This window comes from Paenibacillus cymbidii, assembly GCF_004764705.1.
Lineage (GTDB): Bacteria > Bacillota > Bacilli > Paenibacillales > NBRC-103111 > Paenibacillus_AN > Paenibacillus_AN cymbidii.
On sequence record NZ_SHLX01000007.1, the window covers coordinates 1 to 57,671 of the forward strand.

Here is a 57,671-nt window from a genome sequence, read left to right on the forward strand (position 1 = left end):
CCCGCTCCCGCGCCGGCTGCGCCCGCTCCCGCACCGGCTGCGCCCGCTCCTGCGCCGGCTGCGCCCGCTCCCGCGCCGGCTGCTTCCGCCGCGCCGCCAGAGCTCCAGGCGCCGGGCACGGCTTCGCCTTGCGCCGCCAGTTGCTGCGCGGCAGCCAAGCCGAGCTGCGCCAGCGCGGCCGCCTGCTCCCGTGCGGCTTCGGCCAGCGCGTCGCTGTTCTGCAGCTGCGCCAGTTGCTGCTGCAATTGCTCCTGCAGCGCCGCCAGCGCTGCGCCCGTTTCGGCACCTCCGGCCGTTCGCAGCGCTGCAGCCGCCGCTTGCAGCGACGTCTGCAGCGCTTGCTTCGGTGCCCCTTCGCCGGGGGCGGTTTGCGCCAACTGCTCAAGCTGTTTGGCCGCCGCCTGTTTCTGCTCGGCGGACATCTGCGCCAGCTGCTGACGCAGCGCATCGATTCCTCGCTGCAGCGCCGCTTCGTCCCGCTGCGCCAAGCTGTCGCCAATCGCGGCCAACGCCGGGGTTCGCTTCATCTGTTCGGCCCATTTTCCGGCCTGATCGAGTTTGCGTTGTTCGGCCGCTGCCGTTTTATCGAGCCCGGACATCGCGGCTTCCATTTTATCCAATGCATCGCCTACTGAAGCGCTCTCCTTCAAATCGGCATTCAACTGTCGGACGGTTTCGGCGACAGGTTGGAGCGGATCGGCCGGCTGTGCATGCGACTCTTGCCGTTCGGCCATTTCGTTCGTTTCGGCCGTCAATTGACGGAGCGTCTGACCCAGCTCTTGCCGCTTCGCCAGCACATCGTCCTGCGGATTCGGCAGCACGAGCAGCAAGGCGAGCACAAGCGCGCCACCGACAGCAGCAAACAGGTACGGCTTGCGCAACTGCGGCACGAGACGCTTTCGCACATCTCCGGCATGCGTTTCCGTCCATAGCTCCGCTTCTTCCCTCTGCATGCGAATAATCGGCGAATCGTCGCGCAAATAGTGCAGTGCGGTGCGAATCGCCTCCTCGCCGCCTTCGCGGTCCAGCACGCGGGCGGCTTCGGCAGGCGGAACGCTGCGCAGCAGCGCGTAACCGGCGCCGATCGCAACGCCTGCCGCAACAAGCAGCAGCGACAACGCCCGATGACCCGCCAGCGGCATCAGCCGCGCCAGCAACGCAACCAACAGCCCGGCGCCGATTCCCGCCGCCAGACCGTACGTTGCGAACGCGACGGCGCGAATGCCAAGCAGCCGGCGCTGGACCGGCTTCAACAAATGCAGCAGCCTTACGGATTCCGCATGCGCCATAAATTCCGCCTCCTCTCAGTTGCCGAATCAGCCGCGGCGCTTCAGGCGCGGCCGAATGTAACGCACGCTGAGCCAGATCGCGCCGGCGGCCAGCAAAGCGTAGCCGACGACAAACTGCTGCCAGATCGCAAAAGGCGGCTCGTAAATGCCGTTGCCCGGCGAACGGTAAATTTGCTCCGACATGCCCGGCTCGAAAATACTGAGCAACGCGGCCACCGGATTCATTCCGATCACAAGACCGATCCAGTAAAAATGCGCCGTTCCCGGCGAGCCGTTGTTGTGCAGCGCTTGATCGATCCCTTGCAGGAACAAATAGGCAAGCGCCGTGCCGCCAAACAGAAACAGCATCGTGCCGTAGGTGACGACCACGGCGACCATCGTCCGTTTCATCAGCGTGGAGAACAGCACGCCAAACGCGCCGAGCGCGACCATCGTAAATACGTAGAACAAAAACACAAGCGCGAGTTGCCCCGGCGAAATGCCGCCGTACAAAAAGACGATGCTGTAAATCGGCAGTGTAGCGACAACGACGAGCAGCATGAAGCTGAGCGCCGATACGAGCTTGCTCACCACGATGGTCGTCGAGCTCATCTGTGTCGTCAGCAGCATGCCGAGGGTTTGTTTTTCGCGTTCGCCGCTGATGACGCCCGCAGTCAGCCCCGGTGTCATAAATGCGACCAGTACGAGCTGCGCCACACTAAGAAAATAAAACATGTCTCGGCTTTGGCTGGAATTGATCCGCGGCGCGCCTCCGCTGCCCAGCACATTCAAATAGATGAAACCGAACGCAAGCAAGCCGACGGCGATCAAATAAAGCAAGATGGCGAGCGGCGAGCGGAACGAGCGCATGCGCAGCCGGAACTCTTTGTCCAGCACGGGATTGATTAAGGTGTGTCTGAAAACCCGCTCAGGTGCATCTTTCACCGCCTTTTCGCCCCCTGCTGCGTTATTTTTGTTTGACGTACCCCGGTACGCCTGCACAAAACTGCCTTGCATGGAACGAAAATTCGGCCAAATCTGCTGTCTTCGGAGTCTCCAGACACACCTAGCTTCTGGCGCCAGTTCATGACGACAGGTCCCCTCCCTTCGTGATCGCAAGAAACACGTCTTCCAAATTCGTCTGCGCCTCATGGAACGAAATGATGCGCCTGCCGCTTGCAATCAGCTCCCGCAGCAGTTCGATCTGCTCCTCGTCCTGCCCGCCGAAATGGACGCGCAGGTCGTTTCCTTCGCGTTCGACACCGGTCACATGCGCACAATCTTCCAGGAAACGCGCCGCTTCCTCCGCATCGCCGAGCAGCCGGATGTGCAGCACCCGTTTGACGCGCAACCTTGCCTGAATGTCGCTCACTTTGCCGTGGGCAATCAGACTGCCGTGCTCGATTACGCCGATTTCATCGACCATCTCCGCCAGTTCGGGCAAAATATGCGATGAAATGAGAATCGTTTTGCCCATCATCTTGAGTTCTTTCAAAATTTCCCGCATTTCGATGCGCGCTCGCGGATCGAGGCCGGAAGCGGGTTCGTCGAGAATCAGCACTTCGGGATCGTGCACCAGGCAGCGCGCCAGACAGAGACGCTGCTTCATGCCGCGCGACAGCGAATCGACGTAAACGTTGGCCTTGTCGGTCAAGTTGACCAGCTCCAGCAGCTGCGGGATGAGCTTCTCCCGCTCCGCGCGCGGAATACCGTAGCTGCCGCCGTAGAAATGCAAATACTCGGTCGTCTTGAACTGGTCGTACACGCCGAAGAAGTCGGGCATGTAACCGATCAGCTTGCGTACCCGGTCCGGATGATCGGCCACTTCGAAGCCGCCGACTTTGGCCGTTCCCGACGTAGGCGCAAGAAGTGTCGCCAAGATCGACATCGTCGTCGATTTGCCCGCGCCGTTTGGCCCGACAAAACCGAATACCGTGCCTTTGCCGATACGCAAATGCAGATTATTTAATGCCGTGAATGAACCGTAACTTTTGCACAAGCCTTCGATTTCGATCATGGGCGTATCGCTGTCGATTTCATCCGGAGCAGCTTCCATTGCGGTTGCCGTCGCCGTTTCGCGAGCCTCTTGTTCCTTCATCCTACTTCACCGTCCCTTCAAGCGCAACGTCCGGATACTGAAACGTTACCGTTTGGGCCGACGACGCCTTGATCCGGATCGTACGCCCTTCGACCAGCAGTTCGTTCAACCTGTCGCTCAAATCGACGGTGCCTCCCGCCTGCCAGACGAAAGGAATCCACGAACGGCTCGCTTCGTTCCAAATTTGCATCGCGGCCGCGTTCGCCGTATTGTCTGTTCGCATGTGCAGACTGGTATACTGAACGTTCCCCGTTATGGCGGGCAGGCGGTATTCGAATGTAAAATCGCCCCCGCCGATCGTCATGTTGTTGCCCGGCACGCCGAACAATTGCTGCAAATTGTTGTCGACTACAACGGGCGAAAGGTACCCATAAGGAATCTGCACCGCACTGCCTTGCACGAACTTGGGTTCGATTTGCTGGACCCACATATTCAGTTGATCGGACTTGGCATTCGAACCGTTCACTTTGTACGATAGCAGACTGTCCTTGCTCCAGCCGATGACGTACGGAGCGTTCGACGGCGCCGCGTTCCCGTTCAACTTGCGGGAGAAGTACGTTTCCGCCATTTGCCGCTCGCGCACAAACTCGTCGTTTCGCCCCGAGGCGTTCGGAAACAGCGAACTGCCAATATCGTAAAACGCGTTCATCCCGGCAGGGCCCGTGGACAGGGAGAACGGTTTGCTTTCGCCGGCTTTCAAATCGCCGATCTCCACCGCCCTCATGTTCATGAACACGGCAACATGCTTCATGTCGTGCTGCGTCCGGTTGACGATTTCGCCGCCAAGGCCGTTGCTGTCCACATGCGACGTTACCTCGAACTTGCCGTACGGTTCGTTGTTGCCCGCCGCAACAGCCGTCTTGCGCGTCGACCAGTACGGAATTCGCTTGAATGAAAGACGAGGCCCGGCAGGCGATTCGGCAACAACCGGATCGGAAGTTTCGCTCACTTTGGTTACAGGCCGCGAGCCGCCGGAATCGAACGGAAGCAGCCGGGTGCCTGCCGGCATTTCAATCGTATACCGTCCGCCCCGCGGCACGAACAGCGCCATCGCGCTGACCCGGTTCCCCATCCCGCTGTCGTTCAGTTCGATTGTGCTGAGCGTGTGCGTGATCGTGGCATTTTTTTTGGATGCCCCGATCATGTAGACGCCGACGCTGAACAAGATGGAGAACGCCGGAATGACCGCCCAGGCCCATTCCCGCTTGTCGAGTTTCTTCAACAGCACGTAGAGCAGCGGCGCAACAAGAAGCGCGTAAGCGGCAAACAGCAGAAGCAGCAAATCCAGCGAAGGCGGCGAGATCGACGGAAACCAGTCCAACGCGTAGTTAATTTCCGTCATCGCATCGACGCTGGAGATGCCCGTTGTCCGACCTATTTTGACCAGCGATGCCGTTGCCAGGCTTTGCAGCACGCGCGCCCACAAATCGGCGTTGCCGTTCCAGGATGCTACCGGTTCCAGGGCCAGGTCGTAGGCGATATACCAGACGGAGCCGCTGCCGTACGTTTGCCGGGCGACAAGCGGCAAGCCGTCGGTCGAATACAGCGTGCTGCCGGCTTTCAGCGCGGCGGCGGAAATCGGAAACGGCAACGACAGCGGCAGCTCCTTGCCCGCCGCATGGGCGAGCGATTCAAGCGAAGCCGCCGTTGACATGCCGGTATACGAAACTGGAGCGATCGTTTCGAACGCTTTGGCCGTTTTCGGATAGCCGGCGCCGCCGGCCAGAACCAATTGGCCGCCCCGCTCGGTCCAGGCGACGAGCGCCTTGGTTTGCGCTTCCGTCAGCGTATCGGTGGCCGTATCGTTAAAGACGATCATGTTCAGCCCCTGAAGCTGCAGCGCGTCGTCCGGAAGCTTGTCGCCCGCCATGTGCACGACATCTAGATCGAAATTTTTCTGGTTGAGCAGCGCAAGGAAATTAAGCGTATCGGGATCGCGCGCAATGACGCCAATCAGCAGTTGGCGGGAAACCGACGTTTCCGCCCAGTCGTTCCCGGCGCTGAACGGAATGCGTTTTCCTTTCGCAAACGATCCTTCAAAGAAGGAAATACGATTGTTTCCGGGTGTAAGCACCATGCCGGGCACGACGAACCGAACCGACTTTTCGCTGCCGGCCGGCAATTCCAGGTACTGGGTATAAGCCAGATTGTCGCCGCTCGTATTGTACGGGCTGCCCATTTCGAGCACCACTTCGCCGGTTACGGCTTCCCCGCCATTGCGCAGCGTGACCGTCAGCGGGTACCATTCGCTTTCCTTGGCCTTGCCTTCGAATCCGACCTCTGCCTTCACTTCGATCGCATACCCCGCCGCGAACGCGCGACCTCCCCCGCTGCGATCTTCATTCGGGAGCACCGTTATTGCAAACACAAGCATGACGAGCAATGAAACGAACAAACGATAGCGGCTGCGTATCACGGGTGTTCCCCTTTCGACATTGGTGGCAGTGTTTGGTGCTTTTGGTTCTATTGCCAATATAATCATTATATGAAAAGCTTCTATCGAAGTATAGGCCGGGCATCCATGCCGATCCTTCCGTATGATAAACGAATTTGGCTTCGCGGAAGTTGCATTTGCGGCCACGTTGCCGGCTGGTTTGTGCGATTGCATTTTGTTTTGCCGGGAAAAGCGGGTATGATAGAAGAAAATGGCGGCATTTGCCGCAATACGGATGTTGGGCGACGGAGGCGTGTCACCAAATGGCGAAAAAACAACGCAATACGAACAAATATGTCGCCGGATTGTCGCTGGCCGCGATGGGCGGCGGATTTGCCGCAACGCTCCCCTTTGAAGACGGCTTCCTAGGCTTGCTGCAGGGCGGATTCGAAGCAGGCCTGGTCGGCGGATTGGCCGACTGGTTTGCTGTCACTGCCTTGTTCCGGCATCCGCTCGGCATTCCGATCCCGCACACCGCCTTGCTGCCCAAAAACCGTGAAAAGCTGACCCGTTCGGTCATCGCCATGTTGGAAACGGAGCTGCTGAGCATGGACAGCATCCGCGCCAAAATCGAGCCGCTTCCGATCTCCCGCACGCTGCTGTCCAAGCTGGAAGAGGAGCTTCACGGCGAAACGCTCCCTCAAGGCATCGTGACGATGCTGAGCGCGGCGATTCGTTTCGTGCAGACGGACAAGCTGGCGGCGCCGGTCGCAGAAGCTGCGAAACAAGCGATCATCGATGCCGTTTCGAATACCGAAACGCTGCGCAAGCTGATCGAAACCGTCATGGAGCGCGACTATGATGCGAAAGTGCTGGATACGGCGCTGGAGAAGGCGCAAGATTGGGTCGCCAAGCCGGAAACGCGCGATTATTTGGGCGGTATCGCGATGCAGCTGATTAGCCAGCTCAAGGTCGGCGGATTCATGCAATTCGCCGTGCAGGCATTCCTCGGTTATTTGAGCGAAGACAAGCTGGGCGATATGGCGCAAACGTTCCTTCGCGGCAAAATCGTCCAACTGCAAAACGCCGACGACCGCGACCGCCAAGCCATTCTCGGCGTTATTCGGCGCGAGCTGCGGGCGCTCCCGGACCGCCCCGGCATAAGCGAAACCATTGCCCAGGCTGCGGGGCAAATGATCGATGCCTTCGGTCTTGTTGCGCATGCGGAGCGTCTGCTGACGACGCTTAAAGAACGCGCGCTCGCCTTCGTGCAAGGCGATTCGTTCGTTAGCGACTGGCTTGTGCCGCAAGGCACAACGTTGATCGCAAAACTGCGGGACGACGAACAAGCGATTACACGCACGGACGACTGGATTAAAGAGCGAATCGTCGCCGTTATTGAAAAGAACTATCATAAGATCGGCCAACTCGCCAAAGAAAACATCGATCGGCTCGACAACGATTCGTTGATCGCTTTCATCGAAGATAAAGTCGGCAAAGATTTGCAGTGGATCCGCATCAACGGCGCGATTTGCGGATTTTTGGTCGGACTGGCTTTGTACGGCATTCGATCGTTGATGTAAGTTATTCCCTGTACAGGGCAATGATACAAATGCAGCTTGTCAGCTGCCGCCATTCGACCTTACAATATGTCTGGGAAGCAAGGAGGTCCGGAATGGAAAAAGAATGGTTAGAAGAAGTAAAGTCGCTCGTTCTGGATATGCGCGTGGAAATGAGAGAGATGCGGCAGGAGATTCCGAGCGTACGTTCTGAGATTCAAGAAGTGCGGACCAAAATGCGGCAAGGTTTCCGCGATCAGGATGCAAAAATCGATCAATTGCGAGCCGAAATGAAACAAGATTTCAAATTGTTGGGTGACTAGTGCGAACGCATTGGGAAGTTGGCCGCCGGTCATGACCACCAAATTCGTATCACGGCCCGCCATCAGAGAGCCATGGAAATGGATCTGGAGCTTACGATCGATCGGGTCGACAAGCTCGAACTCGCGCTTCAACCTTGACAGAAGCCCGGAGCAGCCATTGCCCCGGGCTTCCTTGCGTTCCAACCGACGTTACAGTTGTGTGCTCCGCTTCTTGAACTGGGTAGGCGACATTCCCGTCTCCTGCTTGAACTGGCGGGAAAAATAGTGAAGGCTCGCATACCCGAGCTTTTGCGCCACCGCTTCGACCGTGTTTTCCTCGATCAGCAAATATTTGGCCCGGCGGATGCGCTCTTGCGCGACATATTGTTTGGGCGCGGCGCCCACGCTCTGCTGAAACAACTCGGCGAAATAGGTCGGGTGATAACCGCATAAGCGCGCCAGTTCCGCCGAAGTCCAGGCCCGATCGGGCTGCTTGCGGATCGCTTCCAGGGCAGGCGCGATTTTGCGCCGGGAAGCGGTGTCCCTGCCTTCTTCAATCCGATGGCGGAGAATGACCGTCAGTAATTGCACGATCAATCCGCGCAGCACGGATTCATAGCCGGGCTCGGCAAAACGGTACTCGCGCGTGATCTGCATGAACAACGACTCCAGATGCGGCAGCGTAAACTGAAACGGAAACGGCATAACGCCAAATCCGTCCACTTCGATGGTGTAAACCAATGCCGCTTTGCCAATCTCCGACGCCGGACACAGGACGATGCCGGGGTTCGGATGAACCGGTACCGGCGAGATTTGGTCCCAGCTGAAATGGATGCTTGCAAATGTCCATTCGATGTGAGCGGCGACTTCGATCAGGTGCGGACTTTCCGCCCCGTAAAACACCCCCATACCTCCCGTCATCTTGATCCGCTCTCCGCCAATTGTCAGCGTCGCTTCCCCATCGATCGTATATACAAGCTGGCAGTCCGGGATGATCCTCGGTCCCCAAGTGCAATCGGTCGCCGATTCCATGTAATTGGCATAATTCACCCGCGGACGTTGTTGCGACAATTTGCCGACATGTACGACCGAATCTGTCATTTCCCCCACTCTCTCCTCGCATCTGTCATCGTAATGGTGAGATATCTTCTTTTTTCATAACACATCATCTGTGATTTGTGCAACTATTCTCGTTCTCTCTCTAACGACTTGCGTTTGACCGCCTGTTACAATGAAGGCAAGAAACGCAATCAACCGATTGACGAAAGGATGAACGCCATGTTGACGAAGGAACAAGTGGAACAGTTTGAAAGAGATGGATATATCAAAGGGGACGTCGTGCTGAGCGACGATGAAGTCGAGGTGCTTCGCGCGGAGCTTGATTTGGTGATGAGCGGCCAATCGGTGAAAAAACCGGTGTTGAACCGTAATTTGCTCGACGGCAATACGGAATACGGCATGAACATGGTGAAATCGGAGACGGTTGTGCAGATTGTCAACATCTGGATGGCCAGCGATGCCTTCCTGAAGCATGCCGGCAACCCGAAAATTTGCGAAGAAATCGCCCAGCTGTGCGGCACGGACACGCTGCGCATCTGGCACGACCAAATCCAGTACAAACCGCCGGTCACGGGCGGCCCAACCGCCTGGCACCAGGACCACCCGGCATGGCCGATCATTCAGCCGGCCGACTTGATTAGCGCCTGGGTGGCGCTCGACGACGCCGTCATCGACAACGGCTGCATGTGGATGGTGCCGGGCAGCCACAAGTGGGGCGACCACAATCGTTATCTCGACAGCACGGCGGATTTCAAACCGTTCCATCGGGAGCCGCATCTGCTGCCGAGCGGCGTCGATACGACTGCCGTGCCGTTCGAAATCAAAAAAGGCCAAGTCGGCTACCATCATTGCCTGACTTGGCACGGCAGCCCGCATAACCGCTCCGAAATGAAGCGGCGGGCCATTGCAGTGCATTATATGCCGGACCATATCCGTTTCGAACCGACGGGCAGACACCCGATGGAAACGCATATTGCCGTCGAACCGGGGAAGCAACTTGTCGGAGACAGCTTTCCGGTCGTGTGGACGGCATCATCGGTGACATCGGCTTAAATCAATTCAAGTAACTCGTAATCAGTCCGGCCGTTTCTTCGATTGCCTTGTCGGTCACGTCGATGACCGGGCAGCCGAGCTGCTTCATAATCGCATGCGCGTGCTCGAGCTCTTCGGCGATGCGTGCCAGCGACGCGTATTTGGAGCCGTGCGGCAAGCCAAGCGCCTTCAACCGTTCGAGCCGGATTTTAAGCATTTGTTCGGGATCCATCGTCAAACCGATCACCCGGCCGCCGGAGAGCAGAAACAGCTCTTTCGGCGGCTTTACTTCGGGCATAATCGGGAAATTGGCCACTTTGTACCCTTTGTGGGCAAGGAAGATGCTAAGCGGCGTCTTCGACGTGCGCGACACGCCCACGAGCACGATATTCGCCTTGAGCAGCGCGCTCGTGTCTCGTCCGTCATCGCATTTGACGGCGAATTCGATCGCTTCGACGCGGCGGAAATAGTCGTCGTCCATGCGATGCAGCAGCCCCGGCTTGCGGCTCGGCGAATCGTTGAACGTATCGATGAACGCCTGCATCATCGGCCCCATAATATCGACCGCCCGTACGCCCAGGCGGATCGCCTCTTCCTTCATCATCTCGCGCAGCTCCGGCTGCACCAGCGTAAACGCGACGAAGCCTCCCTGCGCCGCCGTTTCTTCCATGATCGAACGAATTTCGTCCTCGTGCTTGATATGGCCGATCCGTCTCAGCTTGACCTGGTGGCCGTCAAACTGGCGGATCGTCGCCCGCACGACCGCTTCCGCCGTTTCCCCGACGGAATCGGAACAAATCGTGATGATATGCTGCTGTCCTTCCGACACTTCGTTCCCCTCCATCTTCTGTTACCCGCCCGTGGCGTAGTCAAGCAGCAGTTTGGTAATCGTCGTTTTGGAAATGCGGCCGACCACTTCAGGCAGTTCGGACGCACCTCTGTCGCCGGTCCGCCCCGTTGCCGGCGTTGCGACAGAAGCCGGGGCAATGACAGGCAAGCTGTCGACCTGGTGAACGATCATTTTGCGCGCGGCTTCCAGCACGCTGTCTTCCGGCACGACGGTGACGACGTTCGGCGTCCGCGTCATGACGAGGCTGATCGGCATGGCGGCGGCCGACGGATTGCCGAGCGTCACTTTGAGCAAATCTTTGCGCGACACGACGCCGAGCAGCCGGCCGTCCGCATCCGCTACGATCAGGTTGCCGACGTTCTCCATAAACAACGTCACGACGGCGTCGTTGACGGTCGCCGTCTCGCGGACGATAACCGGCATCGCCTGCACGTCCTTGACGAGCACGTCGGCCAGGTGGCTTGGCGCCGGACGCTCCGCTTTGGCATCGGCTTTGCCCGGGAAATAGCCGACCTTCGGTTTCGCATCGATATAGCCGAGCATGACGAGCAGCGACAGGTCCGAACGCAACGTCGGCCGGCTGACGCCAAGCTCTTCGGCGATTTGTTCGCCGGTAATCGGCGCCCGCTTGCCGATCAGCTCCACGATGTCCATCTGGCGCGTAGTTAAGCGAATAATAGACCCCTCCTAAGCCCCGCTGATTTACAACGATCAATATCAATTATTACCGCATCGGGCCGTTCCCCAGGTCCGATCGGCAATGATTTTCACCGCTTGCGCCGGGCCGGCTTCGCTGAATTGCATCGATCAATAAAACTCATTACCGCATCGGGCCGCTCCCCAGGTCCGATCGGCAATGATTTTCACCACGTGCGCCGGGCCGGCTTCGCTGATTTGCATCGATCAATAAAACTCATTATAACATAACGGAATGCCCCCTACAGCGCTATTGCGCGTAAAGGGCATTCTTCCGAGCGGGCGCGCAGCGCAGGCCGACCAATTTCGTTACGACACGATACGCTCCTGACGCTCATCCGCTGCATCGCCCAACGTCAGCTGCGCCTGTGCCGCCGCCAGCCGCGCGAGCGGCACACGGTACGGCGAACAGCTGACATAGTCGAGGCCGGCGCTGTGGCAAAAGAAAATCGACTCCTTGTCGCCGCCGTGTTCGCCGCAAATGCCGGTTTTCAGCTGCGGTTTGACCGCACGGCCGCCGGCGACGGCCCATTCGATCAGTTGGCCGACCCCTTCGCCGTCGAGCACCTGAAACGGGTTGGCCGGCAGCAGCTTGTTGTCCACGTAGTGCGACAGAAACTTGCCTTCCGCGTCGTCGCGGCTGCAGCCAAACGTCATTTGCGTCAAATCGTTCGTGCCAAACGAGAAAAAATCGGCGTGTTTGGCGATTTTGCGAGCGGTCAACGCGGCGCGCGGCACTTCGATCATCGTGCCGACCTTGTACGGCACTTCGCGCGCGTCGGCGCCGAGCACTTGTCCGGCAACACGATCGATCAGCTCGCGCAAGATCCGCAGCTCGTTCTCATGGCCGACAAGCGGCACCATAATTTCCGGCAGCACCCGCACGCCTTCCAGCATGCAAACGCGCGCCGCGCGGAAAATGGCTTCGATCTGCATGTCGTAAATGTCGGGGAACACGATGCCGAGCCGGCAGCCGCGCTGCCCCAGCATCGGATTCGCTTCGTGCAGCGAACGGACTTTGCGGATCAAGCCGGCGAGCGCATCCCGCTCGGCGGCGTCCGCATCGCCTTGCTGCAGTGTCAGCCGCAAATGCCGGCCGACGAGTTCCTCGAGGTTCGGCAAAAACTCATGCAGCGGCGGATCCAGCAGCCGGATCGTCACCGGCAAACCGTCCATCGCCCGGAAGATGCCTTCAAAATCGGCCTGCTGCATCGGCAGCAGCTTGCGCAGCTGAACGAGGCGGTCTTCCGCCGTTTCGGCGAGAATCATCGCCTGCACGACCGGCAGCCGCTGCGGCGACAGGAACATATGCTCGGTTCGGCACAAGCCGACCCCTTCGGCGCCGAACTCGCGCGCTTTGGCCGCATCCTCGGGATTGTCGGCATTGGCGATGACACGCAGCCTCCTCACGTCATCGGCCCAAGCCAACATCTGCATCAGCTCCGGCGTCATGTCCGCATCCTTCAGCGGCACATGACCCGCGATGACGCGTCCTGTCGAGCCGTCCAGCGTAATGATGTCGCCTTCGGCAACGACGCGGCCGCCGATGACGGCGGTACGGCTCGCTTCGTCGACGCGGGCGTCCTCGCAGCCGCATACGCAGCATTTGCCCATCCCGCGGGCGACGACGGCGGCATGGCTCGTCATGCCCCCGCGGCTCGTCAGCACGCCTTCGGCGGCAATAACGCCGTGAATGTCTTCCGGCGTCGTTTCGGCGCGGACGAGAATGACGCGGTCGCCGCGTTTGGCCCACAGCTCGGCCGTATCGGCGTCGAACACGGCGGCGCCCGATGCCGCTCCCGGCGAAGCCGGCAATCCGGTCGCCAGCACCTCAAGCTTCGCCTCCGGATCGATTGCCGGATGCAGCAGTTGGTCGAGATGGCCGACTTCCACGCGCAGCAGTGCTTCGTCCGGCGTAATCGTGTCTTCCGCTACCAGGTCGGCGGCGATTTTCAGCGCGGCCTGGGCGGTTCTTTTGCCGACGCGGGTCTGCAGCATGTACAGCTTGCCTCGCTCGACGGTAAACTCGATGTCCTGCATATCGCGGTAGTGAGCTTCGAGCTGGCGGGCGGTGCGCGTCAACTGCGCGAACACTTCCGGCATGGCGTTTTCCAGTTCGTCGATCGGGCGCGGCGTGCGGACGCCGGCGACGACGTCTTCCCCTTGCGCGTTTTCGAGAAATTCGCCGAAAAGCACGTTGTCGCCCGTCGACGGGTTGCGGGTGAACAACACGCCGGTACCGCAATCGTCGCCCAAATTGCCGAATACCATGGCCTGAATATTGACCGCCGTCCCCTGTTCGTCGGGAATGCGGTTGACGCTGCGGTAAATGCGCGCCCGTTGGTTGTTCCACGAACGGAATACGGCTTCGACCGCCAGGCGGAGCTGGTCTTGGACATTCTGCGGGAACGTCGTGCGGGCCAGCCGCGTAATGACCGCCTTGTATTGTTCGATCAGCGTTTGCCAATGTTCGGCCGTCAACTGTTGATCGCTTGCCGCGCCGACCGATTGCTTCAATTGATGCAGCAGCGTTTCGAAATGAACGCCTTCGACGCCGAACACGACGTTGCCGAACATTTGCACGAGCCGCCTGTAACAATCGTAGGCGAACCGGGCGTTGCCCGTTTCATCGGCCAGCGCCCGCACGGTTTCATCGTTCAGCCCCAAATTGAGAATCGTGTCCATCATGCCCGGCATCGAGTCTACCGAACCCGAACGCACCGAGACGAGCAGCGGCCGCTGCGGATCGCCGAAACGGCGCCCCGTCTGCGCCTCGACTCCTTCCAGCGCGTCGGTTACCTCTTTCATCAGCCCGCCCGGGAGCGTTCTTCCCGCGTAGAAGGCGCGGCAGGCGTCCGTCGTAATCGTAAAGCCCGGCGGCACCGGCAAACCGGCTTTCGTCATTTCCGCCAAATTCGCTCCTTTGCCGCCAAGCAGCTGCCGCATCGCGGCATTGCCGTCGTGGAAGCGGACAATCCATTGCGTATTCATCGTCGATTCCTCCCGAATGATCGTGGATAACCGCCTTGACGGCGTATCGTATCGTTGCGCTGCGCCATGCACGGCATGGCCATAGGCGTTTTTCTACACGGCTGCAGGGTTACGGATCGGTTCGCTCGCCTGTCCGGCGATGCCGGCTGCGGCTACGGTGCGAGCCAGGTCGATCACGCGGCATGCATAAGCCCATTCGTTGTCATACCAGGCGAGCACTTTCAGCTGCCGGCCCGACGCCATCAGCGACAAGCCGTCGATGACCGCCGATTTGTCGCAGCCGTTGTAGTCGCTCGATACGAGCGGCTCTTCGCTATAATCGACGATCGCCGATAATCGGCCGCGGGCCGCTTGTTTCAACACTTCGGCCGCCTCGGCCGTTTCCACTTCGCGCCGCAGTTCGACCGTCAAATCGAGCAGCGACACGTTCGCAACCGGAACGCGCAGCGAAATGCCCGACAAGAGCGGGCCGAGGTGCGGAATGATTTCGCCGATCGCCTGCCCGGCGCCGGTCGACGTCGGGATGACCGACTGCGCGCATGCCCGCGCCCGGCGCAAGTCGCGGTGAGGGTTGTCGACATGGTTCTGGTCGTTCGTATACGCGTGCACCGTTGTCAGCCAGCCGCGTTCGATGCCGAACGCCTCGTCCAAAATATGCAGCACCGGAGCGGCGCAATTCGTCGTGCACGATGCGGCGGACAGCAAATGATGGCGCGCCGGCGCATACTTGTTGTCATTGACGCCCATGACCACCGTCAAATCAAGCCCTTTGCCCGGCGCCGAAACGATCACCTTGGCAGCGCCGGCGATCCGGTGTTTGTCCGCATCGGCGCGTTTCGTAAACTTGCCTGTGGCATCGATAACGAGGGAAACGCCAAGCTGCCGCCACGGCAATTGCGCCGGATCCGGCTCGGCGATTACCGGCACCCGGATACCGTCGATGACAACGGCTCCTTCCTCCGCCCGGATTTCCGCCTCCCATCTGCCATGCACCGTATCGTATTTCAACAAGTGCGCCAGCGTTGCTGTCGGGTGCAAACAATTGACGGCAGCAATGCGCAGCTCCTGCCGGGCGGAGGCGAAAACCCGCCGCAGCAGCAGCCGGCCGATACGTCCCATGCCGTTGATACCGATCGTCGTCACCAACCATTCCTCCCCAAAATGTGGCTTTCGGCCTTGCATTTATTTATTGTATATCATATTATTATTTATGACACAATAATTATTTTTAACCCGATTTAGTACGTCATATTTATACTAATCATTCATGTTACTGGAGGAATCGGCATGCAAAGGGAATTGTCGCTGGAAATCGTACGCGTGACGGAATTGGCGGCGCTGGCGTCGGCAAGATGGATGGGACGCGGGGAGAAGAACGAAGCGGACGCTGCGGCGACGGCGGCAATGCGGGCCATGTTCGATTCGGTGTCGATCAAAGGAACAGTAGTGATCGGGGAAGGCGAAATGGACGAGGCGCCGATGCTGTACATCGGCGAAGAAGTCGGCAACGGCGAAGGCCCGGAAGTCGATGTGGCGGTCGATCCGCTGGAAGGAACGGAGCTTGTCGCCAAAGGGCTCAACAATGCGCTTGCCGTCATCGCGGTGGCGAACAAAGGGAATTTGCTTCATGCGCCGGACATGTATATGGAGAAACTGGCGTTCGGGCCGGCACTGCGCGGCAAGCTGAGTCTCGCCGACCCGCTCACCGTCACGCTGGAGAAAGCGGCGGCGCTCCTGCATAAAAATATTGCCGACTTGACCGTTTCGATTCTCGACCGCAAGCGGCATGCCGATATTATGGGCACGCTTCGCCGTGTCGGCGTGCGCATCAAGCTGCTTAGCGACGGCGATGTCGCCGGAGCGATTGCGCCGGCGTTCCCCGAGTCGGGCATCGACTTGTACGTCGGATCGGGCGGCGCGCCGGAAGGCGTACTCGCGGCGGCGGCTCTGTGCTGCCTGGGCGGAGAACTGCAAGGCAGACTGATGCCGGCCGATCAGTCCGAGCTCGATCGCTGCGCCTCGATGGGCATCACCGATCCGCACCGCGTGCTGACGATGGAAGATATGATCGGTCGCGAAGACGTTATTTTCGCCGCGACCGGCATTACGCCGGGCGATTTTCTCGGCGGCGTGCGCTACTTGCCCGACCAGCGGGCGGAAACGCATTCGCTCGTCATGCGTGCCAAAACGCGCACGATCCGCTTCATTCGCTCACTTCATTACTTGCCGAACAAGCCGCTGCTCGTGTAACGATGCCAGCCTGCAGGTCACGCGTGCAAAGGTAAGTTTTCATGTCAAACCTGAGGCGGAGCCAATAAGCGGATGCAGACAGATTCGGTAACCGAACCTTTCTGAAATGACCGTGGGAGCATTGCTCTCACGGTTTTTGTGCGCCGCTTGCCCGTATTCCACCTGCAGTTGCCTTTGGACAACTCAGCCACGCCCCCACCTTTTCTCAGACACAAGTTGTCAGTCTGGCATTTACCGTACGCGACATGCCGGGGAAACCTCGCAATTGGAGCATCGATGGAGTTGTTCTGATCTTTGTCCGCCATCAATCCAACAAATGCATCGTTTTAGCAAATCCGTCACCTTCCATACGAGCAAGAGCATTGTCGCGCTCCTCAGCAACGGTTCTTCCTCGATGAACTAACCTGACGGCAGTTAATGCATCTCCGATACAACGCTTGGCATCCTCGTATCCTTGCTCAATTAATTCCTGGATTCGCTCGCGGCGAAAATTAAACATACTTGATAAAAATCCATTCGGATGGAGCGAATGCTGGGGACGGACCTCAATAATTGTTGTGCCTGGAAAGTCATTTCTGTTAAAGAACGATCCGTCGGAAAGATTAACAACGATGCAATTACTATATCCTGCATCTACTAAAGGCTTAATAGGTGTATTTCCTTTTGAAGTCATCGCACCGCCTAATCCCCCGTCAACATATCGTTTACCTTGCACCACTTGACTTCCATAGACAACAGGAATCGCAGCACTGGAAAGCACTACAGAAAGACGTTGTTCGGCAGGCAACTTGTTCAGGAGGAAATAATGAGAATCCCTTGTATCTTTGACTCCAACCCCTGCAAGAGCGTACTCCAGTACATCTCTCGCTGTTCCGCGGCTTTCGTAGGCTGAAATCCACACCATAGGAGCAGCATCCAACTCTTGTATACCCAGTTCTTCTCCCAATAATTGTTGTAGAAAGCTGTTATCCAGCAAGCCTTCTTTCAGCTTTTTAGAGATCGGATTCTCGCTCACAAGTTGCCCGACTCGCTCAAGATGCTTCCATTCTGTTGGGATATATTTTAACATGCTCTCCAAAATGGCCAGACCAGGATGGTTGATCAACATTTTTTTGAAGCTTACCAACAGAAATCCATAAATGATAAATTGATTGTTCACTCGAAGTACATCATCGGCTTCAAGGGTCAGCCACACCTCCTCCATACGATTGACCCCTTCTTCAAACGATGAAGCGGTTGCCAGAAAGACAGCATTCAAAGCCCCGATGCTTGCTCCGGCATAGGCGGCAGGAGTTAATCCGTGCTCTTTCATATACCGCGCTACACCAACCTCATAAGCTCCTCGCGCACCGCCACCTGAAAGCACCAATCCGAACCGTTCAAAATCCTTCGGCATATTGTCCCTCGAGCTCCAATCGGGTTCTTGACTCAGTCAACAATCGCTCGCTCAATCTTTTGCTGGAATAAATAAGTGGAATCACTTTGCTTTTCTCCAGAAGTGTCGTTTTGATTAACTCCTCAAGATCGCAGTTCCGCATATCCTGTTGCATGATTCGGGAAACGACGTTTTGCATGGGTGCCAGCTCAGTATCGAAGAAAAAGGCAAACATCTTCTTATGAACATCTTTCTCCTTCGCAACAGGCGTGAGCCACTCTGCGGTTGGTAAATGCCTATCATTTATACCTTCGCGATTCGCCAACACGATGCAACATTTATCATATACTTGCTCTCTGAACTCCGGATTTTCTTTGTCATACTTGCCAAAGCTCCCCCAATTCAATGCTTCGAGCACAAGCATCATTTGGGTTAACGGCGCGAACTTTTTATAACCCCCTGCTTCCCACTTGTCAAATTCTTTGTCCATATGGTTTTTGGCACTTAACCGCAAGCCTATGGAGCGCACCTCATCTTGAAGTGCGTTAGTGCGTTGTTGGTACATCAACAATCGCTCATCCAGAAGCTCAAGCGTTGCTTTCAACTCCAAATGTTTATAAACCAACTTTTGCACACCGTTCCTGGTCTCAAGCAGTTTGTTCGATACATAGGTAAGCGCACGGTCAGTCTGGATTTGTCCAACCTGAAGGTTTTCAAGCCACATTGCAGTCGTTCGCAGACCTTCAGCTATATTCTGATCGATGTGCTGTTGCCTTCTCGCCGCCCTTCCGGTAAGGGCATCCCATGCCCGGCTTGTTATGCTATGATTCCTTTGGTTCCTGACTCCAATATGTTCGCGAGCAACTTCCAGACCATTCACCAAATCAATAATCATTTTATCTTGCAAAACAGGAATGTCCCTGAGCAAATCGCATATTTCATTATCCTCAATAATAGATTCAGCAACTGCAGATTCGGCGGCTTCTTTCATACCAAGCTTCCCTCTTTCTTTCGAATTTCCTGCATTAGCGCCTCGCCAACAAAATCAAGATCCTGTTGGTGAACACTCGCTACGTCAAGAAATGTCTTTAAAGCCGCCGATAACTTTCCCAAAGTTTCCTCTTTCTCCTGCTTGTCCTTAACTCCATCCAGTAAGTTGCCGCGGAATTTATCAAGATAAAGCTTTAATTCATCGAAATAGGCAGTCAAATTACTTCCCAGTTCCTGCGATACATACTTCTCCAAATCTTTTTGTAATTTCTTTTGGGATGTGTTCAACTCTTTAAGTACATCAGCACCTATTTTTTTCGTATCGATATGAAACTCATCTTCATAAACGGTATAGCTTACCTCATGTTCCCTCAGCCATAATGTGTACCATTTTCGTTCATATCTCGTTTTCGTTTTCTCAACATTCTTTTCCTCAATTGAGTTGTTTGTTATTTGATCAAATTCTACTTTGATCGGTGTAATTGTCTTTTGTTTAAAAGAGATTTTCAGATCGAATGCATCGTTCAAGGTTTGCGCCGCGTGCTCCAGAACGGCCGACACATTATGATCGATCCGCTTCTGCAATTCAGCTTCCATCTGCTGAACGGATTCGTTAACCATGTTTTGGATGTCGTTGGATAAATGACCGACATCCGCACGGATGGCTTCATCAATCTTATCCAGAAATTCATTCGCTTCACGTTTGCTTGAAAACACATTTTTCCCGTTTTTCGCAATATTGATATAGATATCGTTAGCATCCGAAGGGAATTCTTTGAAAAAACGAAGCCCCACCCACTTTTCCTTGTTCTGTTTATTAGCTAGTTCGATCTGATTCCGTTTCATTTCTAGCCGCTTTCCCTCGTTGAACAAAGTCTCAATCAATTTCGTTAATGTTTTATTACCTTGGTCAAATATACTGTTTGTTTTTGTGCGAAGCTGCTGTAAAGCAGCTGTCGAAATCGAATCGGCTTCTTTTTTCGTTTTCTCAATACGGGCAATATCTTTTTCAAGCCCACTAATGAAGCTTTGCAACGTTTTAATGTCAATATGAATGCTGCGGTCTCTCATTTGCAAATATTCCACTATTCTTTCATCATAGTGGTTCATCTTTTCAACAGCCGACTTCAATGCAATCAGCGCTGCTTCAGCATAGGCTTTGCCAATTACTTCTTCAAGAGGTTCGAGCATCATGCTCCTCTTCCATATTCGCTCCGCACTTGATTTAAGCCGCTCTACATCTTCGAGGTCTTCCTCCCAATCCACTCCAAGCGCTCTTTGTCCGAAATCTTCTACCCATTCTGCTGTATCAGGGTCTGGGAGTTTGCCCTTAGTGGAAATCTCATTCAGTGCGAAATTAGCCAAATAACCTAACTGACTAGAAACCGGAAATACCCTTTCAATAGGCAACTCATGGTCAAACAATTCTCCACTTACATAACGTTTTACTTCTTTTTCGTCCATCGAGTTACGATCTCTTTGGTCAAACTTGTTGACGAGCACGAACAATCTGTCACGGGAATATTTCGCTACCTGTTCAATCGCCCTTCTCACTTCGGCATCAGCTTCGGAATTAAGCTGCGTGTAATCCAATATAGCGAGTACGGCTGACGCCTTTTGCAGCTGTTCTTCCAGGATCCCGCGAAGATGCACTTGACCGGCTTCATTTGGTCCAGGCGTATCAATCAAAGATAGCTGACCGGCTACTTGCTGTTTTTTACCCTTTAAATGGAAAAACTCTACTTCAATCGTAGGAAATTCCCGGATCGAAGTATATTCGGTCAATGGAGAGGGCAAGTTCAAGTTTTTTGGATCACACATTCTCGATATATCATTGATCGACTTCAGGAAGGAATAGACACCTGCAGTTCCTATGTATGACGACTTCAACGTACTCAAGCGATCTGATAAAATATCTTCAATTAATAGTTTGCCATCTTCCGAGGAGTTTATAGGCAACTCAGCTCTCTCATCGCCGCTCATCTTCGACAGTTCTTGCTTTATTCGTAAAATCGCGCGATTAAATGGCTCGGGCTTTAAGAATGTAAGATGAGGCTCATCTTGTCCCACCTTATGCCTAATAACCGTAGGCAGCGTTGTCATAGGACGATTGCGATTAGGCAGAACTTCTTGGCCAATAATTGCATTAATGGAAGTGGATTTACCCGCCTTCATTGTCCCAACAACGGCTAAAGTCAATTCTAACCCTTCTACTTTCGCTTTCTCGTCTTCCAATGTTTTGCGCCAAAATTCAGCTGTTTTGCGATCAACGGAACGCGCTTGCCGGTCGCTGTCATCCTTGAGAATATTCCCATCTCTAAGGAGTTCAGTGACTAAATCATGTTGGTTGGCTAGCAGTCTAAGAACTTCCTCGCTAACAGCAATAATTGTGCTAGCATACATCACGCTCATCCTGTTTTCCTCCCAGGCCGACTCTGTCCGATTTTGTTGTATTATAGGCTTCGGTGAAGAGGGTTGCGTAAGCCTAAAGAACCACCGCACAGTCCTATTCGACGTGCGGTGGTAATATCCTGCCCCCCTGGCATGGATTAGAAATTATTTAAACTGCCCGTACACCGTCTTCGTGACCGTTTCCGACTCCTTGTTCATATTATTAACGGCCTTGAAGGTAAGCACATTTTCTCCCTCATTCAGAGTTACCGTTCTGCGAAATGAGGAGTAGTCGACGTATTCACCGTTCATGTAAATTTTTGGAGAGCTGTCATTGGTATCTGTCGCACGGCCGGTTATGCTTAATGTTTTCAAGGTTGTTCGCTCAGGCATCGGATCGATGGTGAGGCTTGGAGCGTCTATTTTATAGGTGGCCACGATATCCTGTGTTTTTCTTTTTGAACCTTTTGCGGCCTCCAGTTTAAATGTTTTGCTGCCTTCTTGTTCGAATGTAAACGGAACCATGCCGCCAACGTACCCATTCCCCATTTGGTCCATGATGACTGTTTTGCCGTCAACCGTGATCCTTGTGCCTTCTTCTGCTTTTATGGAAAGAGTAACTTCGGCGGGGTTGTTCCCGGGTATAATGACAGCCGATACCCCCAATTCCTCCATTGCCGAGGAAACCGCTTGTTTCGTAGCTCGGTTTAATAACACTACGCATTCCGCGCGAGGAATGCTTTGGGTCGGTCGGAAGGTGCCGTCTTCAAATCTATTGATTAATCCGCGCTCAGCCGCAATGCTTACGTACTTCGCAAGTCCAGGCGAGATGTCCCCTGCATCCCTGAAAATATATTGAGCATACTGGGGATTTTCCACGTCGCGATCAGTCAAACCCATCATTCGGATCAAGGCAACCGCAATATCTTCGCGTGATGCCGCCTCTTCGGGGTGAAACGCCATCTTCCCGCCGAATGGGTTCGCGTAGCCTGTTAAAAAGTCCTTGGATACTTCAATATATGGATATGACCATTTGTCCGCGGGAACGTCAGAAAAGGTCGGCTCGGCAGGGGTAGTCAATGAAGCTTGGAAGGTTAATACCAACATTTTGGTGAATTGCTCACGCGTAACCTTTTCCTCCGGAGCGAATTTGCCTTCGGCAACCCCATTGATGATTCCTGTTTTTGCAAAATAGTCTATCGCTTCTCTCGCCCAATCGTAATCGTCCGTAACATCCATAAATACAACGGTATTGTTATTGCCAATAATCTGGCTGACATTCTCGGCATGGGTTACAGGCGTTACGCTAAAGAATAGCATTATAGCCAGGAATAATGGAATCAGCTTTTTATAAACAGGCATATTGAACCTCCTCGTAATATGAATACGCTATTACCATTAAACCCTGCTTCAGGATGTCGTTTTCTTACTCATAAGCAAGAAGCCAACACCTGATAACACAGCAGTAATCGCTCCGATCATGGCCGCTATCCCAATATCGCCAACCATCATTCCGCCTAATATGATTCCGATTACTCCCACGACGACAAGCAAAATCCCAATGATCTTCATTGTCTTAGTCCTCCTTATTATCGGTTAAGATTGATCGCAACTGCGTTTACTTGTGGAATCGTGATTTGCCCTCCCAAGGTGGATTGATACGTTTTCAACCCTTTGGACACACCCCAGAATGTGACGATGTCATCTTCCAGAATGCGCGGCTCGTCTTTTCCTCTTTTGTAAGTCACATATACAGTGTCGTCATATCCGAACTCACTTTTCGTTACATTGATTCGGTAGACGATATTGTTGCCGGATTCCATGACTTGAATGACTTCGCCTCTGTACACGACTTTTTGATCCATGTACTCCTTCGGGTTTCGGGCCAACTCCTTGTAGGGGTAAGATGCAGCTTCCGATTGAAACTGTTCCAGATTAATCGGCTCTTTCGTTGAATTGGCTGATTGACCTCCCTTTCCGCCTTCCGTTATGCCTGGAGTACTCTCTTGTTCCTGAGGAGACTCATCATCACTGGCAAAAATGCCAATAAAAATAAATATCCCAAAAATAATTCCAACTATAAATAGCAGAGACTTTAAACAACCGCCTCGCTTCTTTTGGGGCATGATAGCAGTGGGAAATTCCGCATTTCCGAGCTGTGAAACTTTATCTGCAGATAACGCGGTTCCACAGCTATTGCAAAACTTCGCAGCATTGTCGTTTGGCGCCTCACATTTAGAGCAGTTCAATATTCCTCCTCCATTTCCCCTTTGATTGTTTTGTGCGACACCAGACATGGTTATGGCTTCAAGTTCCGCAGCAGCTTGAAGATGCGGTAATAAACGAGCTGTTCGCCCCGGCTTACGCTTCCCAGTTCCAGCGCAATGCGCTCCGGAATGTTGGCTGGCTCGATTGGATCGTTGTCATCATCCGCTGGCTCGGCTTCGACGCGCTGCAGCAGCACGCTGCTGTCCACGGAAAGCGCATCGGCAATTTTGCCGATAATGCGAACCGTGGGCGAGCGGCGTTCGCCGCGTTCGATCTGCCCCAAATAAGAGGCGTCGATTTGCGCCCGGTAAGCAAGTTCTTCCTGGGTCCACCCCAGCCTCTTGCGCAATCTGCGAATCTTTTGGCCCATAAGCGCCTCATTCGGGTTCATATCCTCCTCACCGCCTATTTTTTCCTTTTCTTCGTTCCATCATAGTGCAGGAATCGACTTTTCCCCACAGATGATCGTCCTGATTCGGGATGATTTTCGTCACGATCGTCACTATTCGTAGGCCCGGAGATAGTGTATCATAGGGCTCGGGAACGTCTGTCCGGCGGTCATGCGTCCGGACAAGCGACCTGCCGCTGCCGCGGGTGGCGCCACAACGCGGAACAGCAAGCCGAAACTGACGACGCGTTCACCATTTGGACAAATTTTTCGCATCTTTCGCCATAAACCGCACGACAAAATGTCACCATTTCGCCACACTTTGATTCGCAGATGAGTACGGGAGGGGTTTCGTTTGCGAAGAAGCAAATCATTGCGGCGCCATCTGTTTTGGCAATTTGATTTTCAGTTTGACTTTACTAAGATTGGGAGTTCCTGGTCGGTGGATCGTTTGCTCGCAGCGATTGATGTGGGCAGACCATTCGATTACGTGTGCAAGTACTTGGAGTTGGACGACGCGGCGCTGGCGGCGGCAGCCAAACGGTATGCGCTGCATTCGCTTTACGAGGAGCTGCGGCAGCTGACGGCCAGGCAAGTCGATCTGATGCTGATGTACTATGACCATACTGTTCTCGGATACCCGCTTGGCGATCTGCTGGAGGAAATGGTCTATCTTGATTCGACGGCTTATTTGCACGCGTACGAAAATGCGATTCTGTATCTGAATGACGCGGGTTACGGAGAGCAAGCGAACGTGTCCTTATCCACGTTGCCGGAACGCGCGCGCGAGCAGGCGCTGAAGCGTCTGTTCGACGGCATGCCGTTCAACCTCGACGAGCCGGAGTCGGCCGCTGCGCTCGACAGCGTCAAACGCAACTGGTACAAGCAGGGCGGCAAATCCGCCGCCGCTTTTCGTTTCTTCGCGCATTACGTAAAGCAGGATCAATATTTGCACCCCCACCCGAATGATGTGTTGTCCGGCAATCGCCGAACACGGATGCTGCAGCAGTACGAAACATTCCGTGCCGTTCTCAAGGATGTAGCGGCCAACCAGCGCATTGCCGAAGATTTGCGCCGCTACGAAAGCGAGCTGCATCCCGTCTATTTGCATTATGCAAGCGCCAAAATCGAAGCCTCCGGCCTGTTGGCCGATCCCGACCGTAAGCGCAACGGCGAGCTGATCGTGAAGTTGACGGGATTGCTGACGCTGGTGAAAAGTCCGGAAATCAGACGGATGTTGTTCGACAAGCTGGTGGAAGGACCGGGAAAGCTGCCGTTTAACTTTCTCGACGACTACGCCATACCCGACATAATGTACGAAGATTTCGAAGCGGAAATGGACGATATCGATGAGGCCCGAGAAGGTCGCGCGGCGCTGTATATCTCGCTTCTCATTACTATTGAGGTGGCGTTGAAAGCTTTCGTAAGAGATAAAATCAAGGAAGCCGTCTCCTGTTTCGGTGTTGCCGCGATGGTTCTGAAGCAGACCGCGGAGCCGGGAGACGAAGCCGAATTGGCGCGGTTGAAGGAACGGCTCGTGCTTGTGGCGTTGATGCGCAAGACGGGGGAAGATGCGGCCCAGTTGTTGTCCAGCCCGCCTTACGAAGCGTCGACCGCTCCATTCCCGGCCGCGTCCGACCGGACGTTTTCTCTTGTCTACCAGTGGGTATACAACATCAATAAAGCGTACACCAAGGGGAAGCTGTTTCGTGACGCGTGGCGACAGCTGGCGCGCCCGGGCAGCAGCCGCACGATCAACTCGGCCCGTATGCTGACCGAACCTTTCGAGGCGTTCGACAATGCATTCAAACGGTTCGCCCGGATTAAGCCGGGGGATCTCGGGTGCTACGACGTCGATAATCTTATCGACAACTTGTAGCGGTTTGTCCCCGCTGTCGACCCGTAAACGCACAAAAAGCTGCCCCGGCCATTGAATGGCTTCGGGGCAGCCTTGCTTGAGGCGCCTTGCAAGTTACTGACGAACCAGCTTCGTCACGCGGCCGTTGATCGTCCACTCGGCAACATAAACGTCGCCGCGCTTGTCAACGCAGATGCCGTGCGGCGAACTGAACTTGTCGACGCGGTACCATTCCGGCGGCAAGTTAGGCCAGCCTTGTTGCTTGTAAGCTTGCTGGTCTTCGCCCAGATGGCAGATCAGCTTGTCGTTCTTGTCGAAGATGGTGACGCGGCTGTGAAGGTCGGGGAAATACAGCTCGTCGCCGAAGAAATAGAAATTGTCCGGATAGTCGATATCGTTCGTGACGATCCGCTTGAGCTCGCCTTCGAGCGTAAACACCTGGATCCGGTTGTTGCCGCGGTCGGCGACGTACACTTCCGGTTCGCCGCTGCGCGTGTCGATCGAGATGCCGTGCGGGCACGCCAATTCGCCCGGGCCTTTGCCTTTGCCGCCCCACGAGCGAATGTAATCGCCTGCCGCCGTATATTGATGAACCCAGCTCTGGCCGTAGCCGTCGGCGATATAGATGTCGCCGTTCGGGCCGACGCACACATCGGTAGGCACGAAGCGCTTCTCGCTGTCGTAAATGTTCGGCAAGTCCGGCGTGCCGATTGTCAGCAGCACTTCGCCGTTCAGCGTCATTTTCACCATTTGGCATTTCTTGACGTCCGTGGTGTAGAACACTTCCTGGCCGTTCTCGACATGCAGATAAAAGCCATGCGCGCCGCCGTCGAACAAATCGTCGCCGAACGAACGTACGAAATTGCCGTCCCGGTCGAACACGACAACCGGATGTTTCTCCGTATGGAACACATATACGTTGTCGTTGCTGTCAATCTCGATGCCGTGCGTATACCCGAATTTGATGTGGTCCGGAAGCTTCGCCCAGCCTTCCGCAATTTCATATACCCGCGTGCTATTTCCCATGTACACGACGATTTCCTCCTCCATTGCCTGCCCGGCGATCCGGCGATCCCGCGACAGGTATGTATTTGCCCATTCCCTTACTCATTGTAGTCGAATCTGCTATGGTTGCCAATGCCGAAAATAAGATGCATCTGGATATCTACGAGCGAATCCTGGTATAGTAAGGTTAATGCCGCTCTTCAATCGGCCTCCGCTCCACTTTGGGAGCAGGATCGGAACATATGCGTCATATTGCCGAACATACGAGCAGACACGATCGGCGGCATCCGGTTATAGTGGGATCAAGCAAGCGAACAACCAAAACCGCTATCCGGGAGGAACCCCATCATGGGCCAATTGACGCAAGAGCAGATCAAGCAATACTCAACGGACGGCTATACGATTTACAACAAGCCGCTGTTTTCGCAGGAACGCATGGAACGGCTGACTTCGATTTTCGAAGAGCATCTGGCCGCCAAAGGAAAGAAGCTTTCGGACGAACTGGACGTGCCGCATATGCGCGACGAGCGGCTGCTCGAGTTTTTGCTGGCGGACGAAGTGCTCGACCTGGTGCAGCCGATCGTCGGACCGAACATTACACTGTGGTCCAGCCATTTTATTTGCAAGGATCCGTTTAAAGGACGGGCAACGCCGTGGCACGAAGATTCCGCTTACTGGAACGGCCGGCTCGACAAGTACGACAAAATCGTCACCGTCTGGCTGGCGATCGACCGCAGCAACCGCGAGAACGGCTGCATGCGCGTCATTCCCGGCAGCCAAACGAACGGCTTCTCGCAATACGAGTCGGTCGACAAGGCGACGAATCTGTTCGCCACGCGCATCCGGCCCAGCGACATCGACGAATCGAAAGCCGTTTACTTCGAACTGGAGCCGGGCGAATGCTCGCTTCACGACGCGCGCATCATTCACGGCGCCGAGCCGAACCCGAGCCCGTATCGCCGCTGCGGCTACACCATGCGCTATGTGTCCGCGGATACGCACATCGTGCCGGAACGCAACGCGACGCACCCGGTCTGGCTGGCGCGCGGCGCCGATCTGGCCGGCAACAAATACGCCAACGTGACACACGCTTAAATCCGTGTGTCAAGACCCCGGAGGTAGGAGGAGCGAAGGTGAACGATCAGCCCGTACGATTGACTAACGACGTCTACATGCCCTCCTCCTCCTTCGGCGTCTTTCACACGCTGAATTCCACTCCGACCGAACTGCACTGGCACGAGTTTTACGAAATGTCGTTCATCATCGCCGGCACCGGCCGGCACGAACTGAACGGCAGCACGCTCTCGCTAGTGCCGGGCAGCTTGTTTCTGCTGTCGCCGGCCGATTTTCACGCGGTATATCCGGATCGGGACTGTCCGCTTGAAATCGGCAACGTTATCTTCGCCGCCGATAAGCTTCCGGAGGAGCTGCGGCAGGCGCTATTCGGCGTTTCCGCGCAGTCCGGACCTATAACGTTGACGCTTGCCGGTGACGAAGCCGCCGCCATGACTGCCGATTACCTCCGCCTGCATCGCGAATACGTCGAACGCGAGCTCGGTTCGACGATCGTGATCCAGGGCATGCTCGAGCGCATGCTGGTCGACGTTGCCAGAAGAAGCGGCAGATCGCCCGCGGAAGCCGTTTCGGCGGAAAGCCGGCAGCAGTATGCCGTCAGACAGGCGCTGCTGTACATGCAGCACCACTTTCGCGACAAGCTGACGCTGCAATCGGTCGCCGGCCATGTCGGCTTGTCGGCTCATTATTTCAGCGAATGCTTCCACAAGGCGACCGGCTATTCGTTTCAATCGTTCCTGCAATTGCAGCGCATCCAGTTCGCCAAAGCGCTGCTGCGCTCCTCCACGCTGGCCGTCACCGACATCTGCTTCGCCTCCGGCTTCCACTCGCTCCCCCACTTCGAAAAAGCGTTCAAGCAAAAAACCGGCGTCAGCCCGCGCGATTACCGCAAAGGCTGACCAAAGCAACGCCATCTCCCCCTAACGGCATAAAAAATGGGCGCCGTTGGCAAAATAAGGCCAGCACCCATTTTGTCCAGAACGTTCCGGGAGGTTTTTCGAACGATGTTTCACTGCCGCCGCTGCCGCTTCTTAAGCGTCCTGCTGTTGCTCGTTTCCTGCGCCTGCGGCAACCAGACAAGGAGCGATGCCGTTTGGCCCTCACCGCCCGAGGCATCGACGCCGGAGCCGGCTGCGGTTTCGCCGGTTTCGATGCTGGCGACGCCTTACGGATCGTCGCTCGCTTCTTCGGCGCCGCCGGCATTTAGCCCGCTCCCGGCCCCCTCTCCGCCGGCTTACGTCGCGTCTCCGTCCGCTGCCGCTTCTCCCGCCCGGCCCTCTTCCGCCGCGGCGAAACCGTCGCGCAAGCCCGCGGCAACAGCCGAGGCTCGCCAATCGGCCAAAACCGGCGCCGCCCAAGCCGGCTCGCGCAAGAAGCAGCCTTCCCGCGCCGCAGGCTTGCTGATTCGCAGCGGACCGGCCGCCAGCCGCAGAGCGGCGCTTACGTTCGATGACGCGCCCGACGAACGGTTCACGCCGCAAATATTGGCGATTCTCGCCAAGCATAAAGTGAAGGCGACGTTTTTCCTGCTCGGCACGCTGGCGAAGCAGCATCCCGACATGGTCGCGCGCATCGTGCAAGGCGGTCACGTCGTCGGCAATCACATGAACCGCCACGCTTATTTGCCCAAATTGTCCGACGAGGCGTATCGCAACGACTTGCAGGCGAGCGAACAAGTGCTGCAATCGCTGATCGGCTATGCGCCGCGGCTGCTGCGCCCCCCTTACGGCGCGATTCGGCCGGATCAGCTGCTGTGGGCGGCGGAGCAGCATTACGTGACGGTGAACTGGGACGTCGATTCCCAGGATTGGCGCGGCCTCACCAAGGAGCAAGTGAAAGCGAACGTGCTCGGCCACGTGCATCCCGGCTGCATCATTCTGCAGCACAGCGGTACCGGCGCTTCCGGCAACCTCGCGGGCACGGTGCAGGCGCTGCCGGAGATCATCGCGCAGCTGCGCAGCATGAATTACGAACTGGTGACGATTCCCGAGCTGCTCGGCGTCGCTAAAGAAAAATAGCCGCCGGCGAAACTTTCCCGGCGGCTTGCCGTCTATTAAAAGGGAATCGTTACGAACGAGCCCGACGCCAAAGGGGAGGATTTACGCTCATGAATTACGCTCGAACGGCCGTCATCGCGGCGGCGGCCGGCGCCCTGCTGCTGCTCGCCGGCTGCGGCGGCAAAGGCGGCGATTCGGCCGCGACGACAGGATCGCCTTCTCCCGGAGCCACCGCCGGAGCAAGCGCCACCGCCAGCGCGTCGCCGAAAACCACGCCGTCTCCTTCGCCGTCCGGCAGCGCGACGAAGACGCCGTCGCCTTCTTCATCCGCCAAACCGTCCGCTTCCGCGCCCTCCAGCCCTACAACCGCCAAACCGGGCGGCGAAGACGCGCTGCAGGTGGTGGCGAAGCCGGACAGCATTACGGTGCTGGTCAACAAGCAATATGCGCTGCCCAAAGAATACGAACCGTCCGATCTTGTGTATCCGAACGTGGCGTTTACGTTCTCCGAGAAGCTGCCGAAACGAATGATGCGCAAGGAAGCGGCGGCAGCGCTGGAAACGTTGTTCGCCGGCGCGAAGAAGGACGGCATCGCCCTTGCCGGCGTATCGGCCTACCGCTCCTATGCAACGCAGAAGACGCTGTTTGACAACTACGTCAAGCAGGACGGGTTGGAAAAAGCGCGCCAGTACAGCGCCTACCCGGGCACAAGCGAACACGAAACGGGGCTGGCGATCGACGTGTCGGGCGCGGACGGCAAATGCGCCGCCACCGATTGCTTCGCTACGACGAAGGAAGCCAAATGGCTCGACCAGCACGTGACCGAATACGGCTTTATAATCCGTTATCCGAAAGGCAAAGACGCCATTACCGGCTATCAATACGAGCCGTGGCATCTGCGTTACGTCGGCGTCGACGTGTCCAAGGCGATCGCCGCCAAAGGCGTCACTATGGAGGAATATTACAACGCGGTGCCGGTTAACAAGTAACCAGCAACTGAAAAGCGAAACATCCCCTTTCGGAACGACCGAAGGGGATGTTTTCGTTTCCGTCCACACTCACCGGCTGTCTTCGAATGCGAACATATCCTTGAAGAAAACAAGCCGGGGAGGCCCGGACGCAAAGACGCCGAACGACGCGGCGAGCTCGCTTTCGAGCTGACGCTTGAACTGAAGCAGTTCTTCCTCTTCCCTGCCAGCAAGCTCAACGATCCGGTAGCCGAGCGAGATATGGAATCGGTAATCGTCATGGTCCGGGAAACGCAGCGCAAACTTCTCCGCAATGTCGTCGCGAAACGCCCGCAAGGCGCGGGCATCGCTGTCGGTCAGCGGCAACAAATTCACCGTCAGCGCCACGCCGTCCGTAGTCAACGAATCAAATGACATCCGGAATCCGTCCGGCGCCCGAACCGACCGCCACTTTTCCCGGAATACCCGGTCCGATTCCTCCAGCGGCGCGTCAAGCGGCAGCAACCGCGTCCACAGCTCCGGCTTGCGGTCCTCGTCGCAAACGCCTTGAATGACCGTCATATGGTAGCTGGAAGGCGGAAGCAGCGTATAACAAGCCGCGCAGCGCAAAGCGCGGAATCGCTCGGCCAGCGCAATCAGCCGTTCGTATACGCCGTTAGAAGGAGCAATCGCACAAATAACGGTATTGCCCGGAAAATATCGCACGGTGCCGTCCGCATGGAATTTGCGTCCGACTGCCTTGGTCAACGTCCTGCCGTTGCCATTCGTCGCGGCTGGCTCCGGATTCGTTGGGTTCATCGCCCGACCAGCTCCTTCTCTTTTCATTTGACCGAACCGTCCACGATTCCTTTGACATAATGCTTCTGCAGCGAAAGAAACAGCACGGTCGCCGGAACGATGGCGATCAGCGCGGCTGCGGCCGCGGCATTCAAATTCGTATTGTTTTGACTGAAAAAGGAACTAATGGCCAGGGTAACGGTTCGTTTGAGCGGCGATTGCATGAAATAGAGCGAAAACGAAAAATCGTTCCAAATCGATACGCTGTTCATGATAATAACCGTAGCCGTAACCGGCATCATCTGGGGAAGCACAATCCGGTAAAACACGCTGAATCGACTGCATCCGTCGATCGTGGCGGCTTCGTCCAGCGCCCGGGGAATCGTCGCAATAAAGTTCGCGTACAGGAAAATGCAGGCCGACAGCTTATACGTCGTGACAAGCAGGACGATTCCCCAATACGTGCTGACGCCGCCAATGCCGGCCATCAATTTATACAGCGGCACAAGCACGGTCAGCTTCGGCACCATCATGACGGACATAAACAAACTGAGCACGACCAGATTGACGCGGGTGCGGACACGGGCCAGCGGATAAGCCGCCATCGAACCGAGCAGCACAATGAGCAGGACGGAGCAAACCGTAACGATCAAACTGTTCGTCATCGCCTGCAGCAGTTTGCCTCCGCCCATTGCGGCACGGAAATTGTCGCCATACCCGTAATCGGGCAGCCTCCAGCGCGAAGAAAAATCGTTCGGCCTCTTTACTGCCATCGCCAGCAAAATATAAAACGGGATCAAATGAACAACCGCAATGACGAGGCCTGCGGCATTTTTCCATACGCCCGCATAGCGGTTACCCATACTCCACTTCCTTCTTCCGGAACAGCTTCATCATGACGAGGCTGACCGCAACGACAAGCAGAAAGGTCACGAGTCCGATCGCTGCCGCGTAACCGGCATTTTGATTTTCGAAATAAAAATAGTTGATCAGCGAAGACATGGAATGCGTCGCAAACCCGGGTCCGCCGGACGTTAACGATATCACGATCGCGAACAACTCCAGGCCGCCGATCAAATTGAGCATGAAGCTCGTCGTGATGGCGGGAATGAGCAGCGGCAGCGTAATCCGGCTGAACCGGCGCCACGCATTCGCGCCGTCGATCGTGGCGGCTTCCTGCAGCGATGGCGGAATGCCCTGGATGCCGGCCAAATAAATAATCATGGACGTGCCGACGAATTGAAAGGCGTTGATCCCGGTAATGATCCAGACGGCGCGCGTCCCGTGGGCCATCCAGTCCACCGGCTCCAGACCGAAAGCCGTCAGCGCGTCGTTGATCGCGCCGCCGTCGTATTGCACAAGAAAATACCAGATATATCCCATAATCAATTGGGCGACGATCACCGGCAAATAGACGATCGTGCGCACCCATATGCGGCTGCGGAATTTCAGATTGAGCAGCAGCGCGTACATCAAACCGAATCCGTTCTGCAGAATCGCGCTGCCGAATCCGTAAACAAGCGTATTCAACAGCGCCCGTTTGATCCGAACGTCCGTCAGCAGCTTGCCGTAATTTTCAAATCCGATATACGCGTATTTCTGCGAGTAGCCGTTCCAGTTCGTGAACGAAATCTGAATGCCCGACAGCAGCGGGTACGCTACGAACACCGCAAACAGAATGAGAGCCGGAGCGTACATCAGGGAGATGCCCATGTTCGAGTTGACAAGAACGGACCATCTTCTCCTCATGGCGTGTTTCCTTTCTACATGCAGAATCGAGATGCGCCGGCGCGGTTATTGCTGCGAGCGCAGCTTGTTGTAATCGTCCTTCATCATCCGGGAGGACTCTTCCGGCGACATATCGCCGGTAAGCAGCGCCGGACCGATAATCTTCAGCGTGCTCCACATGCCGTTCGGCAAAAACTCCCGGTCAAATACGGGGATGGTCCGCAACGAGCCGTATGTTTTGTAATCCTCCGTCAGGCCGCCCAGGTCGTAGTTGACATCCTTCAGTCCGGCCGGCATGCCCGTTGCGGCAGCGACTTTGGCGATATTGTCGCTCTTCGCCATATAATTCAGCAGCAGCAGCGCCGCCTCCGTGTTTTTCGACTGCTTCGAGACGCCGAACGCTTCTCGTTCGCCTCCGTTCAGAATCGGTTCGTCGCCCGGATAGAACGCCGGCACGGGCATCATGCCGATCTGCGCGTCCGGATTGAGCTTCTTCGCTTCCGCCACAACGGCGTTGTTCTCGAACAGGAACGCCGCTTTGCCGGTAGCCAGCTTCTCTGCCGCGCTGAGCGGGTCGGCTGTGACCACGTCTTTATTCAAATAACCTTCGTTCTTCAGAAGCACCAGCTGCTGCGATACGGTCGTCCAATTGCTCCAGTCGAATGTGCCGTCTTTGAGCGAATGGCCGAAATTGTGCGCTTTGTCGGAAACGAGCAGGATCGGCGCCAGCTTGTTGAAGAAACCGGCAAGCTTTGTCGTATCTTTGCCTCCGACGTAAATCGGCGTCAAGCCTGCATTTTTGATCGCCTTGCTGGCCGCCAGCAGCTCCTCCCACGTTTTCGGAACGGCAAGCTTCAGATCCGCCAGCACTTTTTTGTTGTAAACGATGCCGGATTGGTCGATATTGAGCGGGAGAACGAATACGTTGCCTTTTTTGTCGGAGATGGTAGGCTTGATCGTATCCGTCAAGCTGCCGAACCACGGCTGGTCGTTAAGCGGGCGCAAATATTCGCTGTACCGGTTGACCGACCAACCGTGCGTGGCGAACAGATCGGGCAAATCGTTCGAAGCCATCTTCGCTTTCATCAATTGCTCGTAATCTTTGCCTTGCGTGCTGAAATCGACGGTAATGGTCGGATTCTCTTTGGTGAAGCTGGTGATAATCGCCTGGATCGTATCGAACGTAACGCCGGTTGCATTGGTCATCATCGTCAGCTTGACCGGCTTCGTCTCTTTCGCAGGCGAAGACGACGTCGCGGGCGTCTGCGATGGCGCCGCCTTTCCCGCCGACGGGGCTTCGTTTCCTCCACCGGAGCATCCGGCCGCCGCGAGAAGCGCCGACAAGCCAATCGCGTACAACATCTGCTTTTTTTTCATGAAACCACGATCTCCTTTTCGCTATGCTTGGTTGCCACATGATTCAGTATACGGGAAATAAAGCGCTTCCCACGCGCTCAAAACTACACTTTGCGCGCCGCTTTCTATGATCGCCTCCATTCCCGGCCGCCTAACCGGCTTTCGGGAGAGGAACATGCGGGAACATGTCGAATAGATGTCACGAGCAATAAGGCAGCGATAGCGAAAGGCGGATTTTGCGATGACCGGATTTCCCATCAAACTGCACCGGCCGCTTAACAAGAAGCTCGTGTTTATTTTTATCGTCAGCACGCTGGTTCCGTTATTGATCGCCACCTATTTGGCGGCGCGCGTCTTTGTCGCCGAGAACAACAAGGACACCGGAATTCTGATCGACAATACGCTCATTTCGTTGTCGCAAAGCTTGACCGGTTATTTAAACGAGCTGGACCAGCTCACCTTGATTCCGTATTACAACGACGATTTCATCTATGCGCTCAAAATGATGGCGTCCGACTCCAGCGGCAGCATGAGCAAATACCAACTGCTGAGCATTACCAACATGCTCGATTCCCAGCTGCGGTTCGTCCGGTACACGCGGAAAGATATTATGAGCACGTTGATCGTCTCCGGCGACAAGCCGTTGTTTTTCTCCACGAACAATCCGCTCAACGATGTGGTGACGGGCTACGATTTCTTTAATACCTCCTGGTACCGCCAGGCGCTGCAGGCAGGCGGCAACGCCGTGTTCATTGCGCCGCACAGGCAGGACTACTTCACCCGCACGCGCGAGGAAACGGTGTTCTCCGTTGCGCGCACGATCCGCGAAATTCCGTCCCAGCGCCCGATCAGCGTCATTATCGCCGACGCCAACAATGTCGTGGTGCAGAAGCTGTTTCAGGACATCGACTTTCACGTGCCTTCGCGAATCGTGCTGCTCGATCGCGACCGCAACATCGTATACGCAAACGGCGAAGTAAACCCGGCGTTATTCCGCGAACTGCCCGCCAACCGTTCGGTCGTTCGCGACGGAGACAATAGCTATTGGGTCGTCAGGCGGACGGTAGCCCCAACCGATTGGGAAATGATCGTGCTGCTATCGTATACGCATTTGCAGCAGAAGACGCTGTGGGTGTATTTGAATTCGGCCATTCTCTACATGGTGTGCCTGGTTGTGGCGTTCCTGTTCTATCTATGGTTGTCGCGCAAAGTAACCGGGCCGGTACGGGAAATCATCAAAACGATGCGCCGCGTCGAAGACGGCGATCTGTCCGCGCGCTACCGCTTCCGCACGAAGGACGAATTTGAAGTGATCGGCCAATCGCTCAATTCCATGGTCGAGCAGCTGAAGCAGCGAATCGAGATGGAATATGTGCTCGTGCTGAAGCAGCGCAATACGGAATACAAGGCGCTGCAGGCGCAAGTCCAGCCCCATTTTCTGTTCAATATGCTGAACGGGTTCATCGCGCTCAATCAGATCGGCGAACGGGAGCTGCTGGAGCGGTCGATTATCGATCTTACCTTGCTGCTGCGTTACATCCTTGACGAAGCGGATATGACAACGCTTGAAGCCGAGCTGAGCCTGATCGAAAAATACGGCTCCCTCCAGCAGCTCCGCTTCGGCCGGCGGCTGCAGGTGTTCGTTGCGTGCGACGACTGCGTCCGCTTGTACCGGATCCCGAAGCTGCTGCTGCAGCCGCTCGTCGAAAATGCCGTCATTCACGGCATCGAACCGCTCAACGTCCCGTGCCGGCTGTCGATAACGGCTGACGTTGCGATGGAGGAGGACGGACTGCCGTATGTACGGATTCGCATCGAGGATGACGGCACCGGCTTCGATCCGGCGCAAGCCGAGGAGCGCGGCCATGTGGGTTTGGCCAATACGCGCGAGCGGCTCCGGCTCATCTTCCCGGACAGCCGCTTCCTGCTGGACAGCCGTCCGGGAACGGGAACGCGCATCGCCATTCTGATCCCGGAGGCTGCTTTCCATGAACATTCTCATCGCGGACGATGAGCCGTTGATTCGGCTGTCGATTCGGCACAATCTGGAGAAACAGCCCATCGACCGTTTGCGCGTATACGAAGCCGCCGACGGTATGGAGCTGCTGCGCGAGCTGGAGCGGCTGCAGCCCGATGTCGCGATTGTCGACATCAAGATGCCGCTGCTCGGCGGACTGGAAGCGATCGAACAAGGCCGCTCGCTTTCGCCGCACACCGAATTTATCATCACAACCGGATTCTCGGAATTCGATTATGCCCGGCGGGCAATCGCCTTGCGCGTCACCGAGTATTTATTGAAGCCGGTCAGCTCCGAGCAGTTCGGGGCGGTCCTCCGCAACGTGCGCGAATCGCTCGCCCGCCAATCGGCCGAAAGCAACCGCTTGTTTACGCTGCACATTGCCGAGACGGTAGCGGCCCAAGACTCTTCATCCGCGCCGGACGATCGTCTTCCTCTCGCTTCGCTGCAGGTCAAGCTGATGGCCGTTTGTTTCGACGGCAGTTGCGCAGCGGGCCTGTCCGATGCGGAGGCTTGGCTCGCCCGCGCCCGGACGCACATCGAACCGTATCTGAGCCGTCATTTCCATATGACCGTCGTCAAGCTGCGGGATCACGAGCGTGTGCTCGTATTCGGCGTAAACAAGCAAGATGCAAGCAGGGACAGCGCGCTGTCTTCCTGTGTGAAGGAATTAAACGTTTTGACGGCGGCATGGCGCAAGGAACACGGGGCCGTCACAGTGGTGACCGGCACAACGATACCGGCGGCTGACTTTGGCAACGCCTATGCCGAGCTGACGGAGCTTCTGTGCCTGCGAGCCTTGTTGGGCGTTTCCATGCATTATTCGCAGTCGTTCCTGCGTGCCGTCCGTGCCGACAAGCCTCACTATGCCGACGCAAGCGCCCTGCTGGTCGATCTGGCCCACGATCTTTATGCGGATCAACCGATCGTTGCCCACGCGAAGGCGGAAAGGCTGATCTCGTGCATCGAAGGCGTGCGCCTTTATGAGCATCCGCGAACGATTCGGGCGATTGCCGACTATTTGCGCGGCGTCGTCGGGTTGTCCGTGGCGCCGAACGCGTCCTTTGCCGCGTTGAAGCAGGAACTGCTCGGCTGGTGCAAAAGCAGAATCGGCGTCCAGACGGATCGCGGCCGGTTGATTCGTTCCCTCCGGGCTTATGCCGAAGCCCACTTCATGGAGGATATCAGCGTAGCCAAGGCGGCGGACCGGTTCGACCTCAGCCCCAACTATATAAGCACCCTGTTCCATAAGGAAACAGGCACCAAATTCGTCGAATACGTCACCCGGCTGCGAATGAAGGAGGCGCAAAAACTGCTGACGGAGACGGAGCTTTCCGTGCAGGAGATCACGCGCAGGATCGGGCTGTATAGCACCAGCCACTTCAGCAAACTGTTCACCCAGTATTGCAACGCTTCTCCGCGGGAGTACAAACGATCGTTCGGGGCGAAAGAGAGCGAATGACAAACAGACGGAATCGCCGCGGCGATTCCGTCTGTTTGTTGTTGGCCGGCTAACCGGTTACTCCCGGTTTGCCAATCGTTCGTACAGGAAGTCGACGATATGCACCGCCTGCATTTTGTCGCCGATTTGCTCCCGTTCGATGCCGTATTTCATTTGCAGCAAACAGCCGGGATTGCTCGTCAGCAAATAATGGGCTTCCGTTTCCTTGACATGCTCCATCTTGTGATCGAGAATCTGCGTCGACATGTCCGGCTGCACCAGGTTGTAAATGCCGGCCGAACCGCAGCAGCGATCGGCGCCTTGCAGCTCGCGGAAACGCGCGCCTTCGACTCGGCTCATCAAGTCGCGCGGCGCGTTGCCGGCGCGCATGACGTTGCGCAGATGGCACGAATCCTGGTACGTGATCGTCAGCGGCCTGGTTTCGCCGGACTCGTTCTTCAGCGCCGCGAGTTGCGGGATGCGGCCGCGCTCCATGATGATTTGGCTGACGTCCTTGACGCGTTCGGCGAACCAGGCGGACGATTCCTTCCATTCCGGGTCGTCGTGCAGCAGATGGTTGTATTCGACGAGCAGCGCGCCGCAGCCGCCGGCATTCGAAATAATGTAGTCCACGTTCGCCTCGCGGAACGCGCGGATGTTCTTCTTCGCCAGCTCGCGCGCCTGGTCGAGCTCGCCGCTGTGGGCGTGAAGCGCGCCGCAGCAGTTTTGCGAGTCGGGGATCACGACGTCGAAGCCGCACTCGGCCAACAATTTAACCGTGTTAACATTGGAGCCGAGGAACAGCACATCCATCAAACAGCCGCGGAACATGCCGACGCGGGCGACCGCCTTGCCTTTGGCCGGCACGAACGTGCCCAGCGCGCCAACGACGCCTTGCGACGACGCTTCCGGTAAAATACGCTCCATATTGCGCATATGCGCCGGGAACAGCCGCATGATGCCGGTGGCGCGGGCCACCTTGTTCAAGCCCGTGCGCTGGTACGCCTTAAGCGCAAAGCCAAGCGCGCGCATCCGCTTCGGGTGCGGAAACATTTGCTTGAACATCAGCGCACGCGTCGATCGCACGAACCAGCCGTGCTCCTCGTGGCGTTCGATCGCGTCGCGCGTTTGCTCCAGCAGTTGGCCGTATTTGACGTCGGACGGACACACCGGCTCGCAGGCGCGGCAGCCGAGGCACAGATCCATCTGTGCCTTGAACTGCTCGCCCGGCTCCATGATATCGTCCACGACCGCCTTCATCAGAGCGATCCGCCCGCGTGGCGACGCCGCTTCGAGGCCGGTTTCCTTGAAGGTCGGGCAAGCGGGCTGACAGAAGCCGCAGCGCATGCAGTTCGTCAGCTCGTCGTAGTTGAGCGTCAGCTTCATCCGCTGCGCCAGCGCCGCGGTGTCGCCTTTTTTCGCCTCCGGCAGCGGCACGCGGCCAATGGACGCCGCGCTGGGGGCATGCTCCTGTTCGTGGCCGGTTTTCGTCGTTGTAGTCATTTCTGCACCACCACTCGTTTGCGCGATTGTTTGGCGAATATTTTGCCGGGATTCATGATGCCGTTCGGATCGAACGCTGCTTTGACCGCCTTCATCAGCTCGATGCCGGCCGGTCCGATTTTCCATTCGAGGAACGGCGCTTTGACCACGCCGACGCCATGCTCGCCGGTAATCGTGCCGCCGAGCCGGATGGCCGCTTCGAATATTTCCGCGAACGCTTCTTCGACGCGGTGAATTTCTTCCTCGTTGCGGGCGTCGGTCGGCACCGTCGGATGCAAATTGCCGTCGCCGGCATGGCCGAACGTACAAATCTGCACGTCGTATTTGCGTGCGATTTCGTTAATTTCGAGCACCATTTCGGCAATTTTCGAACGCGGCACGGTGGCGTCCTCAAGAATCGTCGTCGGCCGAATGCGGGCGATCGTCGAGAGGGCGCTGCGCCGCGCCTTCATCAGCTTCTCGGCTTCGGCGGCGCCCTCCGCCAGCTTCACTTCGGCCGCGCCTTCCGCCAGGCAGATGCGGGAAATTTCTGCGATGTCGCGGGCGATCACCGCCTCGTCGTTGCCGTCCTGCTCGATCAGCAGCACCGCTTCCATATCGAGCGGCAAGCCGATGCGGTTAAACTCCTCGACGACGCGCAGCGTCGGGTTGTCGATAAACTCCAGCGTCGCCGGAATGATGCGGTTGCCGACGATGCTCGACACGCTGCGGGCGGCGGCGTGAATGTCCTTGTACATCGCCAGCATCGTTTTGCGCTGCGTTGGCATCGGGATCAGCTTGACGATTGCCTCCGTGATGATGGCGAGCGTACCTTCGGAACCGACGAGCAGCTTGGTCAAATCGTAGCCGGCGACGTCCTTGTACAGCTTGCCGCCGGTGCGGATAATTTCACCGTTTGGCAGCACCGCCTCGAGCCCGATGACGTAATCTTTGGTCGTGCCGTACTTAAGCCCGCGCAAGCCGCCGGCGCATTCCATGATGTTGCCGCCGAGCGTGGAAATGACCATGCTGCTCGGGTCCGGCGGATACATTAGCCCCAGCTTCTCGACGGCAAGATGGAACTCCTTCGTATTCAAGCCCGGCTGGAACGTCGCCGTCAAATTGTCCGTGTCGATTTCGATCAGTTTGTTCATCCGCGCCATGACCATCACGATGCCGCCTTGCACCGGCACGGTCCCCGCGCACAAGTTGCTGCCGGCGCCGCGGCCGACGATCGGGATGCGGTGCTCGTTCGCCAGTTTCAGAATCGCCGCCACCTGGTGCTTGTCGGCCGGATAAATAACGCCGTCCGGCATCGACTGGTGCATCGGCGTCGCGTCGTATGAATGCGTCACGAGCGCCTCCATATCGTCGCGATAATGGGTTTCTCCTACGATAGCGCGCAGCTTCGCGCGCAACGATTGCTCCAACATATGGTTCTCCCCCGCTGCTGTAAATTAGTCAGGTCATCTGACGACTTTACTCCATTATAGCGCGCATGCAAAAAATCCCGCAACCTTTTTATTGGCAACGGGACTTGCAATCTTTTGGGTAAATAAGAGCGCTTTCGTCAAACGCCGGTCAGGCAAAAATCATGTCCTTCTCGCGCTGCGTCAGCCGGCGGTTCTGCGTGTCGACGACGATTTTGCCGCGGTTGATGCCCCAGATGCGTGTGGCGAAACGTTCGGCCAGCTCGATCTTGTGCAAGCTGCAAATGATCGTCACGCCGGCGCTGCGGCACACGTCGCGCAAATCCTGCATCAACTGCTCCGCGCGATGCGGATCGAGACCGGCCACCGGCTCGTCGGCGACCAGAATCGTCGCGCCTTTCACCATGGCCATCGCCATCGCCACACGCTGCTGTTCGCCGCCGCTCAGCTTCTCTACCTTCATCTTCGCTTTGTCCAGCAGGCCGACCTTCTCCAGCGCGTCCATGCCGGTCATATGCTCCTCCATGCCGACGGAGCGGGTGATCAGGCGCCAGATCGGCAGCTGCTGCCAACGGGCGCCCAGCACGTTCTTCAGTGCCGTCGTCCGCGGATTAAGCCGCTTCTTCTCCTCGGCGAACGCCCAATGCTTGCGGAATTTCAGCTGCTGCAGCAAATTCAGCTCGGTAATTTCCTTGCCGTTGTATATATATTGGCCTTCCGTCCACTTTTCGCGCAGCGAAAGGCAGCGCAGAAGCGTCGTTTTGCCGCTGCCGCTTGCGCCGACCAAGGCGATGAATTCACCCTCGTCCACCTGCAGGCTGATGCGCGACAGCACTTCCGTGCCGCTAAAGCTTTTGGATAAATTGCGGATCGTCAGCATCGGGGAACTCCTTCGGCTTGTAGAATCGGCTTGTCGAATGACTCCCTCTATTATAGTCGATGACACGCGGGATGTCAGCTATTCCCTCCGGCTTCTTCCGGCTTCCGTTCCGCCCCGGGACGCCTTGCCGTCCGCGAAATTATTTCAGCTTGTCGGGGTTAAGCCCAAGCAGCTCGGGGTGCACGAACAAGCCGTCCTTGCGCACGAGCACGTCGTCGAACCAGATTTCGCCGCCGCCGTATTCCGGCCGCTGGATGCACACCATGTCCCAGTGGATCGCCGAATAGTTGCCGTTGTATGCCTCGTCGTAACAGCGGCCGGGCGTAAAATGGAAGCTGCCGTCGATTTTTTCGTCGAACAAAATGTCCTGCATCGGCTCGCGGATGAAGGGATTGACGCCGATCGCAAATTCGCCGATATACCGAGCACCTTCGTCGGTGTCGAAAATGCTGTTGATCCGCGCCGTATCGTTGGCGGTTGCGTTCATGATGCGCCCGTCCTTGAATTCGAGCTTCACATTCTCGAACGTAAAGCCGTTGTACGGGGACGGCGTATTGTAAGACAGTGTGCCATTGACCGAATCGCGCACCGGCGCCGTATACACTTCGCCGTCGGGAATGTTCATGACGCCGTCGCATTTGATTGCGCCGATGCCTTTGATCGAAAAGCGCAAATCTGTGCCCGGGCCGACGATATGGACGCGGTCGGTGCGATCCATAAGCGCCTTGAGCGCGTTCATCGCCTGCGACATATTGCCATAATCCATCGTGCAGACGTCAAAATAAAACTGTTCGAACGCCGCCGTGCTTTTGCTTGCCAGCTGTGCCATCGACGGCGATGGGTAGCGCAGCACAACCCACTTCGTCTTTTTGACGCGTATCTCAAAATGAACTTCATGCTGGTAAATCGACGAATACAGCTTCATCTTGTCGTCCGGCACGTCGGACAGCTCGTAAATGTTGTCGCCGCCGCGCACGCCGATATAGCCTTGCATCTGCTCCATCTGATTGCGATCGAACGCCGCCCAGGCGCGCAGCTGCGCTTCCGTCGCGTTCATCAGCAGCGCCCGAGTAATCGTGTTGTTGCGCAAATTCACGTACGGATGGCCGCCGGCCTTGTGCACGGCGTCCACCAAATCGGCGATCAGCGGCGTGTCGATGCCGAACGCCTCGATCAGAATGTTTTCGCCCGGCTGCACCTTCACCGAATAGTTGACCAGCACGTCGGCAAGCTTCGTCAAACGCGGATCTTTCATCTTGTCCTTTGCCCCTTTCGGACCGATATCGACTTCTTTGCGCGTATCATAGCGGTAACGCCGGGCAATGTCAAGCCTCGGCCCGGTTCGCGTTTTCCCTGGCAATAGCGAGCAGCGGCGAAGGTTCCCCCGCGTGCATCAGGCACAGCTTGTGCAGCGCGCGCGTGCAGCCGACGTACAGCAGCTTGGCGTCCGCCGCGTTCGCCGCATACCGGCGCGCATCGCAATCGGCGATCAGCACGGCGTCGAACTCGAGCCCTTTGGCCAAATAGACCGGAACGATCGACACGCCGCCGCGGTATTGCAGCTGGTCTTCCGCAATCAGCGACGCTTCCACGCCTGCGCCGGCGAGCTCGGCATGCAGCGCGCGGCAATCTTCGCCGGTGCGGCCGATGACCGCCACCGTCTTCAAACCCGCACCGAGCGCTTCGCCGACGTAGCCGGCGATCGCCTCGATCCGTTCCGTCGCGACGGCCTTTACCGCAAGCGTCTGCACCGGGTCGCCGCTGCGGAACACCGGCACGGCCGGCTCCAGGCCGGTGCCCGCCTGGGTCATGATGCCGTTCGCAAACGCGATAATTTCCATCGTGGAGCGATAGCTTTGCTTCAATTGAAAGTACGAGGCGGCGACGGGCGCGAACACGTCGGCATGCTCTTCCCAGCGCTCGATGCCGCGGAACGAGTAGATGCCTTGCGCCAGGTCGCCGAGAATCGTAAACGAAGCCGCGCCTTTCATATGCGCATTCATGACCGCGATTTGCAGCGGCGACGCATCCTGCGCTTCGTCGACGACGATATGGTCGAACGTTTCGTTGTCCGTGCCGCTCAGCCTGGCGCGGATCCACAGCAGCGGCGCCAAGTCTTCGGGGGCGACGACATTTTTGGCCAGCCGCTTGCGTGTGCTTGCGGCAAGCTCATCCGGCAGCGCCGCTTCGGCGCGTTCCGCCGCCCACTCCGCCGGCTTCGGCAAGCCGAACAGCAGCTTATACACGGCCAGCGGCGATGTATCCGGCAGCTTCTTCATATAAGCGTTCAGCTTCGTCCGGCCGGCGGCCGTTTTCGCCTTGCGCTGCGCGGGATCGTGCACCGCCTGCAGCTGCATTTCGAGCCAACGCTTCATTCGTGCGGCCAGCCGTTCGCGCCGCATCGCCAGCGGATAGTGGCGGTACTCGTCCGCGAACCAGCCGCGAATCGTCGCCGCCGTCAACCGCGCGCCTTCCCACGGCACGAGATCGGCGTCCGGCAGAAACGCCCGTTCCAGTTGCTCAAGCCCGCGGTCGAGCCATGCCTTGAAGCGCAGCGAGCCTTTGGCCCGTCCCGGCGCGTCGTCGCCCAGCGGCGGCCGTTTGCCGCTCAGGGCGAACCAGCGCTTCGCCTCCTCGCGTTCGTCCGCCAGCTTGCACGAGCCGTCCAGCAGCGCCAGCGCCCAGTCGGCAAACGTCGTTTGCCGGATGTTGCCGACGCCAAGCTCGGGCAGAACACCGGAAATATAATCGAGGAACATCGCGTTCGGCGCAAAAATAATCATCCGTTCCGCCTTCACCTGCTCGCGGTACTCATAGAGCAAGTACGCCAGCCGGTGCAGCGCGACCGTCGTTTTGCCGCTGCCCGCCGCGCCTTGAATGAGCAGCACCGCTTGCCGCGGCGCGCGGATGATCCGGTCCTGCTCCGCCTGAATCGTCGACACGATGTCGCGCAGCCGGTTGTCCTTGTTTTCGCCGAGCCGGTACAGCAGGAACTCGTCGCTGACGCAAAGATTATCGCCGCCGCGCACGTACGTATCGACGACGCGGTCCAGCGTCCGCTCGCGGATGGCCAAATTGCGCTTGAGGTGCACCGCGCCTTCGATCGTGCCTTCCGGCGCTTCGTAGCTCGCCGTCTCGTCCCCGCCGGTGAACGAGTAGAACAGCCCGGCGACCGGCGCGCGCCAATCGATGATGTACGGCTCCTCCACATCGCTGCGGTCCATGCCCCGCTTGCCGATGTACAGCGGCTTCATGTCCGGCTGCCCGCTCTCCTGCCAATCGAGCCGGCCAAAATACGGCTCCTTGCCGAGCACGTCCAGCCGCTCCCGCGACTCGGCCCGTTTCGCTTCCAGCACCTGTTCGAGGAAGTCGTCGCCATGGTACACGGGCGGGATCGCCGCGCGTTGCCTGGCGATTTCCGCCAGCGTTTCGCCAAGCCGCTCCTCTTCCTGCCGATATGCCTGCTGAGCTGTCATTTCCCCGACTCCCTTCCCGTTTCCGTCCTTTTGGTAGTGCGAACCATTATGCAGCCCTACTATTCTGCCACATTCCGCGCCAAAAGAATAGTCGCTTTCTTCGCCGGGAATCGGCAACCTATTGACGCGAATTACGTCATTTAGGGGGAAGGAGGAAGTCCATTGATGAAAAAATATGCGATCCTGCTCCTGCTGCTTTTGTCCGCATCAGCCTGCGGAGCGGAAAATGTGCCGGCCGAAGATGATTTTGCGGTGGCAGTAACGGTGGCGGACAAGGCGCTGAAAGCAAACGACGACCTGATCTTCGCAACCGAATTGACCAACTTGTCCAAGCACAAGGCTACCATTCTGCATGCGGCGCCGCTCGTTCACGTGCAAATTTACGATGAGAACGACAAGCCGCTGATCGATTCTTTTGTGACGGCTACGGTCGGCATCATACAGACGTTGCAGCCGAAAGAGACGTATCGGCCCGGAAACGACAACGGCGGCGGCGCCAAATCGATTCGGCTCGAAAAAGCCGGAACGTACAAACTGGTCGGCACGGCGTCTTTTTCTGTGGATACGGGCAGCGGGGAACGCAAGGAGTATAGGCTGCTTTCGCCGCCGGTTGAAGTCACCGTGGCGGATAGCGGCGCATAAGAGACGGCGAAACCGCTCCCGCTGCTCTCCGCTCCTGCCCGATTGCCTGCCGCTCCGATGAAGCGTCCTGAAAAATAGGCCATGTTTTATGGCCTATTCCTCTAAAAACGGGCAATATTTCTAATATAACCAGCAAAATCATTGGCTATTTTGGCTAAAAGGCCGTTTCGGGGGCCTGGCGGAGCAAATAAGCCATGCTTTCACTGGGTATTTCCGACGAGGCGGACGAAATCGGGAAAATAAGTCATTTTTCATTGGCTATTTTTTGGGGACAGGTGTGCAATCCCCAAACAAAAAGCCCCACAACCGGCCGGCGGCGTGGGGCTCTTGCTTCATAAGTCGTCGGTGATGCCGACATGCGCGGAAATGCCGCCGTCGATCGTGTAGCTGGCGCCGTTGATGTAGCCGCCGTGCGGCCCGATCAAATGCTCCGCCAGGGCGGCGATTTCGTCCGGCAACGCGATGCGCTTAACCGGACTTTTGGCCATGACGCGCCGCATGTAGTCGGCGATCGCGTCCGGCTGCACGCCAAGCGCAGTATCCACGTAGCCGGGGCATATCGCGTTGCACGTAATGCCGTATGGCCCCCACTCGGCGGCGATCGTTTTCGTATAGCCGATCATACCATGCTTGCTGGCAACGTAGGTCGACGAGTGCGCCGATCCGAGCAACCCCTGGATCGAGGCGATGTTGACGATGCGCCCGAAGCCGCGTTCCTTCATCGACGGCAGCAGCCGGCGCGCGAACAGAAAGACGCTGCGCAGGTTCGTGTTCACGATCCAGTCCCACTCTTCGTCGCTCACTTCGTCGACGCGATGAAACGGGCCGCCGACGCCGGCGTTGTTGACAAGCACGAGCGGCGGTTCGCCCCATTGCCGCTCCACTTCCGCGATCGCCCGCTCCACTTCGTCGCGGCGGCCGACATCGCAGCGCAGCGCCAGCGCCTGCCCGCCGGCTGCGGCGATGGCCGCTGCCACCTGCTGCGCCTCTTCCTCGCGGATGTCGAACACGCCGACGCGATGACCGGCTGCGGCGAGCCGCTTCGCCGTTGCGGCGCCGATGCCGCGGCCCGCGCCTGTGACGATCGCAGTCGTGATCCGCTCCCGATGCTGCTCCATAGTTCCCTCCTCCGCTGCGCCACTCAATTGGCCGGATGCCAATCTCGCCTATCGACTGGCATCCGCACCCGGACGCAGCTACAAAACGCCTTTCGGCGGCAACAGTTTCACTTCGTCGATCCGCACGTGCAGCGGGCGCCTGGCGATGTCGAGCACCGTTTCGGCAACATCTTCCGGCTGCAGCATGTCGCCCGGATCGAAGCCTTCGCGCCCTTCCCAGATGTCGGTGTAGACGGCTCCGGGGCTGACGACGGATACGCGCACGTTATGCCGTTTGCCTTCCTCGTTCAGAATGTCGCAAAACCCGCGCAACCCGTATTTGGAAGCGCCATAGGCGCCGTTCTCCGCGATCGGGATATAACCGGATACCGAGGCGATCGCAATTATGCGACCGCCACCCTGCTCCTTCATTCGCCGGAATGCTTCCTTAGAGCACAGAAAGGCGCCGGTCAAGTTCGTGCGCAGCATCCATTCCCATTCGGCGAGCGTCGTGTCGACGACCGGCTTGAACGCGCCGACGCCGGCGTTGTTCACCAGAACGTCGAGCCGGCCATAGGCGGCGTCCACTTGCCGGAACAGCTCCAGCACGCTCGCCTCGTCGGTCACGTCAAGCCGGACCGGCTTCACTTCCCCCGGCCGGGCGGCAAGCGCCGCCGACGGCTCCGGAGCCGTGCGGGATGTCACCCACACCGCCGCCCCTTCGGCCGCCATATAGTCGGCCATCGTCCGCCCCAGTCCGCGAACGCCGCCGGTGATGACAACCGTTTTGCCTTCCATCGAACGTCTGCTCATGTTTCCTCCTTATACAAGACGTGCCTCCCGGACTACCATTCTACCAACGCTGCCGGCCGTACCTGTGGTCCGCAATCCGCGCCAGCGTCAGTTCGTACACATCGTCCTTCATCACATAGCTGTAAGACGGATCGCTGCGCACCTCGCTCGGCGACGGCGGTTCCGACACGAGGCGAACCTCGTCCGTCTCATGGCCGCCCGGCAATGGGGACAACGATGCGATCAAGGCAATGTAAATCGATTTGACGATCGATGTGCGCCCGTCTTCATCGATGCTGTACTGGCCTACCGGCTCCAGGACGGCGATCGTGGCGCCGGCTTCCTCCTGCGCTTCGCGTTTCGCCGCAGCTTCGGCAAGCTCGCCGGGCTCGATTTTGCCGCCGGGCAGCTCCCAGCCGCGTTCGCGATGCTTCACCAGCAACAGCCCGCCTTCGTAAAAGGCGAATACGAGCACACAGTTCGGCACGCCATATTGCTCCGGCTTAAACGTCAGTCTGACGAGCTGACGGTCCTTCGCTCCGGCAAACACATACATAGAAGCTCCTCCTCCATCCCATTGTCCGCCTTTCGATCCGACCTCGCGCCTGCCGTATGCCACCCGCTGCCCAATGAACGGACAAAGTTACGGCTGCTGGCGTTCCAGGCGCATGGCCAGTTGTTTGGCCGCGATCATGCCCTGCCCCACTGCCGTTGCGATGCTGGAGAATGGCGGCTTCGTCGCTACGTCGCCGATCGCGTACACCGCATCGGCGCTTGTGCGGCACGTGTCATCCGTGACGATGAAGCCGTTCTCGTCGACGGCCAACTGGCCACGGACGAGCCGGCTGTTCGGCTCCACGCCGATGCGTACGAACAGCGCATCGGCTGCAACGAAGCGGATGGCGCCGTCCTTGTCTTCCACGCTCACTCCGGTCATTCGCGTATTGCCGTGCACTTCCGTAATCCGCGCGAACGGCAGCTTGACGATGCCGGGGTGGCGCAGCGCCGGCTGCAGAAATTCCTCCCGCGCCCGATACGCATCCGAACGATGAATCCACCAAACGGTCGCCCCCGCGTTCGCCAGCAGCAAGGCGCCCTCGGCGGCCCGGTCGCCGCCGCCGACGACGATCGCCGCGCGTCCGCGAAACCGGGCGCTGTCGCGCGCCGCCGAATACACTTCGCCGCGCGTGAGCAGTTCCTCTTCGCCGGGAACGCCGAGCCGCCTGTCGCTGCAGCCGGTGGCGAGAATGATGCCGCGCGCAAACAGCGACGAACCGTCGGCCAGGCACAGTCGTTTGCCGGCGACATCGATCGACACGACGCGGCTATCGGTTGCTACGTCGCATTGCTGCAGCTGCAAATGGGCGGCGAAAGCGTCGCGAATTTGCATGCCGCTTGCGGCCGGCAAGCCCGGGTAATCGATCACCGGGTTATGAATCGACGGTAAACTGCCGCCTACGGCAACGTTTGCCTCGATCAGTCGATGCGAGGCGCCCAGACGCTTGCACCACAATGCCGCCGCTATGCCGGCCGGACCGGCGCCGACGATGGCAACGTCCGTCTGCTGCTCCATCCTACATCCCCCATCGGCCATCGGTCAGCGCTTGTTCGAATTCCTGCCAGTCGCTGACTCGCGGCACGTCGACGTCGCGATTGTACGGATAATCCATCGCTACCGCCAACCGCCCGGACCCGCGGAACGCCTCCAGGTTTGGCGGCGCGTCGTCGAACAGCAAATCGCCGCAAATCAGTTCCTTGCGGTGCGAATAAATCAGGTTGCGTTTGCCGATGAACGGCAAATGGCGCTCCACCCACAGCTCCTTGTCCGTGTAGGCATAAGTGCGGCTGCTGGTGACGATGACGACGTCGTGGCTGCGCTTCAGCCGACGAAGCGCGTCAATCGCGCCCGGCAGCGGCTGCAGCTCGAGAAACAACCCCGGTTCGTCGAGAAAATCGTAAATTTTGACCCCGCATTCCGGTTTGACGTAAATCTCCGAATCCCAGCTTCTCAGCTTCGCCACCGACAGCGTGTCGTGGTAGCGTTCATTGTATCTGCGATGCCATTCCGACATTAAATCGACAATGACGGAATCCATGTCGACGAGCAATGTTGTCAAATATTCCACCTCTTTCATCTATATAACGATACCATACCGGTTCCGCTTCGCGCAAAGAGCGGATCATTGACACCTGATGAAACCGAACGGCAAGCTGATCCGTTATGAAAGAGGCATTAAAGTTGCGTTAAATTTTGTCGGCTGCGGCCCTGCAGTATATTTTTCCAGTATAATTAAAAGGTGAAGCGAGAATTTGGAGGATGGCGGATGAAAAAGTGGATTCTGCTCGCTGCAAGCGTTTTTTTTGCCGTGGCGGTGCTGTGGAAGCTCAATATCAATGAAGAAGCCATGACGGAGCCGGAATCCGAAACCGCCCCGGCGGTCGAAACGCCGAAACCGGTCATCGACGAAACCGTACAATGGTGGATGAGGGAACTGGAGTCCGGCGCGGCAAACGGCAGCTTCGAACTGGCCGCCGATTACGCCGACCGGCTCGCCGCTTATTACCGCCAAACGAACGATCCCGCGAAGGCGCAGTTGTACGAAGCGCAGCGCGAGCAATATTGGCAACAAGTGCCCGACGTTACGAAACGGCTGGTGCCGACCTATTCCTTCGCGTCCGAACAAGTGACGATAACGCCTTACGTCAGCGTGCCGGCCCCGGCCAACCCGCATCCGGCCAAGTTCGAGCCGGAAACCGGCGTTTACCTCGGCATGTACGCGGCGGACAAACGGGCCGGCTTCAACAACATCGCCGGCGTCGAAACCGTTTACGGGCGCAAACACGCTCTTTATTTGACCTACACCGGCTGGCGCAAGGTGCAGACCGATACGAATACCTACTTTCCGCTGCGCTTCGCCGACCGGGTCGCCGCCGTCGGCGGAGCGATCCAGATCGGTTGGGAGCCGCGCTTCGGGCTCGACGACGTCAAGGACGACGAATATGTGCGCACGTTCGCCAAAGAAGCGGCGGCATGGGGCAAACCGGTCTTCCTCCGCTACGCGTCGGAAATGAACGGCAATTGGGTGCCCTGGTACGGCGATCCGCGGAAGTACGTGGAGAAATTCCGGCTCATCCATGACATTATGGCGCAGGAAGCGCCCAATGTCGTCATGGTATGGTCGCCCAACTTCTCTCCCTACAACAACATTGAGCCTTATTATCCCGGCGACGACTACGTCGATTGGATCGGTTATTCCTTGTATGCCTCGGTGCCAACATATGACAACAAGGAGGATTTCGACAGTACGATCATCGACAGCTTCAAACGGCTGTACGACATGTTTCCGAACAAACCGATCATGATATCCGAAAGCGGCGTCTCCCACTTCGACATGACGCTGAACAAAGGGTATGAGCGTTGGGCGGAAGGACAAGTCGGCAGCTTGTACGAACTGCTGCCGCGCCTGTTCCCGCGGATCAAGTCGATCACTTACTTCAATTACAGCAAAGCAAGCTCCACCCGTTCGAACAAGCGGGACGTATACGACCTGGGCGAAAACCCGTTCGCCGACAGCGTCTATCGGCACGCGATCGCAAACCCGATGTTCCTGAGCGAAGTGAAGAACGGCGCCTCTTCCCCTGCCGGCAACATTTTCGTTCCGCTCGGCTCGGCGAAAGATTTGCAAGGCAAACACGAATTGTTCACTTACGTCAAGCTGCCGCATGGCGAACAGCCCTTTGCGGTGAGCGTCGCCCAGAACGGGCATACGTTGGGCACCGCTTATGCCATGCCTTGGCTGCTCAACATCGACTTCTCCCGCATCGATCCGCTTGCGCCGATTACGCTGACGGCATTCGACCGAAGCATGACGGCCATTGCGACGACGAACGCTTTTTTGCCGCATTAGGACGATGACGGCTCCGAACCGGACGCCGCCGCTCTTCGAATCCAGGTCGCCGCGGTAACGAGCAGCAGCGGAAGGACGAAGGAAAGGCTCACCCAAATCGGATGAACGGAAGTCACGATAAACGACCACTTGGCATAACCTTTCCAGGAATCAATCGACAGAACCGTCAGCAAGAGCGCGATCGGCATGATCAGCGCTCTTTCGTTATGCAGCCGGAACAGCCGGGCAATGGCCAGATTCAATGCGAACATGGCGAGGCTCAGCTTCATATAGGAACCGAGAATCATCGTCATGCCGACCGTCGATTCGATCCGTTCGATGATGTTCCCGACGTCGACGATTTGCGCCACCTGGAACAGCAAATATTTGCGTTCGCCCGTGATCGATCCGAACACCATCTGGGAGCACAGCACGGAAACCGTCAGGAACACGGCGTTCGCGAGCAACGCCAACTGCATCCGCCGCCCCAGCTTCCTGCCCCCGCCGCGCGGCACAAAGGCCAGCAGCATCGCCAGCGCCACGATTTCCGCATAAGGAAAGCCGTAGGCGAAATAAGCGCCATGCACAACCGGTTTCCATCCATCCGGCAGTATCGGCAGCAAATAATCCGCATCGTAATTCGGGATGAGCAGCAGCAGAACAAAACCGATCGCCAGCACCATAAAGCAACTGGTCAGCAGAAACAGCCGCGCCATCACTTCGATCCCCGCCCTTGCCGTCAAGGCGCTGGTCAACAGCAGCAAGAAATGAAACATGTACATCGGCGTTTCCTGCATCATCGAGCTGTTCATGAACAGACCGACATCAAGCGTAATGCCGATATTCATATGGATGAGCATCGTCAGGAACGGCATCATAACGACCCAGGTCGTCGTCCGGCCGAGCGCCTGGCGGCAGCAATCGACGAAGGTGAGCCCGGGATGGACGCGGTATAAATAGGTCATGCAGAGCAGGAGCAACACGCTGGCCGCATAAGCCATCAGCAGCGACAGCCAGGCGCCGGCGCGGGCCAAACCGACAAGCGGTCCCGGTATATTGATGATCGAGGAGCCGGTCATAAACGTGAACAGCAGCATGGCCAGTTGCCCGCTGCTTATCGTTTCCCGTTGCGCGATCATTGCGGCACCGACAACCGCGCTACAATCGCTTTGGCCGGCCCGATCAGCAAGTGACCCGTCACATCGTAAAATTTGGGCAGGCGCGCCTGCAAAATAAAATCAACGCCATGGTAGGCGGCAAGCAGGAGCAGCAGCCCGTACAACCATTTCGCTTTGGGCTCCAGCTTGCGTAAGCGCCACGTGTCGAATGCGAGAAAAACTGCCGCCATGCAGACGGACGCGATCGTTCGTTCCACCATGTCTGTCGCCTCCGGATCATTTTTTGACGTCGTTCGGATGACCGATTTCCGTCCCGGTATGCAGGATATCGACCGTAGCCTGCACGTCGAACGTGCTGGCGGCAAACCGACTGCCCCAATCGTCTTTCCAGCTTCTCCAGATGGCCGGATGCTTGCGATAAAGCCGATTGCCGAGGCCGATGGCGTCCAGTTGACTGGCCTTCATCTTCGCGATCACTTCGTTCATCTCCCGGTTCAGCTCCAGTTGCGCCCGCGCGACAAACACCGCTTCCTCCTCCGGCGTTTCGACCCGCGAGCAGCCGAGATCGCCGATCGACCCCTGGACGATCGTCCGGATCGTTGCAGACACTGCGTCGCCTCGAAGCGCGAAGCGCAGCTTGGTCTTCACCCGGGTAACTTCGATCGTTTCCTTGGATTTGCCGGATTTTCCTCGCCCTTCCTCCGGACAGGGGACTTCCAAGATCCCGTTCTCATATTCGTTGCGGAGCATCAGCAGCGGCTCGACTGCAGCGGACGACCACACATCCCGGAGAATCCCGTCTTTGAGCACCGCGCTGCCGGACGATACCAAATCTCCTTTGGCGTCGCGGTAAAAATAAGGCAGCAGCGCGACCCCTGTCGGATTTTTCGTTTGCCGGGCGAAACTGAGCAATGAGCCTTTGACAGACTTGGCCGAATGTCGCTTCGACGACCGATCGATTGAAGCCATTTGCTGGCTGATCGTGCTTTCGATCTTCGGCTTCGCAAGCAGATATGGCTCCATATCCCCTTGGCCAATCATCAGCAGCGCGTTCAGCCGCGGCTCGTGATCGCGGTAGAACACGTCGAGCAGGTCGCCGAGCTTCTGTTCGCGCGCCAGCGGTTCGCTGATCATGATGAGCCGCATATGGCTGAATTGCGCTTTCCGCCCGAGATGGATCGAGATGTCGCGGATCGCTTCGAACAAGGTGTCGTCTTCCGTCACTATGTTGACGTACGATTCCACTTGTTTCCCTTTCGCCCCCGCTTTCTGCGAAGGCTTGTATACTTCCGTTGTCAGCCGGTAAATGCCCGGGCCACCGGAATCGATGCCGACTCCCATGATGTAGCCTTTCTCCGGAAGCTCGGATTTGTCCCAGCAGCCCGCGGCGGGGAGCAGCGCCAGAACGACGCCCAGCAGTGTTGCCGTCCGTTTCATAGAGCCCCTCCCCGGTTGTTTTACCGCTTTTTCAGCATCCGTTTGTTGCGGTTCGTCACGATCAGCGGATCGAGCGGTCCCCGAATGAAAATATCGCGCCATTGCGCAAATTTGGCCGGTGCCAGCGGGGTCATGTACGGCTCGCCGAGCGCCCGCAGGCTGGTCATATGCAGCAAAATCCACAGCATTCCGATCATTACCCCGAACCCGCCGAGAAAGGCCGCCATCATCATCAACGGAAAACGCAAAATGCGCAGTGCGGAAGCAAGGTTGTACTGCGGCAGCGCAAACGAGGCGATACCGGTGATTGCGACAATGACAACCATAATCGGCGAAGCGATGCCGGCATTGATCGCCGCCTCCCCGATCACAAGAGCGCCAACGATGCTTACCGCCGAGCCGACCGGCTTCGGCAGCCGAATGCCGGCTTCCCGCAGCAGCTCGAAAAAAAACTCCATGATCAGCGCTTCGAAAAAAGCCGGGAACGGAATGCCTTCGCGCGAGTCGATAATGGCCAGCAGCAGAACGGTCGGAATCAGCTCCGTATGGTAGGTCGACAACGCAACATAGATGCTCGGCAGCGTCAACGCAATGAAAAATGCCACCCAGCGCATCAAACGAATCAAGGTCGAAATGAGGGTGCGCTGGTAATAGTCTTCGGCCGTTTGCAGAAATTCGCTGAACAGACCGGGGCAAATGAGCACCGTGCCGGTGCCTTGCACCAGGACGGCGATTTTGCCGTCCATCAGATTGGCCGCTGCCACATCGGTTCGCTCCGTATATTTCACTTGCGGAAACGGGCTCATGGTGGAATCTTCCAACACCTGCTCGACATAGGAGGCTTCCAGCACTTCCACGTCTAGAGAGGCGATTCGCTCGCGGAACAGCGTCAGCGTATTCGGATCGACCGCGTTTTCGACGTAGATGTAAGCAAGCCGGGTATTCATCGTGCCGCCGGTATCGACGTATTCGAGCTTCAGCAAATGGCTGCGGATGCGCGAGCGGATGAGTCCGATATTGGTCGTCAAATCTTCGACCGTGCCTTCGCGCGGCCCTTGCACGACGGATTCGGTGGAAGGTTCGGCAACTTGCCGCTTCTCCAGGGATAAGGCGTGAAAGGCGAGCGCGACATTCCAACCATCGAACATAATGACGACATCGCCGTTCAAAATATTTTCCTTGACCGCTTCGTAGCTGTACACGAGATTAGCGGAATCGTTGGACGCGACATGGCTGCCAAAATACGACCGGATCGCATCGATCGTCACTTCGGTTCCCGGCCCGATCGTCATCTCCACCAAGTCCTGCAGCGCCAGCTTCATATAATTGTGCTGCTTCTGCTGTACGAGCGTGTTGAAGTACAAGGAAACCGCGTGGTTTTCCATATTCGGGCCGAACTGCCAAGGCAGCACCGCCAAATCGTCGCAATCGGCAAAATCGTGCTCCAGCCGCGTCCGGTTGTAGGCCAAGTTAAGCGAGAGCGGTTGCATATCGACGGGCTCCTTTCGCTGCCGGATTTCCCCGTTAGTGTGCGCCGCCGTTAGCAAAATATGCAAAATCCCCGCAAGGCAAATAACCTCCCGGGCAAGGGAGGTTGGGGCTGGGGGCGAGTGGAGCGGCAAACTAGAACACTTTCTGGTCCGTGTACTTGCCCCGGATCTGCATCATGCCTTCGATGTTCGACAGAAAAATATCGACCAGCGCGGGATCGAAATGTTTGCCCCGCTCCGCTTTGAACAGATCGATGATTTCGGGCAGCTCCCATGCTTTTTTGTAGACGCGTTCGCTGCCAAGCGCGTCGAAGACGTCGGCAATGGCGATAATCCGGCCGTAAATATGGATGTTTTCGCCCTTCAGCCCATTCGGATAACCGCTGCCGTCATAATGCTCGTGATGCTGATGGGCGATGATCGCCGCCGCATTAAGCAGTTTGATCTGCGAATGCTTCAGCATGCTATGGCCGATGGAGGCATGGGTTTTGATGACTTCAAATTCATCGTCGGTGAGTTTGCCGGGCTTGTTCAGAATGTCGTCCGGGATGCCGACTTTGCCGACATCGTGCATCGGCGAAGCGAGGCGGATCGTTTCCGCTTCCTCCTCCGGCAGCCCGTACGCCAGCGCAAGCAGCTTCGAATATTCCGCGACGCGTTTGACGTGATAGCCGGTTTCCTTCGAGCGCGTTTCGGTTATTTCGCCCATCGTGAAGATGATTTCCTTCTGTGTATTTTCCACCTCTTGGTTGAGGTAAATGTTTTCGAAGGCAATGGTGACGTTGGCGCAATAAATTTCGATCAGGTAACGGTCCCACTCGGATAACGACTGGAAGCCGTTGAGGAAATTGACGTTTTCGATGCCGGTTTTGCTTCGTACGTAGATAACGAGGCGATCGTCGTAAAACCGACTCGACTTGTCCATGAACGAACGTTCGATGTCGGCGGCGATCGAATCGTCGACAACGTCGCGCAGCCGGTGGTTTTCCGGCACGGTAAAGTCGCCGCTTGCCGCGAGTATGAAAATGTCGGCCTCGTCCTTCGTGACGGCAAGCGAACAATGCAGCGCATTTTTGTGCAAATGCACGATTGACGTCAACTGCGTCAGCACGCCGGAAGCGAATTTTTTCATCGATTGCAGCTCGAAGATTGTCGAGGAAGCTTTGATGATTTCCTCCAGACCGTTTTTATTGCTTTCAATCACTTTGATATCGCGATAGGAACGCAGCGACGACACGATCGCCGTAAACAGCTTCTGGCTGGTCAGCTCCGTTTTTTCCTTGTAATCGTTAATATCGTAATTCATGATGACCAGCTTCTCCGGCGCCTGACCCGGTTGTCCGGTGCGCAGGATGATGCGGATGGCGTTGTTCTTCAATTGCTCGCGTATGTATTTGACCAGCTTGAGGCCGGAATCTTCCTCTTCCATCACAACGTCGAGCAGAATAAGCGCCGTATCGGGATGCTCCACCAGCAGCTGTTCCGCTTCCGCCGCCGTCAGTGCGCTATGGAACACAAGCTTCTTGCCGTCGAATTCGAAATCGCTCAATACGAGCTTCGTCACCTGATGTACTTCCGGATCGTCGTCGGCGATAATGATTTTCCAGCAACCGATTGCGTCTGCAAGTGAGGGAGCGCGATCTGCGTCGTCATCGCCGAAAAACATATACTCTTCTTCCGGAACCGGATTGGATTCCAGTCTGTCGTCACTCATCGCAATATCTCCTCCTCTGCGCTCTTGGGAGCGGCTTTCATCAAGAAGAGCGGGCCAGCTTGCTATACGGCTGCGCATGTGCTACCGAAAATTCGATCGTAAATGCCGCGCCTC

The 57,671-nt window shown here is 57.1% G+C and carries 50 protein-coding genes (1 of these 50 running past the window's edge); 13 read left to right on the forward strand and 37 right to left on the reverse strand.

Features of this window, described 5'->3' with window-relative positions:
- The 4 genes from EXY20_RS39475 to EXY20_RS11140 form a co-directional block, all read right to left on the reverse strand.
- Nucleotides 1–1,289 (reverse strand): hypothetical protein (locus EXY20_RS39475; protein ID WP_207671253.1); only part of this gene is annotated, 1,289 nt, incomplete at its 3' end.
- 27 nt (nt 1,290–1,316) lie between these two features.
- Nucleotides 1,317–2,213 carry an ABC transporter permease gene (locus EXY20_RS11130; RefSeq protein WP_235885663.1) on the reverse strand — a complete coding sequence of 299 codons (897 nt, stop codon included), beginning with the start codon at nt 2,211–2,213 and terminating at the stop codon, nt 1,317–1,319.
- Between the two features lie 139 nt (nt 2,214–2,352).
- Nucleotides 2,353–3,285: an ABC transporter ATP-binding protein gene (locus tag EXY20_RS11135; protein ID WP_135551366.1), complete on the reverse strand. Its 933-nt coding sequence runs from the start codon at nt 3,283–3,285 to the stop codon at nt 2,353–2,355.
- An 82-nt stretch (nt 3,286–3,367) separates the two neighbouring features.
- Nucleotides 3,368–5,782: a DUF7408 domain-containing protein gene (locus EXY20_RS11140; RefSeq protein ID WP_135550869.1), complete on the reverse strand. Its 2,415-nt coding sequence runs from the start codon at nt 5,780–5,782 to the stop codon at nt 3,368–3,370.
- A gap of 281 nt (nt 5,783–6,063) precedes the next feature.
- On the opposite strand from EXY20_RS11140, the gene EXY20_RS11145 reads away from it, so the two are divergent.
- On the forward strand, nt 6,064–7,323 hold the full coding sequence (locus tag EXY20_RS11145; protein ID WP_135550871.1) for a DUF445 domain-containing protein: 1,260 nt from the start codon (nt 6,064–6,066) through the stop codon (nt 7,321–7,323).
- Between the two features lie 92 nt (nt 7,324–7,415).
- Nucleotides 7,416–7,622, forward strand: coding sequence for a hypothetical protein (locus tag EXY20_RS11150; protein WP_135550873.1), 207 nt, complete (start codon nt 7,416–7,418; stop codon nt 7,620–7,622).
- Between the two features lie 189 nt (nt 7,623–7,811).
- On the opposite strand, the gene EXY20_RS11155 is transcribed toward EXY20_RS11150, so the two are convergent.
- Nucleotides 7,812–8,702 carry an AraC family transcriptional regulator gene (locus EXY20_RS11155; protein WP_135550875.1) on the reverse strand — a complete coding sequence of 297 codons (891 nt, stop codon included), beginning with the start codon at nt 8,700–8,702 and terminating at the stop codon, nt 7,812–7,814.
- A gap of 177 nt (nt 8,703–8,879) precedes the next feature.
- Between EXY20_RS11155 and EXY20_RS11160 the strand changes: the two genes are divergently transcribed.
- Nucleotides 8,880–9,713 carry a phytanoyl-CoA dioxygenase family protein gene (locus EXY20_RS11160; protein WP_135550877.1) on the forward strand — a complete coding sequence of 278 codons (834 nt, stop codon included), beginning with the start codon at nt 8,880–8,882 and terminating at the stop codon, nt 9,711–9,713.
- Nucleotide 9,714: 1 nt separating this feature from the next.
- Here the strand turns inward: EXY20_RS11160 and EXY20_RS11165 are convergent, their stop codons facing one another.
- From EXY20_RS11165 to gap, 4 genes are all read right to left on the reverse strand, one after another.
- The gene (locus tag EXY20_RS11165; RefSeq protein WP_135550879.1) at nt 9,715–10,536 is read right to left on the reverse strand and encodes a pyruvate, water dikinase regulatory protein; all 822 of its coding nucleotides are present in this window, start codon (nt 10,534–10,536) and stop codon (nt 9,715–9,717) included.
- Between the two features lie 6 nt (nt 10,537–10,542).
- On the reverse strand, nt 10,543–11,196 hold the full coding sequence (locus tag EXY20_RS11170; protein ID WP_135550882.1) for a helix-turn-helix transcriptional regulator: 654 nt from the start codon (nt 11,194–11,196) through the stop codon (nt 10,543–10,545).
- A gap of 351 nt (nt 11,197–11,547) precedes the next feature.
- Complete coding sequence (gene ppdK / locus EXY20_RS11175) at nt 11,548–14,229, reverse strand: pyruvate, phosphate dikinase (RefSeq protein ID WP_135550884.1); 2,682 nt, start codon at nt 14,227–14,229, stop codon at nt 11,548–11,550.
- 93 nt (nt 14,230–14,322) lie between these two features.
- Nucleotides 14,323–15,411 (reverse strand): type I glyceraldehyde-3-phosphate dehydrogenase, encoded by a 1,089-nt coding sequence (gene gap, locus EXY20_RS11180; RefSeq protein WP_135550886.1) that lies wholly within the window; start codon nt 15,409–15,411, stop codon nt 14,323–14,325.
- A 105-nt stretch (nt 15,412–15,516) separates the two neighbouring features.
- Between gap and glpX the strand changes: the two genes are divergently transcribed.
- Nucleotides 15,517–16,479, forward strand: a complete 963-nt coding sequence (gene glpX / locus EXY20_RS11185) for a class II fructose-bisphosphatase (protein WP_135550888.1) — start codon at nt 15,517–15,519, stop codon at nt 16,477–16,479.
- Between the two features lie 304 nt (nt 16,480–16,783).
- Here glpX and EXY20_RS11190 read toward each other — a convergent pair whose 3' ends face one another.
- The 7 genes from EXY20_RS11190 to EXY20_RS11215 form a co-directional block, all read right to left on the reverse strand.
- Nucleotides 16,784–17,875, reverse strand: coding sequence for a patatin-like phospholipase family protein (locus tag EXY20_RS11190; protein WP_135550890.1), 1,092 nt, complete (start codon nt 17,873–17,875; stop codon nt 16,784–16,786).
- Nucleotides 17,859–18,845: a diguanylate cyclase regulator RdcB family protein gene (locus EXY20_RS11195; protein ID WP_135550892.1), complete on the reverse strand. Its 987-nt coding sequence runs from the start codon at nt 18,843–18,845 to the stop codon at nt 17,859–17,861. The genes EXY20_RS11190 and EXY20_RS11195 overlap by 17 nt, the downstream gene beginning before the upstream one ends.
- Nucleotides 18,842–21,256, reverse strand: coding sequence for a dynamin family protein (locus tag EXY20_RS11200; RefSeq protein ID WP_135550895.1), 2,415 nt, complete (start codon nt 21,254–21,256; stop codon nt 18,842–18,844). The genes EXY20_RS11195 and EXY20_RS11200 overlap by 4 nt, the downstream gene beginning before the upstream one ends.
- A gap of 144 nt (nt 21,257–21,400) precedes the next feature.
- A complete protein-coding gene (locus EXY20_RS11205) occupies nt 21,401–22,597 on the reverse strand; it encodes an S-layer homology domain-containing protein (protein WP_135550897.1) in 1,197 nt (398 codons plus the stop codon).
- 48 nt (nt 22,598–22,645) lie between these two features.
- Entirely contained in the window at nt 22,646–22,807 is a 162-nt protein-coding gene (locus EXY20_RS38860; RefSeq protein WP_167859166.1) for a hypothetical protein, read from the reverse strand.
- Nucleotides 22,808–22,824: 17 nt separating this feature from the next.
- Complete coding sequence (locus EXY20_RS11210) at nt 22,825–23,532, reverse strand: zinc ribbon domain-containing protein (protein WP_135550899.1); 708 nt, start codon at nt 23,530–23,532, stop codon at nt 22,825–22,827.
- 2 nt (nt 23,533–23,534) lie between these two features.
- Nucleotides 23,535–23,894 (reverse strand): helix-turn-helix domain-containing protein, encoded by a 360-nt coding sequence (locus EXY20_RS11215; RefSeq protein ID WP_135550901.1) that lies wholly within the window; start codon nt 23,892–23,894, stop codon nt 23,535–23,537.
- 439 nt (nt 23,895–24,333) lie between these two features.
- On the opposite strand from EXY20_RS11215, the gene EXY20_RS11220 reads away from it, so the two are divergent.
- Nucleotides 24,334–25,770, forward strand: coding sequence for a hypothetical protein (locus tag EXY20_RS11220; protein ID WP_135550903.1), 1,437 nt, complete (start codon nt 24,334–24,336; stop codon nt 25,768–25,770).
- Between the two features lie 93 nt (nt 25,771–25,863).
- Here EXY20_RS11220 and EXY20_RS11225 read toward each other — a convergent pair whose 3' ends face one another.
- Complete coding sequence (locus EXY20_RS11225) at nt 25,864–26,775, reverse strand: 6-bladed beta-propeller (protein WP_235885715.1); 912 nt, start codon at nt 26,773–26,775, stop codon at nt 25,864–25,866.
- 327 nt (nt 26,776–27,102) lie between these two features.
- On the opposite strand from EXY20_RS11225, the gene EXY20_RS11230 reads away from it, so the two are divergent.
- The 4 genes from EXY20_RS11230 (at nt 27,103) to EXY20_RS11250 (ending at nt 30,814) form a co-directional block, all read left to right on the forward strand.
- Nucleotides 27,103–27,849 carry a phytanoyl-CoA dioxygenase family protein gene (locus EXY20_RS11230; RefSeq protein WP_135550907.1) on the forward strand — a complete coding sequence of 249 codons (747 nt, stop codon included), beginning with the start codon at nt 27,103–27,105 and terminating at the stop codon, nt 27,847–27,849.
- A gap of 38 nt (nt 27,850–27,887) precedes the next feature.
- Nucleotides 27,888–28,727, forward strand: a complete 840-nt coding sequence (locus EXY20_RS11235; RefSeq protein ID WP_135550909.1) for a helix-turn-helix domain-containing protein — start codon at nt 27,888–27,890, stop codon at nt 28,725–28,727.
- Between the two features lie 105 nt (nt 28,728–28,832).
- Nucleotides 28,833–29,846, forward strand: a complete 1,014-nt coding sequence (locus EXY20_RS11245) for a polysaccharide deacetylase family protein (RefSeq protein ID WP_235885665.1) — start codon at nt 28,833–28,835, stop codon at nt 29,844–29,846.
- A gap of 89 nt (nt 29,847–29,935) precedes the next feature.
- Nucleotides 29,936–30,814, forward strand: a complete 879-nt coding sequence (locus EXY20_RS11250) for a M15 family metallopeptidase (protein ID WP_135550913.1) — start codon at nt 29,936–29,938, stop codon at nt 30,812–30,814.
- A gap of 69 nt (nt 30,815–30,883) precedes the next feature.
- On the opposite strand, the gene EXY20_RS11255 is transcribed toward EXY20_RS11250, so the two are convergent.
- From EXY20_RS11255 to EXY20_RS11270, 4 genes are read right to left on the reverse strand one after another with little or no spacing between them, the layout of a single operon-like run.
- Nucleotides 30,884–31,591 (reverse strand): DUF1868 domain-containing protein, encoded by a 708-nt coding sequence (locus tag EXY20_RS11255; RefSeq protein ID WP_167859168.1) that lies wholly within the window; start codon nt 31,589–31,591, stop codon nt 30,884–30,886.
- A gap of 23 nt (nt 31,592–31,614) precedes the next feature.
- Entirely contained in the window at nt 31,615–32,433 is an 819-nt protein-coding gene (locus EXY20_RS11260) for a carbohydrate ABC transporter permease (protein ID WP_135550917.1), read from the reverse strand.
- Nucleotides 32,426–33,319, reverse strand: coding sequence for a carbohydrate ABC transporter permease (locus tag EXY20_RS11265; RefSeq protein WP_207671255.1), 894 nt, complete (start codon nt 33,317–33,319; stop codon nt 32,426–32,428). Before EXY20_RS11265 ends, EXY20_RS11260 begins: the two co-directional genes overlap by 8 nt.
- Before the next feature lie 45 nt (nt 33,320–33,364).
- Nucleotides 33,365–34,675 (reverse strand): ABC transporter substrate-binding protein, encoded by a 1,311-nt coding sequence (locus tag EXY20_RS11270; RefSeq protein ID WP_135550919.1) that lies wholly within the window; start codon nt 34,673–34,675, stop codon nt 33,365–33,367.
- Between the two features lie 220 nt (nt 34,676–34,895).
- Between EXY20_RS11270 and EXY20_RS11275 the strand changes: the two genes are divergently transcribed.
- Both EXY20_RS11275 and EXY20_RS11280 read left to right on the forward strand, forming a co-directional pair.
- Nucleotides 34,896–36,668, forward strand: a complete 1,773-nt coding sequence (locus tag EXY20_RS11275) for a cache domain-containing sensor histidine kinase (RefSeq protein ID WP_135550921.1) — start codon at nt 34,896–34,898, stop codon at nt 36,666–36,668.
- Entirely contained in the window at nt 36,643–38,133 is a 1,491-nt protein-coding gene (locus EXY20_RS11280; protein WP_135550923.1) for a response regulator, read from the forward strand. Before EXY20_RS11275 ends, EXY20_RS11280 begins: the two co-directional genes overlap by 26 nt.
- Before the next feature lie 57 nt (nt 38,134–38,190).
- Here EXY20_RS11280 and EXY20_RS11285 read toward each other — a convergent pair whose 3' ends face one another.
- From EXY20_RS11285 to EXY20_RS11305, 5 genes are all read right to left on the reverse strand, one after another.
- On the reverse strand, nt 38,191–39,498 hold the full coding sequence (locus tag EXY20_RS11285) for a (Fe-S)-binding protein (protein ID WP_235885724.1): 1,308 nt from the start codon (nt 39,496–39,498) through the stop codon (nt 38,191–38,193).
- Between the two features lie 113 nt (nt 39,499–39,611).
- Nucleotides 39,612–41,027, reverse strand: a complete 1,416-nt coding sequence (locus EXY20_RS11290) for an FAD-linked oxidase C-terminal domain-containing protein (protein ID WP_135550927.1) — start codon at nt 41,025–41,027, stop codon at nt 39,612–39,614.
- Between the two features lie 148 nt (nt 41,028–41,175).
- The gene (locus EXY20_RS11295; RefSeq protein ID WP_135550929.1) at nt 41,176–41,904 is read right to left on the reverse strand and encodes a phosphonate ABC transporter ATP-binding protein; all 729 of its coding nucleotides are present in this window, start codon (nt 41,902–41,904) and stop codon (nt 41,176–41,178) included.
- Nucleotides 41,905–42,043: 139 nt separating this feature from the next.
- Entirely contained in the window at nt 42,044–43,159 is a 1,116-nt protein-coding gene (locus tag EXY20_RS11300; RefSeq protein ID WP_135550931.1) for an aminopeptidase, read from the reverse strand.
- 70 nt (nt 43,160–43,229) lie between these two features.
- Complete coding sequence (locus tag EXY20_RS11305) at nt 43,230–45,380, reverse strand: HelD family protein (RefSeq protein ID WP_135550933.1); 2,151 nt, start codon at nt 45,378–45,380, stop codon at nt 43,230–43,232.
- A 165-nt stretch (nt 45,381–45,545) separates the two neighbouring features.
- On the opposite strand from EXY20_RS11305, the gene EXY20_RS11310 reads away from it, so the two are divergent.
- Complete coding sequence (locus tag EXY20_RS11310) at nt 45,546–46,022, forward strand: hypothetical protein (protein WP_135550935.1); 477 nt, start codon at nt 45,546–45,548, stop codon at nt 46,020–46,022.
- Nucleotides 46,023–46,354: 332 nt separating this feature from the next.
- On the opposite strand, the gene EXY20_RS11315 is transcribed toward EXY20_RS11310, so the two are convergent.
- From EXY20_RS11315 to EXY20_RS11335, 5 genes are all read right to left on the reverse strand, one after another.
- The gene (locus tag EXY20_RS11315) at nt 46,355–47,140 is read right to left on the reverse strand and encodes an SDR family NAD(P)-dependent oxidoreductase (protein WP_135550937.1); all 786 of its coding nucleotides are present in this window, start codon (nt 47,138–47,140) and stop codon (nt 46,355–46,357) included.
- A gap of 78 nt (nt 47,141–47,218) precedes the next feature.
- A complete protein-coding gene (locus EXY20_RS11320; protein WP_235885671.1) occupies nt 47,219–47,932 on the reverse strand; it encodes an SDR family oxidoreductase in 714 nt (237 codons plus the stop codon).
- 40 nt (nt 47,933–47,972) lie between these two features.
- Nucleotides 47,973–48,467 (reverse strand): NUDIX domain-containing protein, encoded by a 495-nt coding sequence (locus EXY20_RS11325; protein ID WP_135550939.1) that lies wholly within the window; start codon nt 48,465–48,467, stop codon nt 47,973–47,975.
- 87 nt (nt 48,468–48,554) lie between these two features.
- Nucleotides 48,555–49,484 carry an NAD(P)/FAD-dependent oxidoreductase gene (locus EXY20_RS11330; RefSeq protein ID WP_167859169.1) on the reverse strand — a complete coding sequence of 310 codons (930 nt, stop codon included), beginning with the start codon at nt 49,482–49,484 and terminating at the stop codon, nt 48,555–48,557.
- A 1-nt stretch (nt 49,485) separates the two neighbouring features.
- Nucleotides 49,486–50,028, reverse strand: a complete 543-nt coding sequence (locus EXY20_RS11335; protein ID WP_135550943.1) for a 5' nucleotidase, NT5C type — start codon at nt 50,026–50,028, stop codon at nt 49,486–49,488.
- A 207-nt stretch (nt 50,029–50,235) separates the two neighbouring features.
- On the opposite strand from EXY20_RS11335, the gene EXY20_RS11340 reads away from it, so the two are divergent.
- Nucleotides 50,236–51,819 carry a glycoside hydrolase family 26 protein gene (locus EXY20_RS11340; protein ID WP_135550945.1) on the forward strand — a complete coding sequence of 528 codons (1,584 nt, stop codon included), beginning with the start codon at nt 50,236–50,238 and terminating at the stop codon, nt 51,817–51,819.
- Here the strand turns inward: EXY20_RS11340 and EXY20_RS11345 are convergent.
- The 6 genes from EXY20_RS11345 to EXY20_RS11370 form a co-directional block, all read right to left on the reverse strand.
- Nucleotides 51,816–52,937: a GerAB/ArcD/ProY family transporter gene (locus EXY20_RS11345; protein WP_135550947.1), complete on the reverse strand. Its 1,122-nt coding sequence runs from the start codon at nt 52,935–52,937 to the stop codon at nt 51,816–51,818. The genes EXY20_RS11340 and EXY20_RS11345 overlap by 4 nt on opposite strands.
- On the reverse strand, nt 52,934–53,176 hold the full coding sequence (locus tag EXY20_RS11350; protein WP_135550949.1) for a hypothetical protein: 243 nt from the start codon (nt 53,174–53,176) through the stop codon (nt 52,934–52,936). The genes EXY20_RS11345 and EXY20_RS11350 overlap by 4 nt, the downstream gene beginning before the upstream one ends.
- A gap of 16 nt (nt 53,177–53,192) precedes the next feature.
- Entirely contained in the window at nt 53,193–54,353 is a 1,161-nt protein-coding gene (locus tag EXY20_RS11355) for a Ger(x)C family spore germination protein (RefSeq protein ID WP_167859170.1), read from the reverse strand.
- Between the two features lie 20 nt (nt 54,354–54,373).
- Complete coding sequence (locus EXY20_RS11360) at nt 54,374–55,843, reverse strand: spore germination protein (protein ID WP_135550953.1); 1,470 nt, start codon at nt 55,841–55,843, stop codon at nt 54,374–54,376.
- 133 nt (nt 55,844–55,976) lie between these two features.
- Nucleotides 55,977–57,557 (reverse strand): DUF3369 domain-containing protein, encoded by a 1,581-nt coding sequence (locus tag EXY20_RS11365; protein WP_207671256.1) that lies wholly within the window; start codon nt 57,555–57,557, stop codon nt 55,977–55,979.
- Between the two features lie 40 nt (nt 57,558–57,597).
- Nucleotides 57,598–57,671, reverse strand: partial view of a HAMP domain-containing sensor histidine kinase gene (locus EXY20_RS11370; RefSeq protein ID WP_135550955.1) — the 3' end only. The gene runs 1,483 nt beyond the window's last position; the window shows 74 of its 1,557 coding nt (coding positions 1,484–1,557); the start codon falls outside the window, past its right edge; the stop codon is at nt 57,598–57,600.

Excerpts from the sequence above, each read along its gene's own strand:
- EXY20_RS11270 (WP_135550919.1), bottom strand. The coding sequence starts at position 34,675 with ATGAAAAAAAAGCAGATGTTGTACGCGATTGGCTTGTCGGCGCTTCTC.
- EXY20_RS11265 (WP_207671255.1), bottom strand. The coding sequence starts at position 33,319 with ATGAGGAGAAGATGGTCCGTTCTTGTCAACTCGAACATGGGCATCTCC.
- ppdK (WP_135550884.1), bottom strand. The coding sequence starts at position 14,229 with ATGAATACGCAATGGATTGTCCGCTTCCACGACGGCAATGCCGCGATG.
- EXY20_RS11280 (WP_135550923.1), top strand. The coding sequence starts at position 36,643 with ATGAACATTCTCATCGCGGACGATGAGCCGTTGATTCGGCTGTCGATT.
- EXY20_RS11255 (WP_167859168.1), bottom strand. The coding sequence starts at position 31,591 with ATGAACCCAACGAATCCGGAGCCAGCCGCGACGAATGGCAACGGCAGG.
- gap (WP_135550886.1), bottom strand. The coding sequence starts at position 15,411 with ATGCAAGGCCGAAAGCCACATTTTGGGGAGGAATGGTTGGTGACGACG.
- EXY20_RS11190 (WP_135550890.1), bottom strand. The coding sequence starts at position 17,875 with ATGCCGAAGGATTTTGAACGGTTCGGATTGGTGCTTTCAGGTGGCGGT.
- EXY20_RS11325 (WP_135550939.1), bottom strand. The coding sequence starts at position 48,467 with ATGTATGTGTTTGCCGGAGCGAAGGACCGTCAGCTCGTCAGACTGACG.
- EXY20_RS11170 (WP_135550882.1), bottom strand. The coding sequence starts at position 11,196 with ATGGACATCGTGGAGCTGATCGGCAAGCGGGCGCCGATTACCGGCGAA.
- EXY20_RS38860 (WP_167859166.1), bottom strand. The coding sequence starts at position 22,807 with ATGAAGATCATTGGGATTTTGCTTGTCGTCGTGGGAGTAATCGGAATC.
- EXY20_RS11320 (WP_235885671.1), bottom strand. The coding sequence starts at position 47,932 with ATGAGCAGACGTTCGATGGAAGGCAAAACGGTTGTCATCACCGGCGGC.
- EXY20_RS11350 (WP_135550949.1), bottom strand. The coding sequence starts at position 53,176 with ATGGTGGAACGAACGATCGCGTCCGTCTGCATGGCGGCAGTTTTTCTC.
- EXY20_RS11250 (WP_135550913.1), top strand. The coding sequence starts at position 29,936 with ATGAATTACGCTCGAACGGCCGTCATCGCGGCGGCGGCCGGCGCCCTG.
- EXY20_RS11230 (WP_135550907.1), top strand. The coding sequence starts at position 27,103 with ATGGGCCAATTGACGCAAGAGCAGATCAAGCAATACTCAACGGACGGC.
- EXY20_RS11260 (WP_135550917.1), bottom strand. The coding sequence starts at position 32,433 with ATGGGTAACCGCTATGCGGGCGTATGGAAAAATGCCGCAGGCCTCGTC.
- EXY20_RS11340 (WP_135550945.1), top strand. The coding sequence starts at position 50,236 with ATGAAAAAGTGGATTCTGCTCGCTGCAAGCGTTTTTTTTGCCGTGGCG.
- EXY20_RS11310 (WP_135550935.1), top strand. The coding sequence starts at position 45,546 with ATGAAAAAATATGCGATCCTGCTCCTGCTGCTTTTGTCCGCATCAGCC.
- EXY20_RS11315 (WP_135550937.1), bottom strand. The coding sequence starts at position 47,140 with ATGGAGCAGCATCGGGAGCGGATCACGACTGCGATCGTCACAGGCGCG.
- EXY20_RS11225 (WP_235885715.1), bottom strand. The coding sequence starts at position 26,775 with ATGGGAAATAGCACGCGGGTATATGAAATTGCGGAAGGCTGGGCGAAG.
- EXY20_RS11355 (WP_167859170.1), bottom strand. The coding sequence starts at position 54,353 with ATGAAACGGACGGCAACACTGCTGGGCGTCGTTCTGGCGCTGCTCCCC.
- EXY20_RS11135 (WP_135551366.1), bottom strand. The coding sequence starts at position 3,285 with ATGATCGAAATCGAAGGCTTGTGCAAAAGTTACGGTTCATTCACGGCA.
- EXY20_RS11330 (WP_167859169.1), bottom strand. The coding sequence starts at position 49,484 with ATGGAGCAGCAGACGGACGTTGCCATCGTCGGCGCCGGTCCGGCCGGC.
- EXY20_RS11345 (WP_135550947.1), bottom strand. The coding sequence starts at position 52,937 with ATGATCGCGCAACGGGAAACGATAAGCAGCGGGCAACTGGCCATGCTG.
- EXY20_RS11150 (WP_135550873.1), top strand. The coding sequence starts at position 7,416 with ATGGAAAAAGAATGGTTAGAAGAAGTAAAGTCGCTCGTTCTGGATATG.
- EXY20_RS11165 (WP_135550879.1), bottom strand. The coding sequence starts at position 10,536 with ATGGAGGGGAACGAAGTGTCGGAAGGACAGCAGCATATCATCACGATT.
- EXY20_RS11155 (WP_135550875.1), bottom strand. The coding sequence starts at position 8,702 with ATGACAGATTCGGTCGTACATGTCGGCAAATTGTCGCAACAACGTCCG.
- EXY20_RS11305 (WP_135550933.1), bottom strand. The coding sequence starts at position 45,380 with ATGACAGCTCAGCAGGCATATCGGCAGGAAGAGGAGCGGCTTGGCGAA.
- EXY20_RS11290 (WP_135550927.1), bottom strand. The coding sequence starts at position 41,027 with ATGTTGGAGCAATCGTTGCGCGCGAAGCTGCGCGCTATCGTAGGAGAA.
- glpX (WP_135550888.1), top strand. The coding sequence starts at position 15,517 with ATGCAAAGGGAATTGTCGCTGGAAATCGTACGCGTGACGGAATTGGCG.
- EXY20_RS11205 (WP_135550897.1), bottom strand. The coding sequence starts at position 22,597 with ATGCCTGTTTATAAAAAGCTGATTCCATTATTCCTGGCTATAATGCTA.
- EXY20_RS11195 (WP_135550892.1), bottom strand. The coding sequence starts at position 18,845 with ATGAAAGAAGCCGCCGAATCTGCAGTTGCTGAATCTATTATTGAGGAT.
- EXY20_RS11285 (WP_235885724.1), bottom strand. The coding sequence starts at position 39,498 with ATGAAGCTGACGCTCAACTACGACGAGCTGACGAACTGCATGCGCTGC.
- EXY20_RS11210 (WP_135550899.1), bottom strand. The coding sequence starts at position 23,532 with ATGTCTGGTGTCGCACAAAACAATCAAAGGGGAAATGGAGGAGGAATA.
- EXY20_RS11360 (WP_135550953.1), bottom strand. The coding sequence starts at position 55,843 with ATGCAACCGCTCTCGCTTAACTTGGCCTACAACCGGACGCGGCTGGAG.
- EXY20_RS11145 (WP_135550871.1), top strand. The coding sequence starts at position 6,064 with ATGGCGAAAAAACAACGCAATACGAACAAATATGTCGCCGGATTGTCG.
- EXY20_RS11365 (WP_207671256.1), bottom strand. The coding sequence starts at position 57,557 with ATGAGTGACGACAGACTGGAATCCAATCCGGTTCCGGAAGAAGAGTAT.
- EXY20_RS11215 (WP_135550901.1), bottom strand. The coding sequence starts at position 23,894 with ATGAACCCGAATGAGGCGCTTATGGGCCAAAAGATTCGCAGATTGCGC.
- EXY20_RS11200 (WP_135550895.1), bottom strand. The coding sequence starts at position 21,256 with ATGAGCGTGATGTATGCTAGCACAATTATTGCTGTTAGCGAGGAAGTT.
- EXY20_RS11160 (WP_135550877.1), top strand. The coding sequence starts at position 8,880 with ATGTTGACGAAGGAACAAGTGGAACAGTTTGAAAGAGATGGATATATC.
- EXY20_RS11300 (WP_135550931.1), bottom strand. The coding sequence starts at position 43,159 with ATGAAAGATCCGCGTTTGACGAAGCTTGCCGACGTGCTGGTCAACTAT.
- EXY20_RS11275 (WP_135550921.1), top strand. The coding sequence starts at position 34,896 with ATGACCGGATTTCCCATCAAACTGCACCGGCCGCTTAACAAGAAGCTC.
- EXY20_RS11295 (WP_135550929.1), bottom strand. The coding sequence starts at position 41,904 with ATGCTGACGATCCGCAATTTATCCAAAAGCTTTAGCGGCACGGAAGTG.
- EXY20_RS11245 (WP_235885665.1), top strand. The coding sequence starts at position 28,833 with ATGTTTCACTGCCGCCGCTGCCGCTTCTTAAGCGTCCTGCTGTTGCTC.